The 57671-nt window shown below is 59.4% G+C and carries 45 protein-coding genes (1 of these 45 running past the window's edge); 17 read left to right on the top strand and 28 right to left on the bottom strand.

The annotated features are described in order from the left end of the window. The 12 genes from PHV01_RS05465 to mtnA form a co-directional block, all read right to left on the bottom strand. A protein-coding gene (locus tag PHV01_RS05465; protein ID WP_337290135.1) for an NAD+ synthase crosses the window boundary here: on the bottom strand, positions 1–7 show its 5' portion. The gene continues 815 nt to the left of window position 1, outside the view; the window shows 7 of its 822 coding nt (coding positions 1–7); the start codon lies at positions 5–7; the stop codon falls past the left edge of the window. Continuing rightward, complete coding sequence (locus tag PHV01_RS05460; protein WP_337290134.1) at positions 4–861, bottom strand: nitrilase-related carbon-nitrogen hydrolase; 858 nt, start codon at positions 859–861, stop codon at positions 4–6. The genes PHV01_RS05465 and PHV01_RS05460 overlap by 4 nt, the downstream gene beginning before the upstream one ends. After that, positions 858–1646 carry a methyltransferase gene (locus PHV01_RS05455; RefSeq protein WP_337290133.1) on the bottom strand — a complete coding sequence of 263 codons (789 nt, stop codon included), beginning with the start codon at positions 1644–1646 and terminating at the stop codon, positions 858–860. Before PHV01_RS05455 ends, PHV01_RS05460 begins: the two co-directional genes overlap by 4 nt. Positions 1647–1786: 140 nt before the next feature. Continuing rightward, a complete protein-coding gene (priA, locus tag PHV01_RS05450) occupies positions 1787–4213 on the bottom strand; it encodes a primosomal protein N' (RefSeq protein WP_337290132.1) in 2427 nt (808 codons plus the stop codon). A gap of 192 nt (positions 4214–4405) precedes the next feature. After that, positions 4406–5113, bottom strand: a complete 708-nt coding sequence (locus PHV01_RS05445; RefSeq protein ID WP_337290131.1) for a hypothetical protein — start codon at positions 5111–5113, stop codon at positions 4406–4408. A gap of 460 nt (positions 5114–5573) precedes the next feature. Next, the gene (locus PHV01_RS05440; protein WP_337290130.1) at positions 5574–6587 is read right to left on the bottom strand and encodes a hypothetical protein; all 1014 of its coding nucleotides are present in this window, start codon (positions 6585–6587) and stop codon (positions 5574–5576) included. Between the two features lie 16 nt (positions 6588–6603). Beyond that, positions 6604–6933: a carboxypeptidase-like regulatory domain-containing protein gene (locus PHV01_RS05435; protein ID WP_337290129.1), complete on the bottom strand. Its 330-nt coding sequence runs from the start codon at positions 6931–6933 to the stop codon at positions 6604–6606. 89 nt (positions 6934–7022) lie between these two features. After that, positions 7023–9113: a glycogen debranching protein GlgX gene (gene glgX, locus PHV01_RS05430; protein ID WP_337290128.1), complete on the bottom strand. Its 2091-nt coding sequence runs from the start codon at positions 9111–9113 to the stop codon at positions 7023–7025. A gap of 81 nt (positions 9114–9194) precedes the next feature. Next, complete coding sequence (locus PHV01_RS05425; protein WP_337290127.1) at positions 9195–10109, bottom strand: C1 family peptidase; 915 nt, start codon at positions 10107–10109, stop codon at positions 9195–9197. Between the two features lie 358 nt (positions 10110–10467). After that, a complete protein-coding gene (locus tag PHV01_RS05420; protein ID WP_337290126.1) occupies positions 10468–11202 on the bottom strand; it encodes a uracil-DNA glycosylase in 735 nt (244 codons plus the stop codon). Positions 11203–11222: 20 nt separating this feature from the next. After that, on the bottom strand, positions 11223–12437 hold the full coding sequence (gene coaBC, locus PHV01_RS05415) for a bifunctional phosphopantothenoylcysteine decarboxylase/phosphopantothenate--cysteine ligase CoaBC (RefSeq protein WP_337290125.1): 1215 nt from the start codon (positions 12435–12437) through the stop codon (positions 11223–11225). An 85-nt stretch (positions 12438–12522) separates the two neighbouring features. After that, positions 12523–13566: an S-methyl-5-thioribose-1-phosphate isomerase gene (mtnA, locus tag PHV01_RS05410; RefSeq protein ID WP_337290124.1), complete on the bottom strand. Its 1044-nt coding sequence runs from the start codon at positions 13564–13566 to the stop codon at positions 12523–12525. Positions 13567–13912: 346 nt separating this feature from the next. Here mtnA and PHV01_RS05405 point away from each other — a divergent pair, with 346 nt between their 5' ends. The 7 genes from PHV01_RS05405 (at position 13913) to PHV01_RS05375 (ending at position 24591) form a co-directional block, all read left to right on the top strand. After that, positions 13913–15550 carry a cytochrome D1 domain-containing protein gene (locus PHV01_RS05405; RefSeq protein WP_337290123.1) on the top strand — a complete coding sequence of 546 codons (1638 nt, stop codon included), beginning with the start codon at positions 13913–13915 and terminating at the stop codon, positions 15548–15550. Positions 15551–15676: 126 nt separating this feature from the next. Beyond that, positions 15677–16894, top strand: coding sequence for a radical SAM protein (locus PHV01_RS05400; RefSeq protein WP_337290122.1), 1218 nt, complete (start codon positions 15677–15679; stop codon positions 16892–16894). Then, positions 16863–18071 (top strand): cytochrome D1 domain-containing protein, encoded by a 1209-nt coding sequence (locus PHV01_RS05395; protein WP_337290121.1) that lies wholly within the window; start codon positions 16863–16865, stop codon positions 18069–18071. Before PHV01_RS05400 ends, PHV01_RS05395 begins: the two co-directional genes overlap by 32 nt. A 29-nt stretch (positions 18072–18100) precedes the next feature. Then, on the top strand, positions 18101–20470 hold the full coding sequence (locus tag PHV01_RS05390) for a molybdopterin-dependent oxidoreductase (protein ID WP_337290120.1): 2370 nt from the start codon (positions 18101–18103) through the stop codon (positions 20468–20470). Positions 20471–20895: 425 nt separating this feature from the next. Continuing rightward, positions 20896–22026: an AsnC family transcriptional regulator gene (locus PHV01_RS05385; RefSeq protein ID WP_337290155.1), complete on the top strand. Its 1131-nt coding sequence runs from the start codon at positions 20896–20898 to the stop codon at positions 22024–22026. A 72-nt stretch (positions 22027–22098) separates the two neighbouring features. After that, positions 22099–22998, top strand: coding sequence for a hypothetical protein (locus PHV01_RS05380; RefSeq protein ID WP_337290119.1), 900 nt, complete (start codon positions 22099–22101; stop codon positions 22996–22998). 27 nt (positions 22999–23025) lie between these two features. Next, positions 23026–24591, top strand: a complete 1566-nt coding sequence (locus PHV01_RS05375) for a tetratricopeptide repeat protein (protein ID WP_337290118.1) — start codon at positions 23026–23028, stop codon at positions 24589–24591. On the opposite strand, the gene PHV01_RS05370 is transcribed toward PHV01_RS05375, so the two are convergent. From PHV01_RS05370 to PHV01_RS05350, 5 genes are all read right to left on the bottom strand, one after another. Beyond that, positions 24588–26387 carry an adenylate/guanylate cyclase domain-containing protein gene (locus PHV01_RS05370; RefSeq protein ID WP_337290117.1) on the bottom strand — a complete coding sequence of 600 codons (1800 nt, stop codon included), beginning with the start codon at positions 26385–26387 and terminating at the stop codon, positions 24588–24590. The two genes, PHV01_RS05375 and PHV01_RS05370, sit on opposite strands and share 4 nt — an antisense overlap. A 2-nt stretch (positions 26388–26389) precedes the next feature. After that, positions 26390–26662 carry a type II toxin-antitoxin system RelE/ParE family toxin gene (locus PHV01_RS05365; RefSeq protein ID WP_337290116.1) on the bottom strand — a complete coding sequence of 91 codons (273 nt, stop codon included), beginning with the start codon at positions 26660–26662 and terminating at the stop codon, positions 26390–26392. Next, on the bottom strand, positions 26646–26870 hold the full coding sequence (locus tag PHV01_RS05360; RefSeq protein ID WP_337290115.1) for a ribbon-helix-helix domain-containing protein: 225 nt from the start codon (positions 26868–26870) through the stop codon (positions 26646–26648). The genes PHV01_RS05365 and PHV01_RS05360 overlap by 17 nt, the downstream gene beginning before the upstream one ends. A gap of 567 nt (positions 26871–27437) precedes the next feature. Then, entirely contained in the window at positions 27438–29297 is a 1860-nt protein-coding gene (locus PHV01_RS05355; RefSeq protein WP_337290114.1) for a choice-of-anchor Q domain-containing protein, read from the bottom strand. Between the two features lie 608 nt (positions 29298–29905). Next, positions 29906–30145 (bottom strand): hypothetical protein, encoded by a 240-nt coding sequence (locus tag PHV01_RS05350; protein ID WP_337290113.1) that lies wholly within the window; start codon positions 30143–30145, stop codon positions 29906–29908. A gap of 455 nt (positions 30146–30600) precedes the next feature. Between PHV01_RS05350 and PHV01_RS05345 the strand changes: the two genes are divergently transcribed. From PHV01_RS05345 to PHV01_RS05330, 4 genes are all read left to right on the top strand, one after another. Next, positions 30601–39459, top strand: coding sequence for a choice-of-anchor tandem repeat GloVer-containing protein (locus tag PHV01_RS05345; protein WP_337290112.1), 8859 nt, complete (start codon positions 30601–30603; stop codon positions 39457–39459). An 8-nt stretch (positions 39460–39467) separates the two neighbouring features. Continuing rightward, complete coding sequence (locus PHV01_RS05340; protein ID WP_337290111.1) at positions 39468–40127, top strand: NapC/NirT family cytochrome c; 660 nt, start codon at positions 39468–39470, stop codon at positions 40125–40127. Further along, positions 40124–40693, top strand: a complete 570-nt coding sequence (locus PHV01_RS05335) for a cyclic nucleotide-binding domain-containing protein (protein WP_337290110.1) — start codon at positions 40124–40126, stop codon at positions 40691–40693. The genes PHV01_RS05340 and PHV01_RS05335 overlap by 4 nt, the downstream gene beginning before the upstream one ends. 443 nt (positions 40694–41136) lie before the next feature. Then, positions 41137–43506, top strand: coding sequence for a molybdopterin-dependent oxidoreductase (locus PHV01_RS05330; protein WP_337290154.1), 2370 nt, complete (start codon positions 41137–41139; stop codon positions 43504–43506). A gap of 66 nt (positions 43507–43572) precedes the next feature. Here the strand turns inward: PHV01_RS05330 and PHV01_RS05325 are convergent, their stop codons facing one another. Beyond that, positions 43573–43776, bottom strand: coding sequence for a hypothetical protein (locus tag PHV01_RS05325; RefSeq protein WP_337290109.1), 204 nt, complete (start codon positions 43774–43776; stop codon positions 43573–43575). A 121-nt stretch (positions 43777–43897) separates the two neighbouring features. On the opposite strand from PHV01_RS05325, the gene PHV01_RS05320 reads away from it, so the two are divergent. From PHV01_RS05320 to PHV01_RS05310, 3 genes are all read left to right on the top strand, one after another. Next, positions 43898–44890, top strand: coding sequence for a protoglobin domain-containing protein (locus PHV01_RS05320; RefSeq protein WP_337290108.1), 993 nt, complete (start codon positions 43898–43900; stop codon positions 44888–44890). Between the two features lie 31 nt (positions 44891–44921). Continuing rightward, positions 44922–46211 (top strand): hydroxylamine reductase, encoded by a 1290-nt coding sequence (gene hcp / locus PHV01_RS05315; protein WP_337290153.1) that lies wholly within the window; start codon positions 44922–44924, stop codon positions 46209–46211. Between the two features lie 269 nt (positions 46212–46480). Then, positions 46481–47251 (top strand): 3',5'-cyclic-nucleotide phosphodiesterase, encoded by a 771-nt coding sequence (locus PHV01_RS05310; protein WP_337290107.1) that lies wholly within the window; start codon positions 46481–46483, stop codon positions 47249–47251. 23 nt (positions 47252–47274) lie between these two features. Here the strand turns inward: PHV01_RS05310 and yajC are convergent, their stop codons facing one another. The 10 genes from yajC to PHV01_RS05260 form a co-directional block, all read right to left on the bottom strand. Continuing rightward, a complete protein-coding gene (gene yajC, locus PHV01_RS05305) occupies positions 47275–47619 on the bottom strand; it encodes a preprotein translocase subunit YajC (protein WP_337290106.1) in 345 nt (114 codons plus the stop codon). A 28-nt stretch (positions 47620–47647) separates the two neighbouring features. Next, the gene (gene tgt / locus PHV01_RS05300) at positions 47648–48775 is read right to left on the bottom strand and encodes a tRNA guanosine(34) transglycosylase Tgt (RefSeq protein WP_337290105.1); all 1128 of its coding nucleotides are present in this window, start codon (positions 48773–48775) and stop codon (positions 47648–47650) included. A gap of 81 nt (positions 48776–48856) precedes the next feature. Further along, positions 48857–49927 carry a tRNA preQ1(34) S-adenosylmethionine ribosyltransferase-isomerase QueA gene (gene queA / locus PHV01_RS05295; RefSeq protein ID WP_337290104.1) on the bottom strand — a complete coding sequence of 357 codons (1071 nt, stop codon included), beginning with the start codon at positions 49925–49927 and terminating at the stop codon, positions 48857–48859. A 34-nt stretch (positions 49928–49961) separates the two neighbouring features. After that, complete coding sequence (locus PHV01_RS05290) at positions 49962–50177, bottom strand: DUF2905 domain-containing protein (RefSeq protein ID WP_337290152.1); 216 nt, start codon at positions 50175–50177, stop codon at positions 49962–49964. Positions 50178–50225: 48 nt separating this feature from the next. Next, a complete protein-coding gene (gene ruvB / locus PHV01_RS05285; RefSeq protein ID WP_337290103.1) occupies positions 50226–51281 on the bottom strand; it encodes a Holliday junction branch migration DNA helicase RuvB in 1056 nt (351 codons plus the stop codon). Then, positions 51278–51904 (bottom strand): Holliday junction branch migration protein RuvA, encoded by a 627-nt coding sequence (gene ruvA, locus PHV01_RS05280; protein WP_337290102.1) that lies wholly within the window; start codon positions 51902–51904, stop codon positions 51278–51280. The genes ruvB and ruvA overlap by 4 nt, the downstream gene beginning before the upstream one ends. Continuing rightward, positions 51901–52401, bottom strand: a complete 501-nt coding sequence (gene ruvC, locus PHV01_RS05275; RefSeq protein ID WP_337290101.1) for a crossover junction endodeoxyribonuclease RuvC — start codon at positions 52399–52401, stop codon at positions 51901–51903. The genes ruvA and ruvC overlap by 4 nt, the downstream gene beginning before the upstream one ends. A gap of 57 nt (positions 52402–52458) precedes the next feature. Then, positions 52459–53208: a YebC/PmpR family DNA-binding transcriptional regulator gene (locus tag PHV01_RS05270; protein WP_337290100.1), complete on the bottom strand. Its 750-nt coding sequence runs from the start codon at positions 53206–53208 to the stop codon at positions 52459–52461. Positions 53209–53363: 155 nt separating this feature from the next. Then, positions 53364–54245 carry a M23 family metallopeptidase gene (locus PHV01_RS05265; protein ID WP_337290099.1) on the bottom strand — a complete coding sequence of 294 codons (882 nt, stop codon included), beginning with the start codon at positions 54243–54245 and terminating at the stop codon, positions 53364–53366. A gap of 112 nt (positions 54246–54357) precedes the next feature. Next, positions 54358–54789 carry a hypothetical protein gene (locus PHV01_RS05260; protein ID WP_337290098.1) on the bottom strand — a complete coding sequence of 144 codons (432 nt, stop codon included), beginning with the start codon at positions 54787–54789 and terminating at the stop codon, positions 54358–54360. A gap of 643 nt (positions 54790–55432) precedes the next feature. Here PHV01_RS05260 and PHV01_RS05255 point away from each other — a divergent pair. The 3 genes from PHV01_RS05255 to PHV01_RS05245 all read left to right on the top strand — a co-directional run. Further along, positions 55433–56323 carry a hypothetical protein gene (locus tag PHV01_RS05255; RefSeq protein ID WP_337290097.1) on the top strand — a complete coding sequence of 297 codons (891 nt, stop codon included), beginning with the start codon at positions 55433–55435 and terminating at the stop codon, positions 56321–56323. A gap of 604 nt (positions 56324–56927) precedes the next feature. Beyond that, positions 56928–57320, top strand: coding sequence for a response regulator (locus PHV01_RS05250; RefSeq protein WP_337290096.1), 393 nt, complete (start codon positions 56928–56930; stop codon positions 57318–57320). 136 nt (positions 57321–57456) lie between these two features. Beyond that, positions 57457–57671: hypothetical protein (locus PHV01_RS05245; RefSeq protein ID WP_337290095.1), on the top strand; the 215-nt coding region annotated here is incomplete at its 3' end.

Genomic DNA, 57671 nt, shown 5'->3' with positions numbered 1-57671 from the left:
CGATCACCTGGCCCCCTCCCTTCTCACCCGCTCTAACTCTCGCAACGTAACATCCAATCGCTCATCGCGAACTAATGGATTCAACATCCTGGCTCGCCGGACCTCTGCCGGATCGATCTCGGCCACCAGGATCTGTTCGCTGAGATACTCTGCCTTGGCCACCGGCTCGCCGGAGGGGGCGATCACCTCTGAGCCGCCCCAGAAGCAGGCTCCATCCTCGTATCCGACCCGATTTGCGTAGAGGACATAGCAGGTAAAGAGCTGGGCATAGGCCCGGTTGATCGTCTCCCAGGCTCTGGCGTTCGCGAACGATTTGCCTTCTTCCAGACCCCCGCGACCCGGACTGGCGGAGGGCGAGATAAGAATCTTCATCCCATCGAGGGAGGCAACGAATACCGCCGATGGATGCCACATGTCTTCGCAGATCAGGATCGCAGACCGACCGACTTTTGCGCGAAATGTCCTGATCTGACCGCCTTCCGCAAGGTATCGTTGCTCATCGAAGATCCCATACGTGGGCAAATAGACCTTGCGGTGGACATGCCGGATCTCACCCATAGAAAGGTAGAGAGCGGTATTATAGAACAGGTGTTCAGGCGATTCCTCGACCAGTCCAATAACAAGATCGATACGACGGCTCAGATTTCGAAGTCTATCGAGGATGGAACTGGTCAGGGGAAAGGCTACGGATGAGACAATATCCTTGAGAAAGTACCCGGTTAGGCTCAGTTCGGGAAAGATCACAAGGCTGGCACCCCGGACGATCGCCTCCTCAGCCGTCTTTTCATGCAGGGCCAGGTTCCGCTCCAGATCGCCGAGAGCGGGGTTAATCTGCGCAAGGGCGATGGTGTATCGACTCATGCTCCTCCACTCCGTACGTCAGAGGTAGCCAGACTGTGATAGATAGCTTCCATACCGGGTGACAAAGGTCCGCTCCGTGTTTGATAGACAAAAAGAGGGGCAAGGATCTGCAGTCCTGGCCGCCCGTCTCGCCGCGCCTCAATCAAGCACAGTTCCGCCTCGGCGCCAGGGTAGGAATGGACCAGCCGCAACATTTTCGGCTCTAACCGATCAGCCCTGAGGCCGCTCAGTACATCGGTAAGCCGAGAGGCATGGTAGATCAGGTGCGCTCGTCCTTTGGGGGCGAGCACATATCGGATGGCCGCAATCGCCTCTTGAAGGGTGACGGTTAGCTCATGTTTGGCCTGTTGAATCTCGAGAGCCGGGCTCAGCCGACCTCGGCTGAGTTCCCGATACGGCGGGTTGCAAAGCACCATATCAAAGCTCGACGCCGGCAGTAGCCCTCTAATCTGACGAAGGTCGCCCTCCATGATCTCGATGCGGCTCTGTAACCCATTGAATCGTGTGCCCCGCCAGGCCCGGTCAGCCAAGGCAGGCTGAACCTCAAGTCCAATGATGCGGATATGTGGATGCCGATGAGCCAGCAGGAAGGCGATGGCGCCGTTTCCGCAGCCGAGATCAAGGACTCGATCGGTGGATTGCGGTGCGGCCCACTGCGCCAGCAATAGCGCATCCATCGAATAGCGGAAGCCCGTCAGACTCTGGATGACCTTTAGACCCGAGATGCCAAGGTTGTCCAGGGATTCGCCCATGCGAAGCGGCGACTCGGTCTCCCTTGGGCTCATTATTCTCGTCATTATGCCGCTACTGTAATACATCATCGTTCAAAAGACAATTGGTGAAGGCTCGTAACTACTCATTGAATCCTATTCCTAAAAGCCTTCAGTCTTCAGTCTATTTACCTGCTGAGCTGATTGCTGCTTGCTCAACACAGATCAACGGGATCGACATCGATCTCGACTCCCGCTTGTTCTAATGGCGGGAGCAGCGCAATCGTCTCCTTCACCCAGCGATGCAATGTACTCGAGTCATGACCTTTGGCGAGGATCTGCCAGCGATAGCGTCCTTTCAGTCGGTAAAGCGGCGCCGGCGCAGGTCCCTCGATGGTAACGGATGAACCAGCCCGCTCCAGGAGAAGGTCGGCGAGTCGCTCGGCTTTCGCCTGCGTGTGAGCCTCGTTTACAGCAGTGACCAGGAGTAGGATGAGGAAGCCAAAGGGCGGGAGACCGCGTTTCTCTCTGAGCGGCCGCTCGATTTGGCACAACGCTTCATAATCATGATTGCGAGCTGCGAGGATGCAATAGTGTTCCGGGTTATACGTCTGAACGATGACCTGACCGGGGCGGTCTCCACGGCCGGCTCGTCCGGCTACCTGTGTGAGCAGGGCATAGGTTCGCTCCCCGGCTCTGAAATCCGGGATCTGCATTGAACCGTCGGCAGAGAGGATGCCCACCAGGGTAATTCCTGGGAAGTCGTGCCCTTTCCCAACCATCTGTGTCCCGATAAGAATCTGCGTTTGTCTCTGCTGCACGCTTTTGAGGATCTGTCGGTATGCCTGCCGCCCTCTGGTGGTGTCGCGATCCATCCTTGCGATAGTTGTATTCGGAGCGAGGATCCGAGCGGCAGCTTCGACCTGCTGCGTCCCGTACCCGAGCCATCCGCAGGCGATTCCGCCGCACTGAGGGCAACGTCCTGGTGGCCGTTCCCGATAATCGCAGTAATGGCAGCGCATCTTATCATCCGCAGCATGATAGATGAGCGAGGTGCTGCAATGCGGACACCGCAAGGTAAAGCCGCACTCGCGGCAGAGCAACAACCTGGCGTAACCTCGTCGATTGATGAACAGCAGGATCTGTTCTCCTTTCGCAAGCGTCTCCTTGATCGCGTCCGTCAGCCGTCTGGAGAAGATGAGCGGCGCACCACGCACCCCAATCTGCGCACGTTCTTCGCGCATATCGATCAGCGTGATCGAGGGCAGCGCCCTGGCGTGGACCCTTTCCGGAAGCAGGAACAGTCGGTAGGCCCCTTCCTTGGCGCGATGGATACTTTCGAAGCTTGGGGTTGCGGAACCAAGGAGGACTGCAATGCCAAGCATCTGCCCTCTGGCCATGGCTACGTCCCTCGCATGGTAGCGTGGGTCATCATCCTGTTTGTAGGAGGTGTCGTGCTCTTCATCGACAACGATGAGACCGAGGCGGGAGAGGGGAGCGAAGACCGCGGACCGCGCACCGATGACGATATCGGCCATTCCGCGCTTGATGCGGCGCCACTGATCCAGCCGTTCGCCGGGTGAGAGGCCGCTATGCAGCAGCGCGATTCGATCCCCGAAGCGGGAGCGGAATCGATCGGCAGTAACCGGCGTCAAGGCGATTTCAGGGACGAGCACGAGCGCCTGCCTTCCCTGCCGTACCACCTCGCTGATCACCCGAAGATAGACCTCGGTTTTGCCGCTCCCCGTCGCGCCATACAGCAACGCCGGGAAAAATGTCCGTGAGTTCAGTCCCTGGATGAGCCCATCAACCGCTGTTTGCTGGGCTGAGTTTGGTTCGGGCCAGGAATCCGCAGCCACAGCGGTCTCTTCCCAGGGCGATCGCTCGATCTCCTCCATGACCTGACGGATGAAGCCTTTGGCGATAAGGCTGCGAACCCCGGAGGCGCCGGCGATAGATATGGCCTCGGCAGAGGTGATTGTTGAGCCGGATTGCAACAGGTGTTCGAGCAATGAGGCTTGCCGCCGCGCCCTTCTGTGGAACACGTCGATCTCCGCCCGGACCATGGCCCGGTCAGCCGCTAAGTCAACCAGTGATCGGTAGGCGGGTCGGACAGCCGGAATATTCTCACGGTAGGTAAGACTTGCGAGATTCAGACTGACGAGGGTTCGGATGAGCCTATCGACCTCTTTGGCCGGCCAACGCCGTTTGAGGGATGACAGGGGCATGCGACGCCGTGCCTGAAGCGCAGTCAATATCTCACGCTGGAGGGGACTCAGCTTGCCGGCCTCTTGGGCGAGGCGCTCCGGCGACTCGATGATCTCGACGGTCCGGGCCGTCCTGCGATCGATCCCAGGGGGGAGGGATACTCGAATAACCAGCCCCCACGATGTCAGATAATAGTCCGCTACGAGGCGCGTCAGTTTCAGCATGTGGTGATCGAGCAGCGGCTCGGAGTCCAGGATCGCATCGATCGGCTTGAGGTTTTGAAGGTCAACCGGTCCGGAAGAGAGGAGACCGACAATATACCCGGTCACCAAGCGAGGACCGAGCGGGACGAGGGCTCGCTTACCGACCTCGACCTGTTTCTGCAAGAGGGATGGGATAGTATACGTCAGGACTCTTCGCGGTGGAACCGGCAAGGCGATTTCCGCGAGAAGATGATTGACTTCGGTGGGCATGCCCAGACTATAGCCGAGGCGGCTGTTACCTGTAAAGGATCGTCATGCAGTTGCACGCCGTTTGAAAAAGGCGCCCTGACCGAGGACCGACGATCGTGACCGTCGTCGGTCCTCGGTCCCAATTGCTCTCAAGGGCTTCCGGGACGATCCGGCTTATCCTCCGGCGCCTACTTGGGGCGCATAGACGTTGACGTGATACCTAATATTTTTCTTCATTTTTGGCGATGCTACACTTAAGCCGCCCGTCTCCATGATCGTTGCGTCGACGGATCTCGGCGGTTGTGCGGAGACCAGGCCAAAGAAGAAGGTGCTGTCACCGTGACTATGAGGGCCCCCGACGCAGACTGGGGAGTCGAAGTTAAACGTCAGCCTGCCGTGAAACCGCTCTACGGATCCAAGACCTACCCTTCCCGGACCGCCGCTCGTAACGACATAAATCAGATCGCCGGCCTGCCCATCGCCATTGTAATCCAGGGTGTCGATGATAGGACCGAAGTCAAATACTATCGACCGCAAACAAGGCATGTACGTGACCTCCCCGACCTCCTCGACCTGGACCTTCGTCTCAACAGCCTTCTCGAGATCAAGCCGGTACTCATATCCATATAAACCGCTTGCCGGCGTACCAGGCTTACCCGCGAATGTACGGGACTGAAGAAAAGCCGTTCCCCCAGCCTGCATCGGGATAGGAACAGTATTACTGTCAGTGACGGGTACTGCACAGGATGGATCAAAGAGACAGTAGACGGCTGGAGAGCTTACCTTGGCGGTCTTGAGATTCATATCGCTCTTCATCCGACATCCCATAGTAAGGACCAAACTCAACGTTACAGTAATGAGGATCGGTATCTTTCCGGTCATCCCCCACTTCTCCTTTCTCTGGTGGTTAATCTGAGCGTCACGCATGTCTCTGTTGCTTGACGATCGGCTCACAGACGCTCGCCCATTGATCGCGTTCTTCGCGTTGATGGATGCGGTGACGCGATGCCTGCCGTATTCTGTCATCGCTCCTGCCTCCGCTTTGAGGAGGAGGCGTAGCATTCTGATCTACCGTCTCACATTCGAGGGCTATTATACATCTGAAATTCACTACGGAAATAATGAAGTTGGAGAGCAGTCAGGCGGGCGACTGTCAAAGTCCATAGATGCGCCGAGGAGACATGGAGCCTTGTCTTATGCGGTGACTCCGGTCGCTTTGTTCCTTCGCAACGGCACGTTACCGCCTGTGTGTATATAGTACGATTATTTCAATGAATTATGCCGAGCGTCTATCCATAGCGCCCGGGCGAGATCCCCTGGAAGGTACCCACGAATCCACAGCCTATGTTTTCTTTCCCACCAGTTTCAGGAACTCACTATTGTCGAGGGGCCGTTCCCGAGGCGTGAAATAATCTTTTGGAAACCAGATGAGCTTGAGCACCACGCTTTTTAATCCCATATCAGCCTGGACGCTGGAGAGTGCGAGCGCGATCCGATTGCCATCCGGGAAGAGGGTGTTGTCGGTAAGGGGGAAGTCGAAGTGCGTAAGGGTGAACGCCACGTTTGAGTTCAGCGACTCCCCTTTCGTGCTGACGTCGACGAGTTGCACCCTCAACCGGTGGTTGGCCCAGTCGGCTTCGTCTACGACAATGGTCAATCGATGTTGCCCATCGGGTGAGGTTAAACCGCCGATCGGTTCTTTCAATGTCGCCACAACCTGATACGGCCGTTGCTCATTGGCGGCGAGCGCATCAAATACCGCCTTCTGTGCAGGGGTCACCGGCGGCTCCGTAATGGTTAACATGTCAACCCTCGCTCCAGCCTTGTCAGAGCCGTTGGCGCTTGCGCTCCCCTCTTTTCGCAGCGAGGCGATCTGCCGATCAATGATCCGGTCGGCGACCGATCGCAACGATCGGCGTGCTTCCCGTGCCCCCTCACCGACGAGTCGCTTATCCACCCGGTCGAACAATGGCTTTAACTCAAAATGCTCATGGAAATTGAGGGCCAGCAGTTCTACCAGCAGTCGTTCCCCTTCGGCGGACACGCCGCCTCCTTGCTTCGGTCCGACGATCGGATCGATGAGACTGCTGAACATGGAGGCCCGGAGCTGGCTTTCCGCCTTCTCCCGCTCGCTGAGCAGGGTTGTACCTGAAATCTGACGCTGGCTTTCCAGGGTGGTACGAGTGATTTGATCCTGAAAGGTGTTAGCAATGTGAGCTCCTACCCATGCTGCCACAATGACGGCTACGGGCGTGGCAAGTTTGGCAATGATCTCGACCGCATCCTTGATGCGACCTGAACGTCGCACTGGATCGGCTGTTTCTGAACTCGACCCCTCTTCCGGGTTGCCCGGCATGGCTTCGCTCCGTCTCTTACTTCAGGTAGATGTTCTGCTGAAGAGGTTCTGGATGGCTCTGGATTACTGCGTTCCTGCCATCGCTAAATTCTACCGTATAAACGCCAGGGGGCAGGAAAATACTGTACCCCCCGCGCTCATCTGTCTTCACGTGGTCGTTGACCATTTTGCCTGTGGAATCTTTCACACGGAAAGTCCCCCCCGCTTGAAATTTCCCCTTCGTATCGTTGACGCGTCCGGACACTAAACCGGCATCGGCAGAGATCGGTCCAATGAAGGCCAAGGTCACCGTGAGCAAGATGCCGGCGCCGGTGAACCTGAGCATGTGCCACCCCGTTCTCAGCATGAACTACCTCCTTAATTGCTTCGGAATCTGTTCATCTTTCGCCGTTCCCGACATGGCTTAAGCGTGACGTTAAGAGTTGGATCTTTACGTTACCCAGAAACCAGCACGACGATGCTCCGCCCCTGTACCGAGCAGACATGACCAGCGAACTCCGTCTCATCCCCCGGATCCGCGATGTCGTGGGGCGAGGACGCAGCCGTATCGATCACCTTGAACCACCGACGATCGGGAATCGACGGGATCTCAAACTCGCGGCCCTCCCAGTGCATGTTCAGCATGACGTGAATATCCGGTTCGTCATCAAAGCCGCCCAGGGTCATCCCTAGCTCCCTGGCCCCCAGATCGGACCACTCGGGTTGGTTCAATTTGCAGCCATGCCAGGAGACATCTGCCACGTCTCGCTCATTAACTGCCCCACTGAAGAAGAAACGCTGGCGAAGGGTAGAATGGGTCTTTCGAAATTCGATCATCCGCTTCCAGAAGCGAAACATCTCATAGTACGTCTGCGACATGGTCCAGTCAACCCATCCGATCTCATTATCCTGGCAGTAGGCGTTGTTGTTCCCTTTCTGCGTCCGGCGGACCTCATCCCCGGATAAGATCATCGGCACCCCGCGTGAGAGCAGCAAGATCGTGATGAAGTTCTTGATCTGGCGCTCTCGGAGCGCTTCAATGGCGGCATCATCCGTTTCGCCCTCCACGCCGCAGTTCCAGCTCAGATTGTCATTGATGCCATCCCGGTTCCCTTCGCCGTTCCCTTCGTTGTGTTTCACGTTGTAGGAGACCAGATCGTTCAGGGTGAAGCCATCATGGCAGGTGATGAAGTTGATACTGTTGATGGGGAGTTCTCCGACCGCCTGATAGAGGTCGGCGCTTCCAGCCAGCCGGGATGCCACAGTGCCGATCAGTCCCGGGTCTCCTTTGACAAAGCGCCGGATATCATCGCGATAGCGCCCATTCCACTCTGCCCAGCGGTCGCCGGGAAAATGACCGATCTGGTACAGACCCGCAGCGTCCCATGCCTCGGCGATCACCTTCGTATCCGCCAGCTCCTCATCCAGTTCGATCTGCCAGACGACGGGTGGATGAGGGAGGGGGCTGCCGTCCTCGCCCCGCGACAGTATGGAGCCCTCGTCAAATCGGAACCCATCTACGTGCGTCTCTCGAACCCAGTATCGGAGGCACTCAACGATCAGTTTCTGCGGGATCGGATGGTTGCAGTTTAACGTATTCCCGCAGCCTGAGTAGTCAAGGTAAAACTGTCTGTCCCACGGCACCAGGAAGTAGTAGACCAGATTATCGATTCCCTTGAAGGAAAAGACGGGTCCCAGGTGGTTCCCCTCATCGGTATGGTTGAAGACGACATCCAGGATCACCTCGATGCCGGCCTTGTGCAGCGCCTTCACCATATCGCGAAACTCCCGGAGATGAGAGCCGCTTTTGGGAGAAACGCAATAGGCGGATTGCGGCGCGAAGAACCCCATGGTGCTATATCCCCAGAAGTTATTGAGAGGCGTGCCGTCCACCACGCGAAGAACATCGGTTTCATCAAAATCAAAGATCGGCAGCAATTCTACGGCCGTCACGCCCAGTTCCTTGAGGTAGGGAACCTTCTCGATGACGCCCGAAAAGGTTCCCGGGTGCGCGACTCCCGATGAGGGTGACTTGGTGAACCCCCTCACATGCAGTTCGTAGATGATGGTGTCTTCCATGGGTCGGTTGAGGGGCCGATCGCCTTCCCAGTCGTATCCTGATGTCTCGATCGCGACCGATCGCATAGAGGTCGAGAGGTTATCATCGGGTCCGCAGGCATCCGCCCGCCTCCAGAGGCTGTTCGTGTTGCCCCTGGCGTATGGATCGATCAGCACCTTTGTCCGATCGAAACGATGCCCTGCGCCACGATCCGGCGAGCCGTCCACGCGGTAGGCATAGAGAATACCCGGCCTTGCTCCCCGCACGTAGACATGCCAGAAATGGAAGGTCTTGTTGACGAAGGGGTCGAATTGGATGATCTGAAATGGTTCTGGGACATCATGCCGCTCGAATAAGAGGATCTCAACACCCGTGGCATTCTCCGAGAACAGCGAGAAGTTCACCCCGTTTTGATCAGGAGTGGCCCCGAGCGGATGGGGCGATCCCTTCTCTACCTGAAGTCGATTCTTGACAGTGACGACCGTCATCGGGCGTGCCTCCTTGACGTACAAATCGGCTCTACCGGATCTTGCGTGGGTAAACGATATCCTGGATGCCGGAAGAACTCTTTAAATCTTAAACGCCCCGGTATCCACCCACTCGTTTTTCAGGAGTGACCACCAATCTTCAGCCAGCCCTTGCAACACATAGTCGTAAGGCAGCCAGCCATATCCGTGGTCGCCCCATCCTGTTCCCCAGGAGTTCCGGATGAGCAGGGCTCCTACGGTCTCGACACCTCCGGAATGGGCGTTCTTAATCTTCATGGCGTTGTCATACCCCACGGCCACGATGGCATGTCCGCCCGCTACCTTTTCCCCCGAGGTAGGGCAAGGGATCTTGCCGCTTCCGGCCGCCTGAGAGATCGAAGTGTAAACCGTAAATCCGAATATCGACGGCAGCCCCGCTGCCAGATTCGTTTTGATCCGGGTGAGCAGGGTCGGCTTACTGGTGCCGGGCGGATCAAGCCGGTAGTATTGAATCGCCTGATAGTTCTGGGCAAAGGCATAGCAGAAGGCGCTTGGCTCCTTATCGAAGTCAGTGATAGCATACGGCCAATACTCTTCGGGTGGAACACCGAACAGCACCAGGGTCCCCATCGTGCTCCTGAGGAAGGCGCCTGTATCCCCGGTACAATGCATCAGGTTTCTGGTTGCCTTGTACAAAAAGAGGCGGGAGGCGTCCAGATGGTGTCCGAAGGCCCGGCGCTCAAAGTACTCCACCACGCCTACCCCGGCATTGGCGGTGCAGGAGCCCAAGGCACCCTGATCCTCGATAGGGGAGCACCACGCCCTCAGATCGACAGAGGCCGGCAGCGCCTTGGGGGAGGCGGCAGCCCCCACCTTTTTTAGCATTACCTTGACCGAGTCGCGCTGGCCGAGCGCCTTGAGTCGTGGAGATAGCTCATCCAGTTCGACCGTGTGATCCCGAAAGTCGGGGTAATCCGGCAACCATCCCATTCCACGCTGCTCATTCATCTCCGCCATGTGTTTGCCTCCTGCGTATTAGCGCGGTTAAGTGCTTCTTCCGGAATTGATCAGCTCCTGGTTGGTGGCGGCATGGATAGTCGTCTCCGACAATAAGCGCCTTAGGCTACTGCATTGGACGACTCGCAATTCGCAGGCCATCGGCACGCGATCGACGGAGAAATCCTGCAAGACTCGCATATTTAATCAGTTACACCATGTCTATCATGGTTGACGTAAGGCAACTACGCCTACTGAGATGTCACTATTTCTGCTCAGATGTGTAAAAAGTGATACGGATGAGATTTATGCCTTTCCGTTAGTGAACTTCCGCCACAATAAGTATCTTATGCTAAACTGTGTTATGTCAATCTGCCCGTCAAGAGGATTCTGGAATCGAGGCAAGGGGGGGTGCATTGGTGAGGATTTCATACTGCCGCTGAAGGAGCTGCATGTCCGCCCACACCGTCTTCTTCTCGTGCGGGTTGCGCAGCAGATACGCAGGATGGAAGGTAGGCAGAACCGGAATTCCGTGATAGTCATGAAATCGCCCGCGTAATTTCGAGATCGGCTCCTTGGTGCGCAGGAGCGTCTGAGCCGCAAAGGTGCCCAGCGCGCAGATCAATTTCGGCTGGATGGCCTGAAGCTGCGCGACCAAGAACGGCTCGCACGCGGTGATCTCGTCTGATTCCGGATTGCGATTGCCTGGAGGCCGGCACTTGATGATGTTACAGATATAGACCTGCTCACGGGTGAGCTTCATCGCCTCAATGATCCGGGTGAGCAGTTGTCCCGCGCGCCCAACGAACGGCTCGCCCCGTTGATCTTCATCCGCCCCTGGCGCCTCCCCAACGAAGACCAGCCATGCCTGCGGATTACCGACTCCAAAGACGATATGCTGCCGACCCTTGTGCAACTTACACCGGGTACACTCCCCCAGTGCCTGCCGGACCTGGGCAAGGGGTAAGGAGGATGTGGGCTGCACCTCCAGACGCTCAGGCCACGCAACATACAGGCGCTCCACCCCTAGAAGCTGCTGCCGACGCAGGTGGGCGCGCGTCTGGTCAATCAGCTTCCGGAGGCTATCGATGTCGGAACCGAGCATATCAGTCATATCGCATGTCCCATTATACCCTAACTCCTATACCCTATCTTTTTCCGGAGACCCACCACGCGGTCGAGGATGCGACGCGCCACCTGCCGTTTGGGAAGCAGAGGAAGTTCTTCGACTCCCCCTGCCGGATCAAGGATGATTACCAGATTGGTGTTGCACGCGAACCCGGCTCCTTCCTGGCTCACGTCGTTCGCCACGAGCAGGTCGAGCTGCTTCGTGGTGAGCTTGCGGGAAGCCCGTTGCACGAGTTCGCCGGTCTCGGCCGCGAAGCCGACGACAATCCGCGTGCCCTTTTTCGCGCCGACCTCTTTGAGGATATCCGGGTTCGGCACCAGCTCCAGCGTCAGAGGCGTATCCCGTTTCGGCAGCTTGGCGTCCGCCGGCTGCGCGATCCGATAGTCGCTGACTGCGGCGGCCTTAATGACTACCGTGGCCTCCGCCAGGCGGCTGAACACGGCCTCACGCATCTGTAAGGCGGTTTCAACCTGGAGGCACTCGACCCCGTGCGGCGGGTGCAAGGCGGTCGGGCCACTAACCAGGATGGTCCGCGCGCCGCGCGCTACCGCCTCCTCCGCCAGCGCATAGCCCATCTTGCCGGAGGACCGGGTGGTCAGGTAGCGGACCGGATCGAGCGGCTCGCGCGTCGGGCCGGCGGTGATCAGGACCACCTCGTCGCGCAGGTCCTGGCTCGGGCTGAGCAATTCAGTTACGGCCTGCAGGATCTCATCGAGGTCGGCTAGCCGACCGGGACCCCACTGCCCTGAGGCGAGCGCCCCGGTCGCCGGCCCCACCAGGTGCACCCCCCAGCGCTGGAGTCGCGCCAGATTCTCTTGAACGGCGGGGTGACGGGCCATAGCCGCGTCCATAGCGGGTGCGAGCACGACCGGCTGTGTCGTCGCCAGGAAGAGGGTGCTCAGCAGATCGTCGGCGAGCCCTTGGGCGAACTTGGCGATGGTGTGGGCCGTGGCGGGGGCTACCAGGAGCAGGTCGGCCTCCTGCGCTGCGGCGAGGTGCGGCATGATCGCCTCAGTCTCCCGGGCTCCGTCGTCAGTCAGCACGTCCTGTCGTGAGAGGGTGGCGAACGTCAGGGGGCTCACAAAGCGTTGCGCTGCGGCGGTCATGACGACGCGGACACCGGCCCCTGCCGTGGTGAGCGCTCGCAGCAGTTCCACGGCCTTATAGGCGGCGATGCTCCCGGTCACGCCGAGTACGAGCTGTTTGCCCTGTAGCGTCATCCCCTATCCCTATTCTTTGCCGTACTGCGCACGATACAGCATCCCCATCAGACCCCTACCATTGTGACGCGGGCCCAGGCGAGTCTCACTGGGCCTCGACCAGCGCGGCCAGGCTTGTGTCGTAGGGCGGCCGGACTACCCCCCGCTCGGTAATCAGGGCGGTAATGTAGCGGTGTGGTGTCACGTCAAAGACGGGATTTCTCGCTCTCACACCCACCGGCGCGGTCCGGACACCCGCCCAACTGGTTACCTCCTCGGGATCACGCTCCTCGATTGGGATTGCCTCTCCATCACGAAGCGACAGATCCAGGGTGGACAGGGGGGCTGCGACATAGAACGGGAGCCCGTGCGCTTGTGCCAGAACGGCCAGGGTGTAGGTTCCGATCTTATTCGCCACATCGCCGTTACGAGCGATCCGGTCGGCTCCGACGATGATGAGATTGATCTCGCCCCGCTGCATCAGGTGCCCGGCCATATTGTCGGTGATGAGCGTAACCGGGATGCCGTCCTGCTGCAATTCCCAGGCAGTCAGTCTGGCGCCTTGTAGAAACGGTCGTGTCTCGCCGGCCCACACCGATAGTCTGGTCCCGGCCGCGTGCGCCGCGCGGATGACCCCCAGGGCGGTCCCATAGCCGGCGGTGGCCAAGGCGCCGGCGTTACAGTGAGTCAGGACGGCGGCCCCATCGGGGATAAGCCCACGACCATGCGCGCCGATCGCCTGGTTGTCCCGGATGTCTTCCTCCCGGATCTGTTGCGCCTCCCGGATGAGGGTCCGGACGAGTTCGGGGATCGGCAGGAATTTCTGTTGTTCCGCGCATCGCTGCATCCGCTCGATTCCCCATGCCAGGTTCACAGCCGTGGGACGGGTCCGGCGTAGGAGCTCGCCCTGGCGCGACAACTCCGCGTAGAACTCCTCGAAACTGCTGGCCCCGATCGACTGTGCCGCTAACGCCAGGCCCATCGCGCCGGCCACACCGATTGCCGGGGCTCCGCGAATCTGCATCGATCGGATTGCCTGCGCTACAGCCGCCGCATCGCGGCATTCGACATACACTTCCTCCGTCGGCAATCGGCGCTGATCCAGAAGCCGGACCGCGCCTGCCGACGTCCATTCAATGGTCTCAAACATCTCATGTCTCCATGACTCGCCCGTTCCCGTCCTCGGGCTCCTCCCGGTGTTGTATGCTGAAAAACGGCGCATAACTCCATCCCTACCCTACCATTGCAGTCCAGACGCTTTCAACCGAAATATGTTGCCCGGTACGGCTCAAGAAAACTCTTGACAGGCAGACGCTGGCAGTGAGATAGTCACGCCCGATGCGGCTTGAGACTGTTCCAAATAGCCTCACGAGTCATAGAAACATACAGTTGAGCAGTATAAACAGCATCCAGTCAACGTGAGGTCATGAGTGGGGTCTGTCAGCGCGCTAACCATGAAAGTCCTGGGGACACTACCTAACGAAAGGAGAAGTGGCATGGCGAGGAAGGCAATGTTGGCGTTGTTAGCCCTGTTGCTATGGGTCGCTCCAGCGCTGGCCCAGCAGGCGCCTGCGGCGCCAGAGCTTCCGCCGGCTCCACCGTTGGCGCCGGGTGAGCTTGAATCGGCCAAGCGTATTTATTTCGATCGGTGCGCGGGCTGTCACGGAGTCTTGAGAAAAGGCGCAACGGGCCCGCAGCTTCTGCCGTCGAAAACTCGTGCGTTAACAACGCCGGTTCTGAAGGCGTTCATCGCAAACGGCACAGGCGGTGGTATGCCGGACTGGGGTCGGCAAGGCATTCTCTCGGACAGTGAAGTCGACCTGATGGCTCGCTACATCCAGCACGACCCGCCCGTGCCACCCGAGCTCTCCATGGCGGATATGAAGAAAAGTTGGAGCCTGATCGTGCCGCCGGACAAGCGACCCACAAAGCCTGAGCATAACCGTGACTGGCAGAACTTTTTTGCCGTGACCCTCCGCGATGCCGGCCAGGTGGCGATCATCGACGGCGACACCAAGGAGATCGTCAACACTGTCAAGACCGGCTTTGCGGTCCATATCTCGCGCAGTTCCTTTTCAGGACGCTACATGTACACCATCGGCCGCGATGGCCGGGCGACGATGATCGACCTGTGGATGAAGGTTCCGGATAAGGTCGCCGAGGTGAAGCCATGCAGTGATGCGCGCTCTATTGACACGAGTAAGTATAAAGGCAAGCTGGGCGACTTCACGGATAAGCTTGCTGTTATTGGTTGCTATTGGCCGCCGCAGATCATTGTGTTGGACGGCGCCACGCTGGAACCGATGAAGGTCATCAGCAGCCGGAGCATGACCTACGATACCATGGAGTATCACCCCGAGCCCCGGGTCGCCTCGATCGTGGCGTCGCACTTCAAGCCCGAGTGGGTCATTAACATTAAGGAGACCGGGCTGATCTGGCTTGTCGATTACTCGGATCTCAAGAACCTCAAGATGACCCAGATCCAAGGCGAGAAGTTTCTGCACGACGGCGGCTGGGACAGCACCAAACGCTACTTCATGGTGGCGGCTAACATGGCGAACAAGGTGGTCGTGATCGACGTCGAGAAAGGCAAGCTGGAGGCGATCTTCGAATCGGGAATCAAGCCTCATCCGGGACGCGGCGCCAACTGGATCGATCCGAAATTCGGTCCGGTGAATGGCACTCCGCATCTCGGCGAAGGCAAGGTTACCGTCTACGGAACCGATCCGGCCAAGCACAAGGAGTATGCCTGGAAAAAGGTGAGGGAGCTCAAGACCCTGGGAGGCGGCGGCCTGTTTATCAAGACGCATCCGAAGAGCAAAAATGTCTGGGTAGACCACGCCCTGAACGGTGATCCGGCCATTCAAAAGCAAGTCTGCGTCTTCGAGAAAGCGAACATGGACAAAGATCCGAAGTGCTGGAAGGTTTCGGACAAAGGGCGCGCGGTCCATTTCGAGTTCAACAAGGCCGGGGACGAGGTATGGATAAGCGTGTGGGGGAAGAAAGACGGTAAGAGCGAGATCGTCGTCTATAATGATAAGACACTTCAAGAAGTAGCTAGGATCGACGATCCGCGCATCATCACGCCGACGGGCAAGTTTAACGTCTATAACACAGTGCGCGACATCTATTAACTGGGGTTATGTTTGAAGAATCACACCTTCGGGGCGAGTCCTTCTGGGCTCGCCCCGAAGTCTATTGCGTGGTATGATGGTTCCTAGATTCGTCAATATTGCAGACTAAGGATTGGATTATCGGCAATGCTGAGGATTACGGAACTGTCGTGTGGGCCGGTTCAGGGCCCTGAAATGCTTCCGAGGCCGAAAGACGGGTTGTCTTTGCCGCCCTCTGCCCAAAAGCCGATAGTCATCTGGAACCTTACCCGACGTTGCAACCTCCATTGCCTGCACTGCTACAGCCAATCACAGGACCGCGCCTACGCCGATGAGTTAACGACCGACGAAGGGAAACGGCTGATTGCTGACCTGGCCCACTACAGGATTCCGGTACTCATCCTTTCCGGTGGGGATCCTTTATATCGGGAGGATCTCTACACACTCGCGGATTACGCCCAAGATCTTGGGGTGCGTTGCGCGCTGTCAACGAACGGGACGTTGATAGACGCCGCGGCGGCGAAGAGGCTGCGGCGTTCCGGTATCACCTACGTCGGCGTGAGCCTGGATGGAATCGGGCAGGTGCATGATCGCTTTCGCGGAATGCAGGGATCGTTCGCGCTGGCGCTACAAGGACTGCGCCACTCCCGCGATGAAGGGATGAAAGTCGGTATTCGGACCGCTCTTTGCCGCCGGATACTCCCTGACCTGCCGGCGATCTTTGACATGGCAGAGCAGGAGAACCTGGATCGCCTCTACTTCTCGCATCTGGTCTATGCGGGACGGGGAGCGGGACTTATCCATGACGATCTTTTGCCTGAGGAACAGCAAGGCGCGCTCGATTATCTCATGCAAAGGGCTGAGGATTTTCACCGCCGTGGCGTAAAGATCGAAGTGACCACCGGCAATAACGATGCCGATGGCGTCTATCTCTATTTGAAGATGCGACGCTCCGACCCTGCGCGGGCGCAATCGGTTTTTCGCCTTCTTCAACGTCAAGGGGGGAATAGTTCCGGCACCTCGTTGGGAAACATCGATAGCCTCGGGAACGTCCATGCCGATCCTTTTTGGAGCCATTACTCCTTCGGCAATGTCCGTGAGAGGAGTTTTGGGGCAATCTGGGAAGATACGGCCGATCCAGTCATGCGTGCATTGAAGGATCGTCGTCAATCCCTCAAAGGTCGCTGCGCTCGCTGCCCGTATCTTGAGCTGTGCGGCGGCAATTCGAGAGTACGAGCGGAGGCGACGACCGGGGACTTGTGGGCCTCAGACCCTGGATGCTACCTGAGCGATGAGGAGTTAGGGATCTTATCGGATGGAAAGGAAAATAATCGTGTCGGCACGCTTTTTCCAGTACGTTGCTAAGACTTTTCTCATTCTCTTTCTCTTTGCGCTCGGCCTTCCCATCCAGTCGAGCGCCGGTGACCCGCGTTGGGGTACGGCATCGTTGGTGGTTGTCGTTGAACGAGAGGCCGGCAGTGTTCTGATCATCGACTCCTTCCGCCAGGAGCTTTTGGGGCGGATTTCCGGACTCGGCAACCTGACCCATGCTACCGTAAAGTTTTCGCCAGACGCGCGTTATGCCTACGTCATTGGTCGCCAGGCCCAGGTATCGAAGATCGACCTCTTGACGCTTAAACTTGTCAAGCAGGTCAATGCGGGAGGGGTATCCGTCGGCGGTGTCATCAGTCAGGATGGCAAGTACGTGGCTCTCAGTAATTACGTCCCCGGCGAGGTGCGTATTCTGGATGCTGAGACGCTGGAGTTGGTCAAGACGATTCCGGCGGTGTATACAGACGCGGGTGGAAAAGAGCTTCCGTCCAGAGTAGTGGGGCTGGTTGACGCTCCGGGCAATCTCCTTGTGTTTTCCTTGATGGATGGCAACAGCGTATGGGTCGTGGATGCAGGGAAAAAGGATTTTCCGGTCATCCGAAAGTTTGCGAATGTCGGGAAGACACCCTACGATGCCCTGATTAGTCCTGATGGGCGCTACTACATTGTGGGCTTGTTGGACTCTGACTGGATGGGGCTCCTTGACACATGGAAACTCGAGCGGGTCGTTCCGATCCCGGCCGAGCAGGGCAAAGGTCCAGAGGTCCCACTGTGGAAAATTCCGCATCTCAAAGGCTGGGCGCTTGCTGGACGGCTGGCCTTTCTTCCCGCAATCAAACGCGAGGCCGTCCTGGTGTATTCGGCGCTCGACTGGACACCGCTGACGCCCATCCCGATCAGCGGTACCGCGCTCTATCCCGTCGTCCGACCTGACGGACGTCAGGTCTGGGTAGACATTGTCGGCAAAAACGGAGACCTGATCGATGTCATTGACGTCGAGAGCATGAAGGTTGTCAAGACGCTCAATCCCGGGCCCGGCGCCACGCACCCGCAGTTCACACCGAAGGGAGAGGCTGCTTACGTCTCTTTGATGGATGGCGGCAAAGTGGTTGTATATGATACGACGACGTTTAAGGTACTGAAGGAGTTTCCGGCGGCTCATCCTTCCGGGATCTTTTTTACCAGCCGGGCGCATAAGTTCGGAATGTGAGAGGATACGGTGACGGTGAGGTGCCGATTATGAAACTTTCTCGTAGAGAACTGTTAAAGACCTTGGTGGGAGCAAGCGCGGCAATCATTTCCTCGCCTGATGCATTACTCCCTACCCCTGAGGGTCTCGCGGAGGCTGCTGAGACGGCAGTAGAGGCCTGGAAGAAGAGCCCCTGTCGCTTCTGCGGCGTCGGATGCGGCGTGCTGGTAGGGCTTCGGGAAGGCAAGGTGGTAGCTGTCAAGGGAGATCCGGAGGCTCCCGTCAATCGAGGCCTTCTCTGTATCAAAGGCTATAGTTTACCCAAAATTCTCTATGGCCCTGACCGCTATAGTGCACCGCTGCTTCGCCAAGGTAACAAGTTTGTCAAGATCTCTTGGAATCAGGCGTTGGATATCATGGCCTCTAAGTTCAAAGAGACTATCCAACAACATGGTCCGGAGTCGGTAGCGGTGTACTTCTCGGGTCAAACAACCATCTTTGAAGGTTACGCCATCAATAAATTGATGAAGGCTGGGATAGGCTCCAACAACGTCGAGAGCAATGCACGTCTCTGTATGGCCTCGGCCGTGGCCGGTTTCTACTCGACCTTCGGCATGGATGAGCCGATGGGGTGTTACGACGATTTTGAGTTGACCGATACCTTTTTTGTCTGGGGCTCAAACTTCGCCGAGATGCATCCGATCCTCTATTCGCGGATGGTTGAGCGAAAGCACCAGGATTCCAACGTCAAGATCATCAGCCTGCAAACCTATCTGAACCGCAGCACCGATGAACCTGCGGATATCGTCGCTATTTTCAAGCCTCACTCGGATCTTGCTATCGCGAATGCCATGGCCCATATCATCGTGAAAGAGGGACTTGCAAATGAGGCATTTATTCAGCAGCATGTCACCTTCAAGAAGGGGCTGACAGGAATCGGCTATGGCGTAGGGGATAACTTTGAGTATGGCGGGGCTTCGGAAACCAGTTGGAAGACGTACAAACCTTTTGCTGACAAGGCGCAACCGATCAGTTTCGAGGAGTATAAGAAATTCCTGGAAACCTATACACCGGAATATGCGGAAAAACTCTCCGGCGTCCCGGCTGACACGATCCGTCAGATTGCCCGGTTATTGGGCGATCCCAAGCGTAAGGCCGTGTCCTGTTGGACGATGGGCTTCAACCAGCACGTGCGCGGGACCTGGATCAATAATCTTGTCTATAACCTCCACCTTCTGACCGGAAAAATTGCCGAGCCTGGCAACGGTCCCTTATCGCTGACCGGGCAGCCTTCAGCGTGCGGGACTTCGCGGGAGGTAGGAGTACTGTCCCACGCTCTTCCTGGCGGCATGTTGATTGCGAACCCAGAGCATCGCAAAAAAACAGCGCACATCTGGAACGTCCCAGTTGAGAAGATTTCATCTAGGCCCGGTTACCACACCATGGAGATGTTTCGCGCGCTGGATCGCGGGGATATCAAGGTCATATGGATCAACACCACCAACCCTTTTCAGACCTTGCCCCATGTGGGCCGCTATCGCAAGGGTGCGCGAAAGGGAGGCGAGCGGTTTATCGTTGTCTCCGAGGTGTATCCCAGCGAAACCGCTCGGCACGCCGATCTCATCCTTCCGTCGGCCATGTGGGTTGAGAAGGAGGGGATGGTTGGTAACACCGAGCGGCGCACGCAGCACTGGTTCAAGATGGTAGACGCGCCTGGTGAAGCGAAGGACGATCTCTGGCAGATTATTGAATTGGCCAAGCGTCTTGATTTGGGACACCTGTTTGCCTATGGGGAGGAGCCCCTGCAAAAGGCGCTCTTCGAGGAGTATCGAAAGTTTGGCCAGGGGTCGGGAAAAGATCTCGCGCCCTATGACGTGTATGCGAAGGTCCGGGGCGGACTGCGCTGGCCGGTTGTCGAAGGAAAAGAAACCAGGTGGCGCTACAGGGAGGGGTTCGACTCGTATGTCAAGAAGGGCGAGGGTGTTCGTTTTTACGGTCAGCCTGATGGCCGCGCCGTAATCTGGGAGCGCCCCTATGAGCCACCCGCCGAGCAGCCCGATAAGCAATATCCTTTGTGGCTCACGACAGGTCGCGTTCTTGAACACTGGCATACAGGGACCATTACGAGGAGAGTCCTTGAGCTTCATCGTGCCGTCCCCTTTGCCCCCGTGTGGATCAACCCCGAGGACGCGGGCGCCTTGGGAATCAAGGCCGGCGACTCAGTCCGTGTCCAATCGCGCCGCGGTGAGATCGTCACAAAGGCCCAACTGGATGGAAGAAACACGGTCCCGAAAGGAGTGATCTTTGTTCCTTTCTTTGACGAAAATGTTTTAATCAATCTGGTGACGCTTGATGCCTACGATCCTATTTCCAAGCAGCCGGACTTTAAGAAGTGTGCGGTTCGGATCGAGAAGGCGTGAGGGATCATGATGAAGCCGCTTACGAGATTCTGCCTCCGGATTTTCTTTCTGGGCTTGTTGGCCGCTCTGAGCGTCAGTACGCTTGTTGGACAGGTTGCTGCCCAACAAGGCAGTAAGAGACTGCCTCGTGCCTATGAAGGCGCTCCGCCCTTAATCCCCCACGATGCGGAAGCGAGGAAAGGCGTGTGCCTGGCTTGTCACGAATTCGGGATCGCCGGGGCTCCGATCGTCCCGCATCCGACGCGCAATCATTTTTGCTTGCAGTGTCACGTTGGCCAAGACCTATCGGTAAAAGCATTCTCGCCCGTTTCGTCTCAGGAAGAGAAGAGACCAGAGTGAAGGGATCCGAAGAAAGTCGAGAATAATCCCTGCGCTAATCGCCGCTCGGCCGCAGAAGTTCAGAGTTATAGAATGGAGGGATCTTGGTGATTGGGATAGACGCGATTGACGGTAAACTGCTGGATGCGGTGCAGGCCGGTATCCCACTTGTGGAGCGCCCGTACCGCGCTCTAGGTGAAGGCCTGGGACTGACCGAGGGTGATGTGCTTGAGCGCATTGCCAGGCTCAAAGCCGACAGCATTATTCGGAACATCGGCGCTATCTTCGATACATCGCGCCTTGGCTATCGGTCATCGCTGGTCGGCTTCAGGCTGCGTGAGGAGCGTGTTGACGAAGCGGCTGTCCTGGTTAACGCTCATCCGGGTGTAAGCCACAATTATCTGCGTTCGTTCGCATTTTCTAACGACTACAGGCCTGCTGCGTATTGCCCGTACAATATGTGGTTTACCCTTGCTGTCGCTCCCGAGAGCCAACTCGGGCTTGAGACCAGTATGGCCGTTTTGGCGCGAGATGCAGGTGCCAATGCGGCACGGCTCTTTCCGGCGCTCAGAGTCTTCAAGATTGGGGTGCGCCTGGATATGGACGCTGAAGCAGCGGGCGTACGTAAGGAAACGGGTAATTTCTTCACGGGTAACGGGGCTGTTGGGAATGGCTTAAGTCCTACGGAGCGTCAGATCGTGCGGGTTTTGCAACATGATCTGGCGCTCGTTGAGGAGCCGTTTCGCGAGGTCGCCCGGCAGTGCGAACTGGACGTTGAGGCGGTGTTAGCCGGTGCCCAGGAGTTACTGCAGCGGAACATCATGCGTCGCTTTGCCGCGATTTTGAACCATCGCAAGGCCGGTTACGCCGGGAATGTGATGGTGGCGTGGCCTGTACCCGAAGAAAAGGTAGAGGCTGTAGGACTTCAAATGGCGCAATTTCGCGCGGTGAGCCACTGCTATCAGCGCCCCGCCTACCCGGAGTGGCCCTTTACGCTCTTTACGATGGTCCATCAGAAGAGCCGAGAAGCGTGTGAAGAAACGGTGGCGGCGATCAGCCTGGAGGCTGGAATTAGCGATTACGCAATGCTGTGGACGACGCGGGAATTCAAAAAAGTTCGGCTGAAATATTTTACTGAGGACTATGCGGCCTGGGAGGAAAAAGCCGCAACTCGGATTCCTTCGAAAGCTCCTCTGGAGCCAAGCGATCAGGCTGTGGCCCATGGACTTGCGCGATGAGCCATACCGTTTGTCATCGGATATCCTTGGCCTGACTTACGTTTTCCCTCGGACTGCGAAAGGAAGAAGGCCATGCGGAAGCAATGGCGGCATCGTCTCATCGGAGTCCTTTTCTTCACTCTGACGCTCTTCCTCTTCTCGCCCCTTCTAGCGTCGGCCCAGGAGTCGCCGGTTGGAGTGGTGACCGCCATCCGCGGCACAGCTCAATTGACGGCTTCTCGCCTCCCAACGCCGACCGCGCTCCATTTCAAGGACGATCTGTTCCTCCACGACATCGTGGATACCCAAAAGGACTCGGTTGTCCGGACCCTTCTTGGGGGAAAGTTTACCGTTACCGTCCGCGAACTCACTCGCTTTGAGCTCCGGGAAGAAACCCTCCCCACCGGCGCGACCCGCTCCATCTTCAACCTTTCCACAGGCAAGATCCGCGTGAGCATCTCACGCCGTCTCTTGAGTCCGGGGAGCGAGGTCTTGATCCAGACCCCGAACGCCGTGGCTGCGGTCCGTGGATCAACGATCATTGCCCAATACATCCCAGAACTCGCCCACACGATCTTCTCTATGATCTCCGGAGAAGCGCTTATCACCCCTCTGGGCCAGACACCATTCGCCCTGACGTTCAATAAAATGGTGACCACGACCGGTACCCAGGCAACCGGTATCCAGGGTGGACCTGTCAAGGAGATGACCCCGGCCGAGGTCGGCAAGGCGCAGGCAGGGCTCAACGCCGGGCCCTCCCATAAGGTGGAGAATACCCAGACCCAGGTCGAAACCGTCACCGAAATGGCGCGGACGACCACGCGTCCCCCAGCTCTCCCCACGCCGTCCATGTCTGGAACGTCGTCGTCTGGAACGTCGTCGTCGGTGGGGGGTGTGACGCAGACGACTTTCCCCTCCGCCAGACAGATACCGCAGGTGGTAGCCAATCCTCCTCCTCCACCGCCATCACCGCCACCGCCGCCGCCGAGATAAAGCGGGATTCGCATGCGAAGGAGATGTTTGAGACGTTGGGGTACAGTGTTCGTGCTGTTCGCTATCCTCCTGAGTCGGATGGTTTCCGACGCATGGGCGGAAGAGCCGGCCGAGGCGATCGTCTATACCGATCGAGCCATCATTGCCTATGAGGAGCGACGGTACGCCGACGCGTTGGAGGAGTTGTGGGAAGCCCTTCGCCTCGATCCGGACAATGTCGAGGCGCTGTACTACCAGGGTCTCGTGTCCATCGCCTTGGATCGATCGGATGATGCCCAGGATGCGTTGGAGAAGGCTCGCGCGCTTGATCCCACCGATGTTGATGTGGCCTTCCAGCTCGGCGTCTTCCTTTTTAATCAGCAACAATATGAGAAGGCAGACCCCTTGTTCAGGGAGGTGTTGCGCGCGCAACCCCAATATCCGAACCTGGGGTATTATCTCGGGGTGATCGAGTACCGACAGCAGCATTACCAAGAAGCGCTCGGATTCCTTCGTGCGAACGTTCCCAGTGATGCGACCTTTAACCAGCTCGCCCGGTTCTACATTGGCCTGGCCATGAGCGCATCAGGATCGCTCGCAGAGGCCAGAGCTGAGGTCGAAGAGATCATCCGTATTCAGCCGCTCTCCCCGCTGGTGACGTCCGCCCAACGGTTCCGAGAATTGCTTGAGCCGACTTACAAGGGGGCGCGGCGGTTCGAAGGCGAACTGCGGCTCGGGTATTTCTATGATGATAACGTCGCGGTTGTTCCCAGTGCCAGCGCCGACATCGTAGCCCAGGACCTGCGTGCGCGGAAGCATCGAAGCGATGGAGAGCTCGGAAGCCTCCGTCTTGCCTACACGTGGCTGCAGACCGCTGATTGGGAGGCCACGGCCTCGTACACGTTCTCGCAGACCTGGAACAACCACCTGTCGAACTTTAACATCCAGAGCCATACCGGATCGATCGGGGGGACCTACAGGAATACCGTGAACCGGATGCCTTTTTTTGCGGGGATCGAGGTTGCTGATGCCTTTGTCTCCCTGGACAATCCGACACATAAGTTTGTCAACGTGGTGAGCGCCCAACCGTTCTTCTCGTTGGCCGAAAATTTCTCGCATCTGACCTCGCTCTTCGTCCGCTTTCAGCATAAAGACTTTGACGATCAAGGCATTCCCCCGGAAGAGGTGCGGGATGCGAGGAATTATATGGCCGGCTTCACCCACACCATTCGATTTGCGGAGGATCGGCATTTTATCAGGCTGGGATATCAGTTCGACGTGGATGATGCGGAGGGGAGAAACTGGAGCTATCAGGGTCACCGCGCGCTGGTGGGCGCCCAGTATACTATTTCAGAGTGGGGGGTCCGCTTGCGGTACGACTTCGATCTCCATTGGCGGTTCTATTGGCATCCGAACAGCCTACTCCCGGTGGATCGGCCGAATACCGTCCGCCGCCGCGACTTTGAACCGCGCCACCTGGTCAGCGTTGCGAAAGACCTTCCCTACAACATGGTGGTGTTGGTTGATTTTCTGCTCGACGATAACAATTCGAGACTCGACGCGTTCAATTACGATCGACAGGTCGTCTCTGTCAGCCTCGCCTGGCGGTTTTAATCCGCGTTCGCCTCAGTCACCACGGTATAGACCTCCACCGGCGTCTCCCGACCTCTCACCTTGACCTGGCCTAGTCGCCGGACATCAAAGAGTCCCTCGATCTCCGTCTTGGTATCCTGACTGATCACAATCGAGGCGTTCAGGTCCTTTGTCATCCCCTCCAGCCGAGAGGTCAGATTCACCGTGTCCCCGATGGCGGTATACTCCAGCCGCTGGGCCGAGCCCATGGTTCCGACGACAACCTCCCCAGTATGGATCCCCACCCCGATTCGGAGCGGCGCCCCGCACCTGTCGGCCCATCGGGTCGCCAGGGCCGCCGTTTGGGCTTGCATCTCCAACGCGGTTCTGACCGCACGGGCGGCATGATCTTCGTACGAAAGCGGCACCCCGTATAACGCCATGATCGCGTCGCCGATGAATTTGTCCACTACGCCGCCGTGCTTGAAGACGATCTCGGTCATGGCGGTGAGATATTCCCGCAGAAGCTCCACCACCTCCTCCGGCGGGAGCTGTTCCGAGATGGACGTAAACCCGCGGATGTCGGAGAAGAGGATCGTCGCCCGCCTTCTGGCGCTACCTAAACTCATCTTTTCCGGGTGGCGCACGATCTCATCCAGGACGGCCGGCGAGAAGTAGCGGGAGAGCCGCCGCTTCTCCCCTTCCTCCTGGATGTAGTTGCGGAGGACGACGGCGCCATAGGTGGTGAAGAGGGCCGTGGACGGCGCAACGATGTCGAGCCACACCCGGAACCAGACGAACGCCGCCACGGCGGCGAGGCCGTACACCAGGCTCAAGCCGGCCACGAGGCCGAACCCCTTCAGGGGTCGGAAAAGAAAGCCGATGCACGCGGCGACCAGGGCCCAGACCATCACCACGAAGAGATGGAAGAGCAACGGTGGGTGGATTAGCGCGATCTTCTGAAGGAGGGTTTCGAGAAGGTTCGCCTGGATCTCCACCCCCAACATCCTCTGCTGGGCGGCAAAGGGGGTCGGGAAGAGGTCCTGCAAGCTGGGGGCTGCCGATCCGACCAATATAATCTTTCCCGCGAACGTCTCCGGCCCCACCTCCCCCAGCAGGACCTGATAGTACGGGATGGTGGGAAAGGTGCCGACAGGCCCGCGGAAATTGATCAGGACGGGTTCGTCCGTCTGGGCCTTCCCCTGAACGCCAGAGGCCAGCTCGAAGAGGCGTGTGACGAAGCTTGGCTCCGGCCTTCCCTGGTGGCTGCGGGTGATCTGGGCCCGCCGGATGAAGGCATCAGTATCAGGCGACATATTCACAAAGCCGTATCCCGCCGCCTGGTCTCTCAAGAGGGGAAGGGGGAGGTCCAAACTCTCCTTGGCGCCCACGACGGATCCGCCTTCCGTCCCCTCCGCGGCGATCTGCCCCCAACTAAGGTGGGCCGCCAGAACCACGTTTCCGGCCCGTCGGATGGCGTCTGCGAACGCCCGATCGTCCTGGGGGCCGAACCGGCTCGGCTCGGTAAAGAGGATGTCGAAACCGATGAGGCGCGGACGCCCCCTGCTGAGCCGATCAATCAATTCCGCGTGCCACGACCGGGGCCAGGGCCACTGAGCCCCTCGCTCATACAGCTCCTGGAAGGAGTTGTCGTCGATCGCCACAATGACGATGGGGGAGGCGGGCTGTTGGGGACCCCTGAGGAGGAAGCGGGCATCAAGCGCTTTGAGTTCCGGGCCGTCGAAGGTGCCGAGGAGAGCGACGACGACCACCACGGACCCAACGGCCAGCCCCCAGCGGAAAATCCGGCGAAGCCGTTTACGATCCGGCGCGTGCATCGTTAGTTGACCTCAGGTCGCCCTTTTTTGTACACGTCTTCGCGGTGACCAATCCGGAGCACGAGGAATCCTTCCTCCGTTCTAGCGTAGATGACGCGATAGTCCCCTACGCGAAGTTTGTACAATCCTGCGAATGCTCCGGAGAGAGCTTCCCCCTGGTGCCCCTCTGAGGCCAGCATCCGCTCGACTTTCAGCAGAACCCGCACCGCTGCAGCGTGACCGAGCTTCCGCAGATCCCGCGCGACGGAGGCCTTGTACTCAATGCTTGCGGCCAAGGCGCTTCCGTAGCTCAGTCGAGGAGATGACAGGATCGTCCTTGTCCCGCAATCGGTCCAACGCTACCTGGTAGTCAGCGTACTCCGCCATATAGGCTTCCAGCGCCTTCCGAATCAGATAGGTCCTTGACCGCTCAGTGGCGCTTGCCAGCTCGTCGAGCGCCTTCGCCGTGGCTTCAGGCAGTCGTAGTGAGATAGACACCGGCATGGTTTACCTCCTCATGTGTAATACAAGCAAGACAAGTATACGGCTGGCCGGCATAGCGGTCAAGTCTCAAATGGGCTCTTCCGAGTTTTCTGTGGGTTCCCTGGCCTTTTAGCATCCCCCCTTTTGGCAGCCATTCTCCTTTTTCCCCCTTTGCGAAAGGGGGGTCAGGGGGGTTTATCTGAAGCTGACGGCTGAGCGCTGATTGCTGAATACTATTTTGGCGATCCAGATTGATCTGTGGAAAATGGGTTGTAGGCAGCCTTCGTGAAATAGCCGCGACATTGTAGCAATGTCCGCTCCGATCTCTTCAGTTCTCACGAGCAACACGCCCATGAGATCCCGGCTCCACCCGTCATTCGGTATGGCGACTTGGAGGTAGAGTACGGGGAGAGCCGCCTTACCGTTAGATGGGCTGTGCTATCGGGATGCCAGGAGAAAGCGCTATCGGTTGAGAGGAGGGGATAGCGTCTTGAGGAGAGGGCGACGACGTGCAGATTACGGGGGGTATCATCTGCACCTGACATGGCAAGTGAACGATCAAGCATTTACGTGACCCTCATACCGTATCTATGGGGTACGCTCGAAAGGTTGGATCCCGAGATTGAGTTGATTCGCGGATTCGAAGGGATTGCTCCCGGCAATCGTTAAGCCCGCATAGGTAAAGTAGGTGCCGACTGGCTCACCGCCGGTGAATGCATACGAGAATGGTACAACGGTCTGCGTGAGCGGCACGTTCGCCAAGAAGGGAACGGGGGCGGGACCGAGGGCGATGGAGATGACCCCAGGAGACACCTGGACGAGCGACAGGAACGTACCCCCATCGGGCAGGATGGCGCCAAGGTAGATGTCCACCTGGGCCGGTGTGATGCCTGGAATGAGTGTGGCCTGATAGGCGATCGCCTGGCCCGTGCGGAACGCTGACCCATTGAGCACGACTGCCGCGACAGCAGGCCCAAACTCATACGCCCCGATGTCGCAGGCCGCGCCCTGCGGGCGGACCACACCGCGCTGGTCGGTGACCGGGCACCCCGTGTTAGTACCGGCGTCGATCGCGGGGCTCCCCTGCTTGAGGCGGCCGTCGAAGGACGCGAGGGTGGCGTTGGCGAGCAGCGGATCCCGGCCGCAGATGTCGCCGATGCCCGGGCACTCGCCGTCGCGAACCCCGAAGTCGAGGTTCGAGGCGACATCGAGCGGGTCTGGCCGGACCAGGGTGGGGGGCACCTCGCCCGGCGCCAGCTCCCAGTAGTGGTAGACGACGGGCGTCGTCGGATCGCCCCACTGGGGTTGGCCCAGGAGGATCGTGTTGCGCACGGTCACGCGCTCGGTGCCGAGGCAATCCGGTTGCGGAGTAGGCGCGCCCGGCCATGGGCCGTGGCAGCTCTCCTCGATGAGGACATTGCCCTCGCCAGTCACCGTGCTGTTCATGAGCGTCACCTGGCTGCCCGGGTTCAGCTCGAAGGCCACGGCGTTTCCGGCGGCGCGGCAGTGATCGCCCTCGACCATGAGCGGTGACCCGGCACGCTGGAAGTACCCACAGCTCCCGACGACCACAGCGTTCTCGACTCGGGCCGAGCCCGCCATCTTGAGCTGGTTGCCGGCGTTGGCCTCGGTGCGGACGCGGCGGAGCTCGACGCTCGACTGCCCCTGGAGGTAGAGGAGGTCGAGGCCGTCGGAGGTGTTGTGGTGGAAGTCAGCGTCCTCAAACACCCAGCGACCCTGGCTGAAGCCGATGCCGAAGCCGTCGCCGTAGCCGCCCGCCATCTGCGCCCAGCAGGTGTTGACCGCGATGCTCCGAGACGGGTAGGTCTCGGAGCAGCCGTTCCAGCCGACCTCGAGCTTCCTAAAGACGATGTCACCGCTGTTGGAGGTGTTGCTGCCGTCGCCGGTGAGGTCGCCGTTCCAGCCGGCAGCACCGTTGCCGATGATGCGCACCCGCTCGACCGTCCAATTGCTGAGCCGGCCGGCGAGGACACCATCGACCGCAAGCCCGTGGATGTTGAGGTCGGCCAGGTGGACGTTGGCCGAGTCGGCGGCATAGAGACCTATCTCGGCCCAGTCGCCGTAGGGGGATACGGTCCTGTTGCAAGCCACGTTGCAGCCCACGCACGGAAGGCGCTCCTGGTTGTGGTCCTCAATGCAGGAGGAGTGGTCGGTGATGTCGAGGCAGGCCAGCTCCACGTTGGACGAGCCTTCGAGGTTGATCACGTAGGCGAGGCGCTCGCGGCCCCACAGCTCGGGCGGGCTCGGACAGCCGCCGTCCCAGCCGGCGCCGAGGAGGCGCGTGGGCCGACTCAGGTCCGGACCTGACGGCACCCGGGGCAGCAGACAGTGGGGAGAGTCGCCGGGGTCGCAGCCCTCGGCGCCGGGCGCGCCGATGCCGACGGCGTAGCTGCCGGCGCCGATGATGAGCGTGTCGCCGCCGCGCATGCGGGCGGCGCCGCCTGGCGGAAGGGCCTGGAACGGATGGTTCCAGGCGCACGGCTGCCCGAGGCCAGAGCCCGGGTAGGGCGCGTTGGCGAGACCGGTGCACTGGGCGGCGGCACCGCCGTCGCCGCGGACGTAGTACGTCGTCTGGGCAGCAGCCAAGCTAGCGCCGCTCAAGACGAGGAGCGTGGTGACGAGCACATTCAGGGCGAGGCGGCGGACGCGCCCGCCGGCGCTCAGGGCGATTCCCCCCCCAGGACAGCGATCGACGTGCGGATACTGCGCATTGCTTACTCCTCCTCTGGGGGACCCGACCGGGCCGTGCCCCCGCGTTCGATGCCCAATGCGACCTCGGGCGGCCCGCGTTGTCTCAGGGCCGCCCGCGCCTGTCGACCACACCCGCAAGCGTGTTTGGAATACCGTCATAACGTAGGTGGCAGTGTAGATTACAAATATCTCTACTCTGCGAGCATCAGCTTTGTCAAGTCCTGTCCCTTCCTCAACCTCCGCTCCTCCTCTTGGGGAGGACTCACCCTAAGGATGAGTTCCAGGGCATCGTCGATCCTCGGGCAACTGTGTCGGTCGCGGTCCTCCCAGTATCGCCAGACGCATCACCGGGGTGGGGCGGGAACCCGCCCGAAGACCCGAGGCATCTGGAACCGATCATTCTCCAGGCGATGCTGCGTCAGGTCCCCGTTGGCGCTCAATACGGCAATCTGCGACACGCGTGTGTGCACGTCCACGCCGACGTGTCCCAGGGCGTTAGCCTCCTCCCTCAGCGGGTCAATGCGCGCTCCTCTGAGTGCCCAGCCTACCCCATGCTGGGGAGGAAGCCACCGCCCTTCTGACATCACGAATCTGCATCAACATCGGTACGCCTGATGGATTTTAGTCGGAATGGATGCGGGATTCATTCGGCGGATTCCACAGATTAATCCGAAATGAGCGCCGAGTGTCCACCAGGTGTTTTCAACAGATCAATCCGGATAGCCACTATTTTCTAGGAAATCAATATTTATCATCTTCATCGAGTGTCTGGGCCTTGCTGGAACCGGTGCAATCGGTACCAAGCCCGCTGTTGTCTTATACATACAATACATACAATGTGGCATGGATAAGCTCGTACTTTCTTCGGGTGATAGACTGTAGTTTCTTACACTTTTCTACCATAGAATAGCGTTGACAGCCAAGTCTGATAATCCTCTTACGCGAAAGTATTTTCACCTTGACTCTTCAGGTGGAATTGTGTAGCGTACCGATAATTTGTGCCGTTCCAGTACCACTGCGTTCGAATAGGAGAGTACTGATGCTGCGACACCTGTCTCAGCGACAACGTAGCGTATTACTGCTCCTGCTCCTCGCCGGATGGCTCTTCATGCGTCCATCCGCGAGTTGGGCAGCCCCCAAACAGCAACAGACCCTGGCCGACCTGCCCCTCCCGGCCCAGGCCGCCATTGCCGCTACCCTTGGAAAGGATCAGTCGACCTACCGCGCCCGTTCGCAGGGGACCGGCTTCAGCTTCAATAACTCCAAGCACGGTCTCACCGCCACGCTCACGGATACGGGCCTCACGCTGACGCAGGGGCAAACCACAGGCACGCTTCAGCTCACCGGCTGGGGGTACGGGACGCCCTCCGAGTCCGTTCGCCATGCCGCGCCACGCGCCGAGCACAACCGGATCGAGTACCGCCGCGGTCCCCTCACCGAATGGTACATCAACGGCCCTCTTGGGCTGGAGCAGGGGATCACCATGAGCGCGCCGCCACGGCGCGGGACCGGGCCGCTCACTCTCGCCTTGACCGTCGGCGGGGATTTGACAGCCCGCGTGGAGACGAGCAAGACGGCGGCCACGTTGCTCACCCATACGGGCGCGCCCCAGCTCCGCTATACGGGCCTCACGGTAACCGATGCGACCGGCGCGACGCTCCCTGCGTGGCTCACGACTGACGGCCCGCGCCTGCTCATCCAAGTGGACGATACCCATGCCCGCTACCCGCTAACCATCGACCCATTCATCCAGCAAGCCAAACTCACCGCCTCCGATCCACTGGGTGTCTGGAGTACGACGACTGAGACCTCCAAGCTCACCGCCTCCGACGGGGCAGTGGGTGACGAGTTCGGCTACTCCGTCGCCATCAGCGGCGACACCCTGGTCGTGGGGGCGTGGTACGCCACCATTGGCTCCAACACCTACCAAGGTGCCGCCTACGTCTTCACGCGCACAGGCGGCGTCTGGAGCCAGCAGGCTAAACTCACTGCCTCCGACGGAGCGGCGAGTGACCAGTTCGGCTACTCCGTCGCCATTAGCGGCGATACCATCGTCGTGGGGGTGCCGTCGGCCGACATCGGCGCCACCGCCGATCAGGGCGCCGCCTACGTCTTTGTCAAGGTGCCCGAAGCTGTTCACTGGGTGAGCATGACCGAGACCGCCAAACTCACCGCCTCCGACGGGGCCGGGGGTGACGAATTCGGCACCTCTGTCGCCATCAGCGGCGACACCATCGTCGTAGGGCCGTATCGCGCAAACATCGGCGCCACCGCCTACCAGGGCGCCGCCTACGTCTTCGTCAAACCCGGCTCCGGCTGGGCGACGACTTCGACCTTCGACTCGAAACTCACTGCCTCCGACGGAGCCGCGTATGACTTCTTCGGCCGTTCCGTCGCCATCATCGGCAACACGGTGGTGGTGGGGGCGGTGGGGGCCGACATCGGCGCCACCGCCAGCCAGGGCGCCGCCTACGTCTTCGTCAAACCCGGCACCGGCTGGGCCACCATGACCGAGACCGCTAAGCTCACCGCCTCCGACGGGGCGGCCTCTGACGCCTTCGGCTACTCCGTCGCCGTCAGCGGCGACACGGTGGTGGTGGGGGCGTATGGAGACAACATCGGTTCCAACAGCAACCAGGGCGCCGCCTACGTCTTCGTCAAACCCGGCTCCGGCTGGGCGACGACCTCGACCTTCACCGCTAAACTCACCGCCTCCGACGGGGCAGCGGGTGACGAGTTCGGCTGGTCCGTCGCCATCAGCGGCGACACCGTCGTTGTGGGGGCCGACACCGACACCATTGGCTCCAATACCTATCAGGGCTCAGCCTACGTCTTCGTCAAGCCCGGCACCGGCTGGGCCACCATGACCCAAACCGCGAAGCTCACCGCCTCCGACGGGGCGGCCTCTGACGTCTTCGGCACCTCCGTCGCCATCAGCGGCGACACCGTCGTTGTGGGGGCGGGCGCCGCCAACACCAGCCAGGGCGCTGCCTACGTCTTTGCTCAGCCGGTGGATAACGAGTTCGGCATCGCCGTCGCCATCAGCGGCGACACGATCGTCGTAGGGGCGCATCACGCCGACATCGGCACGAACGTCGATCAAGGCGCCGCCTACGTCTTCGTCAAGTCCGGCGCCAGTTGGACGACGATGACCCAGACCGCCAAACTCACCGCTTCCGATGGGGATGCGTATGACAAGTTCGGCACCTCCGTCGCCATCAGCGGCGACACCATCGTCGTGGGGGCATATTGGGCCGACATCGGCGCCAACTGGGACCAGGGCGCCGCCTACGTCTTCGTCAAACCCGGCTCCGGCTGGGCGACGACTTCCACCTTCGACGCGAAGCTCACCGCCTCCGACGGAGCGGTGGATGACCGCTTCGGCACCTCTGTCGCCATCAACGGTGACACGGTGGTGGTAGGAGCTCCAGGGGATCCCTCCTGTTCCGCCCTCTGCATTCGAGGCTCGGCCTACGTCTTCGTCAAGCCCGGCTCCGGCTGGGCGACGGCCTCGAATCCCATGACCCAGACCGCCAAACTCACCGCCTCCGACGAGGCCGTAGGTGACAACTTCGGCCTCTCGGTCGCCATCAGCGGCGATACGGTGGTCGTGGGGACGCGTTGGTGGAGTCAGGGCGCCGCCTACGTCTTCGTCAAACCCGGTGGCGGCTGGACCACGATGACCCAGACCGCGACGCTTACCGCCTCCGACGGGGCAATGGGCGACGACTTCGGCAACTCCGTGGCTATCAGCGGCGACACCGTCGTCGTAGGAGCGTATCACGCCACCATCGGTGGCAACAGCTGGCAGGGCGCCGCCTATGTCTTCGTCAAGCCCGGTGGCGGCTGGACCACGATGACTCAGACCGCCAAGCTCACCGCCTCCGATGGGGTAGCGTGGGATCTCTTCGGCGACTCCGTGGCTATCAGCGGCGACACCGTCGTTATTGGGGCGTGGGGAGCCGCCATCGGTGACAACGGTGTCCAGGGCGCCGCCTATGTCTTCGTCAAGCCCGGCTCCGGCTGGGCGACGACCTCGACCTTCAATACAAAACTCACCGCCTCCGACGGGGCGGCGTGGGACGACTTCGGCGCCTCCGTGGCCATCAGTGGTAACACCGTCATCGTAGGAGTGCCATATGCCAACGCCAACATTGGCATCAACGTCGATCAGGGCGCCGCCTACGTCTTCGACGCCGTGACGTACACCCTCACCGTGACCAAAGCAGGCACCGGCTCCGGCACCGTGACCAGCGGCTCGCTGGAGATCAACTGCGGCGCCACCTGCACAGCAAGCTTTAGCAGCGGCACCACGGTGACTCTCACCGCCACCCCGGCCACCGGCTCCACCACCTTCACCGGCTGGTCGGGGGCGTGTACGGGCACCGGCTCCTGCAACGTGACGATGGATGCCGCCAAGGCCGTCACCGCCACCTTCACGCAAACACCGAGTTCCACCCTCCCGCATACCTTCGTGGGCGGGAGTACCGACGGGCGCAGGCCCGTGGGTGGCCTCCTTCGGGGCGCGAACGGCGTCTTGTACGGGACGACTGACAATGGCGGGTCCAACGATCTGGGTACGATCTTCAAACTCAATGCCGACGGCAGCGGCTATACCGTCCTGCACAGCTTCGGCGGGGTTGGCGACGGGAGCCAGTCCTGGGCCGGTCTCATCCAGGGCGCGGATGGCGCCTTGTACGGGACCACTGTTGGGGGCGGGTCCGGCGGTCTGGGTACGGTCTTTAAGCTCAATGCCGACGGGAGCGGCTATACCATCCTGCACAGCTTCGTGGGCGGGGGTGCCGACGGGCGCGGCCCCCAGGCCGGTCTCATCCAGGGCGCGGATGGCGCCTTGTACGGGACGACGTATGAGGGCGGGTCCAGCAATCTGGGCACGGTCTTCAAGCTCAATGCCGACGGGAGCAGCTATACCGTGCTGCATCACTTCGCGGGCGGAGTTACCGACGGGAGCCAGTCCTGGGCCGGTCTCATCCAGGGCACGGATGGTGCCTTGTACGGGACGACTGAATTGGGCGGGTCCAGCGGTCTGGGTACGGTCTTTAAGCTGACTACCAACGGCAGCGGCTTTACCCTCCTGCACACCTTTGTGAGCGGGAGTGCCGACGGGGCCTACCCCCTGGCCGGTCTCATCCAGGGCGCGGATGGCGCCTTGTACGGGACGACGTGGGGTGGCGGGGCCGGCGTGGGTACGGTCTTTAAGCTGACTACCAACGGCAGCGGCTTTACCCTCCTGCATAGCTTCGGCGGAGTTACCGACGGGAGCCAGTCCTGGGCCGGTCTTATCCAGGGCGCGGATGGTACCCTGTACGGGACGACGCATGACGGCGGGGTCAGCGATCTTGGCACGATCTTTAAGCTGAACACCAACGGCAGCGGCTTTACCCTCCTGCATTACTTTGTGGGTGGGGTTGACGACGGGGCCCACCCCGTGGGCGGTCTCCTTCAGGGCGCGGATGGCGCCTTGTACGTGACGACTGATAGTGGCGGGGCCGGCGATCTGGGCACGGTCTTCAAGTTGAATATCGACGTGGGCGGGTTTGCCCTCGCCGTGACCAAAGTGGGTACCGGCTCGGGCACGGTGACCAGCAGCCCCGCCGGGATCACCTGCGGGGCGACCTGCACGACGCCCTTTGCCAGCGGGACCACGGTGACCCTCACCGCCACCCCGGCCACCGGCTCCACCTTCGCCGGCTGGTCGGGCCACTGCACTAGCGGTGGGCTGGTCACGATGACCGCCAACAAGACCTGCACCGCCACCTTTACGTCGACGCCGATCTCCTACACCCTCACCTACACGGCGGGAGCGAACGGCACGATCAGTGGGACGTCGCCGCAGACGGTGGCCTCCGGTGGTAGCGGCACAGCGGTGACGGCGGTCCCCAACACGGGCTACCACTTCGTCTCCTGGAGCGACGGCTCGACGGCCAACCCGCGCACGGATAGCAGCGTCACAGCCAATGTCACAGTCACGGCGAACTTCGCCAGCACCACCTACACCCTCACTGTGACCAAAGCGGGAACCGGTAGCGGCACGGTGATCAGCAGCCCCACTGGGATCGACTGCGGCCCCTCCTGTACAGTGATGTTTCCAGGCGGCACCTCCGTCACCCTCACCGCCACCCCCGCGACCGGCTCCACCTTCACCGGCTGGTCGGGCGACCCAGACTGTAGCGATGGCGGCGTGACCCTGGACGTTGCCAAGAGTTGCACCGCGACCTTCACCCTGATCGCCTACACCCTCACCGTCACCAAGACCGGCACCGGCTCCGGCACCGTGACCAGCAGCCCCGCCGGGATCAGTTGCGGGACCGACTGCACGGAACCCTATGCCAGCGGCACCTCCGTCACCCTCACCGCCACCCCCGACCCCGGCTCGACCTTTGCCGGCTGGTCGAGCACCTCGAACAGAGCCGTATTCGCGCGTCGCCGCAGCAGCCAGAAGAGTAGGGCTGCCGGCAGTGACTGTACGAACGGCAGCGTCACCCTCGACGCCGCCAAAACCTGCACCGCCACCTTCACACTAAGCACTTACGCCCTTACCGTCACCAAAGCGGGCACCGGCTCCGGCACTGTGACCAGCAGCCCCGCCGGGATCAGTTGCGGGACTACCTGTGCGACGACCTTTGCCAACGGCGCCACGGTCACCCTCACTGCCACCCCCGCGACCGGCTCCACCTTCGCCGGCTGGTCGGGGGCCTGCACGGGCACCGGCGCCTGCAGCGTGACCCTGGACGCGGCCAAGTCCGTCACCGCGACTTTTAATGTACTCTCCTTCACCCTCACCGTCACCAAGACCGGCACCGGCTCCGGCACCGTCACCAGCAGCCCCGCCGGGATCAGTTGCGGCACCGACTGCTCAGAAGCCTACACTAGCGGCACCCTTGTCACCCTCACCGCGACCCCTGCCACCGGCTCCACCTTCACCGGCTGGAGTGGCGACTGTCCCAGCAGTGGACAGGTCACGATGGATGCGAATGAGGTCTGTACCGCCACCTTTACGTTGACGCCGATCGCCTACACCCTCACCGTCACGAAAGCGGGCACCGGCTCCGGCACTGTGACCAGCAGCCCCGCCGGGATCAGTTGCGGCACCGACTGCACGGAACCCTACGCCAGCGGTACCTCCGTCACCCTCACCGCTACCCCCGCCGCCGGCTCCAGCTTCACCGGCTGGTCGGGTGACCCCGACTGTAGCGATGGCAGCGTGACGATGACCGCCGCCAAGAGCTGCACCGCCACCTTCACCTTGCTCCCGTCCACCCTCACCGTGACCAAAGCGGGCACCGGCTCGGGCACCGTGACCAGCAGCCCCTCCGGGATTGATTGCGGTCCTACCTGTGCGGCGAGCTTTGCCGGCGGGACCCCCGTGACCCTCACCGCCATCCCGGACCCCGGCTCGACCTTCACCGCCTGGTCGGGCAACTGCACCAGCAGTGGGCAGGTGACCCTGGACGCCGCCAAGAGCTGCACCGCCATCTTCAATAGCCTCGCGGCCTGTAGCCCCGCTCTTTTGGAGACCGCGATGATGCGGGCCGAGGGCGCGAGAGAGCCCGTACAGCAATTCCCCACCCCCACCAGCAGTCAGCCCAGCCATCTGGGGTCGTGGACCGTGCAGCAGCGCGCCTATCCCCTGGGCACCATCCCCGAGGGCGCCCGACTCCGCGCCGTCCAGCAGATCGAACAGTCGAAAACTGAGCGAACCTCCCGATCCGAACCGGGCACGAGCGACACCTGGATGGCGATCGGCCCGGGGCCGATACTGGGCGGGCAGGTTGGGGCCACCGCCACCACGCGGCCGATGAGCGGGCGCATCGGGGCCCTCGCGGTCGATCCCGGCAATCCCGCCCACTGGGTGGCCGGCGCAGCCCAGGGCGGCCTGTGGGACACGCACGATGCCGGGGCGACCTGGACCCCGAAGACCGATGACCAGCCCTCGCTGGCCATGGGGGCGATCGCCTTCGCCCCGAGCAACCCGGCCATCATCTATGCGGGGACCGGAGAGGCCAACAACAGCGGGGACTCCTACGGGGGGGCGGGGCTGCTGAAGTCCACCGACGGCGGCGCCACATGGACGTCCCTGGCCGTCTCTACGTTCACCAGCACCGCCGTCAGCGCCCTCACGGTCGATCCCGGCAATCCGGCCCGCGTGCTCGCGGCGACCTCGGCGGGAGTCGCCGGACGCGTGGCGGCCTGGCCACCCTGGCCTTCCCCAACCGGCCTCTTCACCTCCGCTGATGGAGGGACCACCTGGACCCTCACCTTGCCCGGCCCGGCCACCGCCCTCGTCGCGGATCCGACCACCTTCACGAGACACTACGCGGGCCTGGGCGACCTCTTTGGCGCCCCGAGCAACGGGGTGTATCGCTCCTTCGACGCCGGCCAGACCTGGACGCGCCTCGACGGGCCGTGGAGCGCCATGACCGGCGGGGTCGGCCGGGTAGAGGTGGCCCTGGCCCCGTCGCAGCCCAGCACGCTCTACGTGAGCATCCAGGATGCCCTCGACGGCGTGGGGACGGATGGCGGCCTGCTGGGCCTCTGGCGGACCGACAACGCCTGGGCCCCGAGCCCCGCGTGGACCCGCATCCCCATCGGGGCGACCGACGACGGCTCCGGGGTGCACGGGTATTGCGGCTGGGATCGCGCCTATGCGGCGGCGTCTGACCAGTGCTGGTTTAGCCACACCCTCCTCGTGGACCCGACCAACGCCGGCACCGTGTACGCGGGCGGGATCCCCCTGTGGGAGTGTACGAACTGCGGCGCGACCCCCACGTGGACGGAGATCAGCCAGATGGCGGCACAGCCCTCAGACGGCATTCACGCGGGCCAGCACCGCCTGGCGTGGGCGGGGAGTCGGCTGATCGTGGGGAACGATGGCGGCGTCTGGAGTACCACGGATCGCGGCGCCACCTGGACCGACCACAACACAACGCTGGCCATCACCCAGTTCTACGAGGGGACCCTGCACCCCACCAATCGCAACGTGATCCTGGGCGGGACCCAGGGGACCGGCACGGCGCGTTGGACCGAGACGGAGCCGTGGGGGTTCGTCTTCGGCGGGAATGGGGCCGCAAGCGTGCTGTCGTCGAGCTGCCCGGAGACGAACTGGGCCGTCTCGTCGCAATCCCTCAGCCTCTGGCGCACCAGGAATGGGGGCGCCTCGTTCGAGGCGGCGGATGCCGGCATCGACAAGACTGGCGCGCCCTTTATCGCGCGCCTGGACACGTGTCCGGCCAATGCCGATGTGCTGCTGGCGGGTACCGACCGGCTGTGGAGAACCACGAACTTCTTTAGCGCGGCCACCCCCGACTGGGTGGACAACCACAGTGGAACCTTTGCCGGCGGGATCACCGCCCTGGCCGTTGCCCCGTCCGATCCCACCTGCAACACCTACGCCGTGGGGGGCGGCAGTGGCGCGCTGCGGCTGACCGCGGATGGGGGGCGCACGTGGGTGGACATCGGCAACGGGGTGCCCCATCGCGCGGTGACGGACCTGGCCTTTGATCCGACGACCGCCAATGGGCTCTACGTGACCCTATCCGGCTTTGATGAGGGGACCCCTGGGCAGCCGGGTCACGTTTTCAAGACCACCACGGCGTTGTCCGGCGCGCCCACCTGGTCCAATGTGAGTCCGCCCGTCGATCTCCCCCACAATACGCTGGTCGTGGACCCCAGAGATCCCGCCATCGTGTACGTCGGGACGGACCTGGGGGTCTGGACGAGCGGCACCGCCGGCAGCACGTGGACGCATATGGGCCCGGAGACCGGGATGCCCAACGTGGCGGTCTTTGACCTGAAGAGTCAGCAGGCCACGCATCGATTCGTCGCCTTCACGCATGGCCGAGGGGCCTTTGTCCTGGTGCCGGGATCGAGGCCGTAGGAGCGAAGTTGCTGGCTGAGGCACAGATGGTCAATGCCGAGGGGTTGAAGTGGGGAAGTTGGCTGGATTGGGGGATTCTTCTCACTATCGGCATCTCAATCGCTATTCTCGGCTGCATTGTCGTCACGCTCATCGTCTTCAAAGGCCGGCAGATCGAGGGGAATGTCTTGTGGCTGCATCTGCTGTCCCTGGGCATTCTGCCGCTGTTGCTCCTTGGCGTTGGTAATTTCACCGCGCTTGAATATGCAAAGGAAGTCCAGTTCTGCGGGACCTGCCACCAACCGTACATCGATGACATGCGCAGCAGTCAGAGCCGGTCCCTCGCCGCCTATCATTTCCAACAGCGGTCGTCGTCAGGGAGTGAGTGCTACTCTTGCCACGTCAACTATGGCGTCCATGGGACCCTCCGAGCCAAGCTGAATGGGCTGACAGATGCCTACAAGCACTGGACTCACTCGTATGAGTTACCCATCAAGATGCGCGCCCCCCTTGCCAACGCTTTCTGCTTAAAATGTCATGATGGCGCCAAGCGATACGTGGCGCTGGCGATTCATGTGGCTATGGCTCCCGAGATACGAAGCGAGGAGATGAGGTGCCTCGAGTGTCACGGTCCCGCCCATACGGTAACTCTGCCCAAACAAGGCCGGAAGACGGGAGGGATCAGTTGACTCGCGACGTTCGTGGAGGCATCTTACCGGGAATCAGGAGCGGCGATTGGCGATCAAAACTCATTGGTCTGGCCCAGCTCTGTGTCGGGTTCGTCACGTTGCTCGGCTTGCTCGCCATGACCACGAAAGGGTCGTTCCTCCTGGTGAGTTTTACCCTCCTGCAGGGGTTACTGCTGGTTGGGCTCGTCCTCTTCGCTATTGTGGCCGTCTTCTCCCAGCGGACGATGGTGCTTGAACAGTATGGACCGGGCGAGATCATCTTTCGGGAGGGGGACGAGGGACGCCACGTGTATGTGATCAAGTCAGGGACCGTCGAGGTGATGCAGAAGGGACCGGATCGCACGGAGCAAGTGATTGCCCGCCTGCAGCCCGGGGACCACTTCGGCGAGATCGCCCTGATCCAAAAGGCGCCGCGAACGGCCACCATCCGAACCGCTACGGCGGTGCAAGTGTACAGGATGAACCCGAACAGCTTCGTAGCCCTGTATACCAACCTCCCCGGATTTCGAGGTCACTTCCAACAAGTGATGGAATCCCGTCTCAAGGATCTTGCGTTGCGCCGCTGACAGGAACATCATGTACTCACCGATTCGATAATCATGCTACTCGGTCTTCCAGGTTCCGGTTCAACCATCTTTGACCTTGCTGTTAGGCTATTCTTTGTATGACTACCCAATCATTGCAGTTACGAAAGTATCGTTTTGTCCCTCCTTTGTGTGGGTGTATGATGAGCGAACCCCACGTTAGCAAAGGGTCACGGACACAACGACGCTTTCTCACTGCAATGCTTGGCTGAATTGATATTACTGTCGCTAACGTGCTTGTTCCGGCTCCAAAGAAATACATATTTCACAGTTGACAACTAACACAGTTGGATATTGGATTTGCACTCTCATGTCTCCATCATATTCCACAGGCGCAGACGAATTCCCGTAACCTTTGTCCGGTAACGGCGAAGACTCGGGTTAAGGATGAGAACCATGAGCACGTTCAGTCGGAGGCGCGGATGATGGAACTGTCTCGCAGAGAGCTGTTAAAAACCTTGGCGGGAGCAGGCGCGGCCATCATTGCCTTACCTGATGCGCTCCTCCCACCCGCCGTAGGTCACGCGCAGGCTGCAGAGCCGGAGGCGGACACATGGGAAAAGAGCCCTTGCCGTTTCTGCGGCGTCGGATGCGGCGTCCTGGTGGGTCTTCGGAAAGGAAAGGTGGTCGCCGTCAAGGGCGATCCGGAGGTACCCGTGAATCGCGGCCTCCTTTGCGTCAAAGGCTATAACCTTCCCAAAATTCTTTATGGCCGTGACCGTTATAAGACCCCTCTGCTTCGCCAAGGCAATAAGTTTGTTCAGATCTCCTGGGACAAGGCGTTGGATATCATGGCCTCTAAGTTTAAGGAGGCGATCCAACAATATGGTCCGGAGTCGGTGGCGGTCTACTTCTCGGGTCAAACCACGGTCTTTGAAGGGTACGCCGTCAATAAACTGATGAAGGCGGGGATTGGCTCCAACAATGTCGAGGGCAATCCGCGCCTCTGTATGGCCTCAGCCGTGACCGGTTTCTACTCGACCTTCGGCATGGATGAGCCGATGGGATGTTACGACGACATTGATCTGACCGATACCTTTTTTGTCTGGGGCGCGAACTTCGCTGAGACGCAACCGGTCCTTTACTCGCGGATGGTCGAGCGAAAACGTCGGGATTCCGAGGTCAAGATCGTGAGCCTGCAAACCTTTCTGAACCGCAGCACCGATGAGCCGGCGGATATCGTTGCGATTTTCAAGCCTCATACGGACCTCGCCATTGCGAATGCGATGGCGCATGTCATCGTCAAGGAAGGGCTCATCAACGAAACGTTTATTCAGAAGCATGTCGCCTTCAAAAAGGGGCTGACGGGGATCGGATATGGCGTGGAGGATAACTTCGAGTACGGAGGAGCTTCGGAAACCAGTTGGAAGACCTACAAGCCGTTTACCGATAAGCCCCAGCCGATCAGTTTCGAGGAGTACAAGAAATTCCTGAAAACCTACACCCCGGAGTATGCCGCCACACTCTCTGGTGTTCCGGCCGACACGATTCGTCAGATTGCCCGACTCTTAGGTGATCCCAAGCGCAAGGCTGTGTCGTGTTGGACAATGGGCTTTAACCAGCACGTACGTGGCACCTGGATCAACAACCTCGTCTATAACCTCCATCTTCTTACCGGAAAAATCGCCGAGCCCGGCAACAGTCCCTTTTCGCTGACCGGACAGCCGTCGGCGTGCGGGACGACCCGGGAGGTCGGCGTGCTCTCCCACACGCTGCCCGGTGGGATGTTTATTGCGAATCCGGAGCATCGCAAGAAAGCCGCACAGATCTGGAATGTCCCGATTGAGAAGATTTCACCCAGACCTGGCTACCATACGATGGAGATGTTTCGTACCCTGGAGCGCGGTGATATTAAGGTCATCTGGATCAACACCACCAACCCCTTTCAGACCCTCCCGCATGTGAGTCGCTATCGCAGGGGCGCCCGAAAGGGAGGCGAGCGATTTATCGTGGTCTCCGAGGTGTATCCCAGTGAAACCGCTCGGCACGCCGATCTCATTCTGCCGTCGGCCATGTGGGTGGAGAAAGAGGGGATGTTCGGTAACGCTGAGCGGCGTACGCAGCACTGGTTCAAGATGGTCGATCCGCCTGGCGAAGCCAAGGACGACCTCTGGCAGATCGTCGAGTTGGCCAAGCGTCTTGATTTGGGGCACCTGTTCGCCTATGGGGGGGAGCCTCTACAGAGAGCGCTCTTTGAGGAGTATCGAAAATTCGGCGTGGGGTCGGGAAAAGATCTTGCGCCGTACGATGTATACACGAAGGTCCATGGCGGGCTGCGCTGGCCGGTTGTCGAGGGAAAAGAAACACGGTGGCGTTATAGAGAGGGGTTCGACCCGTACGTCAAAAAGGACGAGGATGTCCGTTTCTACGGCCAGCCCGATGGTCGCGCCGTGATCTGGGCGCGCCCCTACGAGCCGCCCGCCGAGCAGCCGGATGAGAAGTATCCGTTTTGGCTGACGACAGGTCGCATACTTGAGCACTGGCATACAGGGACGATGACGCGGAGAGTCCTTGAGCTTCATCGCGCCGCCCCCTTTGCTCCTGTGTGGATCAACGTCGAGAACGCGGCTGCCTTGGGCATTAAGACTGGGGATCCGGTTCGTGTCAAATCCCGCCGCGGGGAGGTCGTCGCAAAGGCCGAGTTAGGCGGAAGGAATACGGTCCCGAAAGGCGTGATCTTTGTTCCTTTCTTTGACGAGAATGTTCTCATCAACCTGGTGACGCTTGATGCCTACGACCCTATTTCCAAGCAGCCGGACTTTAAGAAATGCGCGGTTCGAATCGAGAAGGTGTAGGGGATCATCGTGAAGCCACTCAAGACAATATTCTTTTGGGTTTTCCTCTGTTGTGTGCCGGCTACGTTAAGCGGTAGCGCGCGTGCTGAGCAGGTGGTCCCCCGGCAAGACAGCAAGAAACTGCCTCGCGCCTATAAGGGCGCCCCACCCTTGATCCCCCACGATGTCGAGAGGAGAAAAGCGGTCTGCCTGGATTGCCACAGAACCGGGCTTGCGAAGGCGACGATCGTTCGACATCCTGAGCGCAATTACCAGTGCTTGCAGTGCCATGTCGGCCAAGACCTTTCGGTGCAGGCATTCCCGGCCGCTTCATCTCAGAACGAGAAGACACTGAAGTGAAAGGGGTCGAGGTCTGTTTTCAACATCCTCGTTGCTTGGGAGCGGGATAACAATGGAAAAGTTAGACGAACAACGGTTGGAGCTGGATCTCGCCTACCGCTATGAGTTCTTGAAGAATTTTATCGGCTTCGGCGATGAGGACGTGGCTGCGATACGAAAGGTGCTTGCCGAACTCGTCGTGTTGATGCCGGAAATCGTGAAGGAACAGTATCACAAGCTCCTTGCCTACGATGCGACGGCTCGCCATTTTGTCGAGCGTCAACATGGGTGTGCATCGCCACCGCCTGAGTCGCTCGCGGACCTCTCGGCGAAGCATGGACAGGTCAAGTTCCGAATGGACCACATGCAGTCCTATCTCATGCAGTTGATTGGTCATCCGTTCGACAGTAAGATTGCGGTCCTGCTCGATGCTGTAGGTAAAATGCATACGCCCAAAACGGGAAACCCGAAAATCAATGTGCCGCTCGTCCAGATGAACGCCTTCATGGGTATGCTCGCCGATCTGTTGACTGAGCGATTGCTTGCGTTGAACACGGATGACGATACCAAGATCAACTGTCTGCGTGCGTTTCAGAAAATACTTTGGATACAGAATGATTTTATTGTTCGCCATTATGCGGCCGCAGACATCCAGTCGCTTATGCGCATGGTGCCGCTTTTCGGAGTGCTGACATCGGCTCGGATTGATGAGCTTGCAGGTCTCCTCAGGCCTCGTCTTGTGCAACCGGACAAATACATCGTTCGTCGTGGTGAATCCGGTGACAGCATGTTCTTTATTACGTCCGGATTCGTAGAGGTCATGGTAGAACCCGAACCTGTAGGGCTCGGTCCGGGCGACTTTTTCGGAGAGATCGCGCTGGTCTTCGGAGGCCGGCGCACGGCCGATGTCGTCACGCTGGGCTACTGCCAGTTACTCGAATTGCGCCGAGCCGATTTTGAACAATGTCTCAAGACGGAGCCGGAATTGATGGAAAGGTTGCGCCGTGTGGCCGAAGCCCGGCTACAGACCGAACCGCCCCCTCCACTGCACATCGACTTTTCATAGCCTCGTCTTCGAGAGAGAAAGGGGTGACATGATGTTTTGTAATCAATGTGAGCAGACATCCGGTGGCAGCGGGTGTACGGATATCAGCACGTGCGGGAAGGACCCGGATATCCAGTCGTTACAGGAAACCTTGCTCTACGGTCTCAAAGGGATGGCGGCCTATGCGCACCATGCCCGTCGGCTGGGCAAGGTCGATGAAGAGGTCGATGCGTTTTTCGCGGACGCCCTGTTTGCGACCATGACCAATGTGAACTTCGACTTTGACAGCCTGTTGGAGATGGTGCTGGAGTGCGGCCGTATGAACCTGCGCGTGATGGAGATGCTGGACGCCGGCAATACGGAACGCTTCGGTGCACCGACGCCCAGTACGGTCTACGAAGGGACGAAGGCCGGTCCGGGCATCCTGGTGACCGGGCACGATTTGTTAGATTTGTCGGATCTACTCGAACAAACCGCAAATGCCGGGGTGAACGTCTATACGCATGGTGAAATGTTGCCGGCTCACAGTTATCCCACGTTACGAGCTCATACGCATCTGGCGGGGCACTACGGCACCGCATGGCAAAATCAAAATCTCGAGTTTACGGTCTTTTCCGGGCCGATCATCGCGACGACCAACTGTGTCATGCTGCCATGGCCGACGTACAAGGACCGTCTGTACACCACACGCGTGACGGCGGTTCCTGGGGGAACACGTCTCAGAACCAACGATTTTTCGCGTGTCATCGAGCAGGCCAAAGCCTGCCCCCCGCTTCCGGACAAGCAGGTAGGCGAATCGACCATCGGCTTCCATCATCGTGTAGTCTTGGACCTTGCCGATACGATCGTTCAGGCGATCAAGTCCGGCGCGATCAAACATTTCTATCTGATCGGCGGTTGCGATGGCGCGAAAGCCGAGCGAAGCTACTATACAGAGGTTGCTCGGTCCACACCGCACGAGTCCATCATGTTGACGGTCGGTTGCGGGAAATACCGCATTCGCGGCGAGGATTATGGTGAAGTAGCGGGTCTACCCCGTCTCCTTGATATGGGGCAGTGCAACGATGCGTTCAGCGCCATTCAGGTCGCCCTGGGACTGGCCAAGGCGCTCCACTGCGGAGTAAACGACTTGCCGCTGACGTTGGTGATTTCCTGGTACGAGCAGAAGGCGGTCGCCGTCTTACTGACGCTGTTGCACTTGGGGGTCAAAGGCATCCGGATCGGTCCATCGGCCCCGGCGTTTATCACCCCAAAGGTCTTTGAGGTGCTACAAGAGAAGTTTGATTTGAAGCTCATTGAAAGCGAGCCACCACGCGAGTTATTCGAGTGTGCGACGGTATGATCCGCCACCCGTTCGGCTCCTCGTCGATATGAGCGCCGCGCTTATTGGTGTGTCCTGTTTGTATTGAGTCCTTCGACTCGGCCTAGGACAGGCTCAGTCGATATTTTCTAGGTAACAGAGGACAAACTCGATACAATTGCTAAGAATTGCTCATACAAGATGGTGAACCCGCCGATATAGGAAAGAGGGAACCGTATTTCTAGGTCGGTAGCGCCGATCTGTCACAGGGCTGCTTCCATGCCATAATCTCGGAGACACCGGAGGAGACCATGCGTGTTCAGGCGTTAGGGTGTTATGGGGGGGAAGCCTATGACTGTCAACTGACCAGTCTGTTGGTTGACGGAAAGCTGCTGCTCGATGCCGGGTCGGTGACTACTACCCTTTCCCTTGACACCCAGGCGACTGTTGATCATGTCCTGATTAGCCACATCCACCTCAATCATGTGGCTGGATTGGCCCTTTTGGCAGAAAATCTCCTTGGAGTCAGATCGCGCCCGATCGAGGTCTGGAGCATCCCTCCGGTTATTAACCAGTTGAAGACGCACCTCTTCAACGGCATACTGTGGCCTGACTTCAGCGTCCTCCCGTCTCCCCTGCGCCCAATCGTGTCCTTCCATGAGTTGTTGGAAGGTCGTCCGCACCAGATAGGTGAATATGAAGTAACAGCAGTGGGCGTACACCATACCGTTGAGGCGGCGGGTTACGTGATCTCTGATGGCGCCTCCTCTATCCTCTATCAGGGGGATAGCGGTCCGACGACCGAACTCTGGCGCCTGGCCAATCGGACGGCCAAACTAGACGCTCTCATTGTGGAAGCCTCATTTCCTAACCGGCTCGGTGATCATGCTGTCCGGACCGGCCACCTGACACCGGAGTTGTTGAGGGCCGAGTTAACCAAGCTCAGGGTTCAGACATCAGTCTACGCTCAGCACATGAAGCCCCAATATATCTCGGAAATCGTAGAAGAACTTACCGCGCTTTCCGATCTGCCGGTCTCGCCTCTCGACCAGGGGAAAACGTACCATTTCGGCACCCCGTAGTGCGCTATTCTTGGGGCGCAGCTTTAATCGGTCTTGCCCTTTACCCCCTCTGTTGTTCCGGCGGCCTTCTCGGTGATGGCGCTCCTGGCGATGAGAACGGTGACATTCTCGGCGATCTTGACCTTGACTCGATTGTCCTCACCGAACTTGACAATCGTGCCGTACAAGCCTCCAGTAGTTACGATCTGATCGCCGGTCTTCAGATTGTCGAGCATCTCCTTTTGCTCTCGCGACTTCTTTTGCTGGGGGCGAATCATTAAGAGATAAAAGACCAACAGTATCGCCATCGGGGTGACGAGGGTTCCGATCATGCCTTTGAGTTCACCTCCAGCCGGAGCCCCTCCCTGTTGCGCAAACGCCATTCCCATTTCTTGACCTCCTCTGAGTTCTCTTCTGTTATGCCACGGTTTCGTCGCGATTCAGCATGCCGGTTCTCTCAAGAAACCTTGTTCGAAATGCGGCAAAGCTTCCATCCTCGATAGCTTGGCGGATCTGTCGCATGAGCGCAAGATAGAAATGAAGGTTGTGAAGCGTATTCAAGCGTAGTCCAAGAATCTCTCCCGCCACAAAGAGGTGCCGGAGATAAGCGCGGGAGAAGTGCCGACAGGTGTAACAATCGCAGGCAGGATCGAGCGGCCTGTCGTCCGACGCATGTACCGCCCCCTTGATATTGATCCGGCCCTGGCTGGTGAACAGGCTGCCGGTCCTGCCATGCCGGGTGGGCATCACGCAGTCAAACATATCTACCCCCCGCATCACACTTTCCACAAGATCCTCCGGCGTTCCGACCCCCATCAGGTAGCGAGGCCGATCGGTAGGCAAGAGCGGCGTGACGTGAGCGACAGTCTCGTACATTACTGCCTTGGGCTCGTTGACGCTGAGACCGCCGAGCGCGTAGCCGTCAAAGCCGATCTTCTGCATGGCTGTTGCAGCCTGTTCCCGCAGCGCCTTGTCGGTCCCGCCCTGCAAGATGCCGAACAACGCCGGTTGCCCATCGGGATGAGCCGTCCGAGATCGTTCTGCCCACTTGAGCGTCAGTTCCAGCGATCGCTGAAGGTAGTCGGTGGTCGAAGGGTAAGGGGCGCACTCGTCAAGCGGCATGATAATATCCGCTCCAAGCGATTTTTGGACTTCGATGGCCAGCTCCGGTGAAAGAAAGTGGAGTGATCCGTCAAGATGGGATCGAAAGCTTACCCCCTCTTCTGAGATCCGTCGAAGCTGAGCCAGACTGTAGACCTGGAATCCCCCACTGTCGGTAAGGATCGAGCCGGGCCACGCCATGAAGCGATGTAAACCGCCAAGCTCCTCAATGAGCCGGTGGCCGGGACGCAGGTAGAGGTGGTAGGTGTTGCATAGGGCCAACTGCACCCCTTCGGCCTCCAGTTCGTGGGGTGTAAGCGCCTTGACCGCGCCTCCCGTCCCACAGGGCATGAACGCAGGGGTCTCCACCGTACCGTGGGGTGTCGTCAGCCGCCCCCGCCGTGCGCCTGTTGCAGCATCGATCTTCAGCAACTCGAAGGTCACTATCTCTCCTGTGGGGCTATCAGCCTTCAGCCGGATCAGGACCTATAACGTGCTGACCGTAAAGGTTGTCCTGCCACCTTATCACACAATCAACATCGCGTCGCCGTAGGAATAGAAACGGTAGCGTAGTGCGATGGCTTCATGATACGCAGCCAAGACAGCCTGCCGGCCTGCGAAGGCTGAGACCAGCATGAAGAGGGTAGAGCGGGGCAGATGAAAGTTGGTAATCAAAGCATCGATACACGTATAGCGATAGCCTGGGTAGATGAAGAGATCTGTGACGCCGGCCCCGGATCTTACATCACCATTAACTGCGGCATGTTCCAGTGCCCGGACGGTCGTGGTCCCGACCGCGATGACCCTCCGCCCCTCTCTCCTCGCGGCCTTGACCGCCAGGGCCGTCTGTTCCGGAATCATGTAGCGCTCCGGCTCCATCCGATGTGCAGACACCTCCTCCACTCGAACAGGACGAAACGTGCCAGGCCCGACATAGAGGGTGATCGGGGCCACGGCGACACCCTGCCGTGTGAGCGTCTCGATCAGTTCCGGCGTGAAGTGGAGGCCGGCCGTAGGCGCCGCGATGGCCCCTTCATGTTTTGCGTATACCGTCTGGTACCGATCGCGATCCAAAGTGCTAGGGTCTAGGGTAGAGGGTGTAGGGGTTAGGGAAGGTTGTCTTTTGATATAGGGTGGAACCGGCATCTGACCGAATTGCCACAAAAGGTCGCTGAGTGTTCCGTCATACACGAGCTTGAGCAGGTGGCGTCCCTCACCGCGTTTCTCTATTACCTCTGCTGTGATCGTTTCATCGGCCAGAGCAAGGCGGTCGCCCACCCGAATCTGCCTGGATGGCTTGACCAAGGCCTCCCAGCAGTCTGTTTCAACTTCCAGAAGCAACAACACCTCGATACGATGCCGCCGCTCGGATCGACCAAAGAGCCTGGCGGGAATGACTTTCGCCTCGTTGATGACCAACAGGTCGCCTGGAACGAGGTATTCCGGAATATCCCGGAAGATTCGATCCTGCAGAACACCTGTGCTCCGATCCAGGACCAGGAGCCGCGAGCGATCGCGCTCGGGGGCGGGCGCCTGGGCAATCAGATCGGGGGGCAGGATGTAATCAAAGTCGGCCGTCCGAAGAGGAATAGACACGGAAGAAGTCAACTCCTGGCAGCGTCGGCGACGCTCACCGGCGGCGAAATAATGAAAAGAGTATGGTCAGGAGGATGCTCAAGAGTATCGAGGTGGTCAGGGGGAAATAGAATGAGAAGTTCTTTCGCTGGAGATAGATATCCCCCGGTAGCCTCCCAATGAAAGGGACCTTTCCGATGAACAGGATGAGTCCCCCTGCGGCGGCCAGAACGAGGCCGAACAGGATCAACATCCTGGCGAATGAATCCAGCCCCTGCACTATCCTACCGCCTCCAGCGACATCAAGCGCCCATACGCGCTACCCGTGCCACAAGTCGCCCTGCAACTCGGGCGGCCGGGGGAGCTTGAAGTGATCAAAAGCCAGGCGAGTGACGGTACGGCCCCTTGGAGTCCTGGCCAGAAACCCTTGCTGGATCAAAAACGGCTCGTAGACGTCCTCGATCGTCTCTTTTTCCTCTCCCACAGCGACCGCGATCGTCTCGATTCCCACCGGCCCGCCGGCAAACTTTTCGATGATGGTATACAGGATCCGCCGATCCATCTCGTCGAACCCGTTGGTATCCACCTCGAGCCGCTCCAGCGCGCTCTGCGCGACTTCACGGGTGATGACGCCATCCCCCAGCACCTGGGCGAAATCCCTGACGCGCCGCAGCAGACGATTGGCAACGCGAGGCGTTCCGCGGGAGCGCCGCGCAATTTCCCACGCGCCGTCCTCGATGATCGACACCCCCAGGATCTTTGCCGACCGCAGGACGATCCTGAAGAGGTCAGTCTCATCGTAAAAGTCCAGGCGCTGGACCACACCAAACCGGTTGAGCAAAGGTGAGGCCAGAAGTCCGGCGCGAGTCGTGGCCCCGATCAACGTAAAACGCGGCAGCTTCAGCCGGTAGGTCTGTGCGCTCGGCCCCTGACCGATGATCAGATCCAGCCGGTAATCTTCCATGGCCGGGTAGAGGGTCTCTTCGACCAGAGGATTCAGCCGGTGGATCTCGTCGATGAACAGCACATCCTGTTCTCTGAGGCTGGAGAGGATGGCCGCCAAGTCTTTCTGCCGTTCGATCACCGGTCCGGAGGTGACCCGGATACTCACCCCCATCTCTGAGGCGATGATAGAGGCGAGAGAGGTCTTGCCAAGTCCCGGCGGGCCGTAGAAGAGCAGGTGGTCCAGGGGCTCTCTTCGTGCTTTAGCGCCCCGTACGAAGACCTGGAGGTTCGCCTTGACCTTCTCCTGGCCAATGTAGTCATCCCAGGCTTTTGGACGCAGGCTGAGTTCGAGATCCTGATCCTCGTCCTGGAGTTGCCGGTTCGCCACCCGTTCTCGCCCGCTCTCCTTGTTCTGCTTCGGCGCTGTCATAGCCGCTTCCCCGTCCCCTCGGAGAGATGCTTCAGCGCCTGCTTGACGAACTGTTCAAAGTCCGCCCCATCGCCAACGGCGTGATGCGCTGCCTCTGCCGCCGCCGAGGCTTCTTTGCGGCTGCAACCTAAGTTCAGCAGCGCGGAGACCACATCTTCGATGGTTCGATCCCGTTCCGGGCTCGGCTGGTGGCCAACCACGACTCGACCCGCACGAGGAACCCCCAGGACCTTGTCCTTCAATTCCAGGATGATCCGCTCGGCCGTTTTCCGACCCACCCCTGGAATCGCTTTGAGCCTTGCGATGTCGCCCTCCAGGATGGCCGGGATAAACTCCTCCACCGCGATTCCCGACAGGATATTGGCTGCGAGGCGAGGCCCGATCCCGGACACTCCCGTCAGCAACTCGAACGTCATCTTCTCTTCGAGCGCATGAAACCCGTACAATTGGATGGCATCCTCGCGGACATGCGTGTACACGCGAAGGAAGACATCCTGATGGATTTCCGGGAGTTGATAGTACGTCGAAAGCGGGACAAAGACCTGATAGCCGACCCCGTTCACATCGATCACAATCTGCCCGGGATCCTTGGACACCAACAGACCGCGGAGTTGAGCGATCACCGTCCTCTGCCTTTCGTCAGATGCAGGAGCTTGGCCGAATGGTGATGGCAAATAGCCACGGCCAGCGCATCGGCAGCGTCGGACGAACAGAGCGGCTCTTCGAGCCCAAGGAGCGATTCGACCATCTGCTGGACCTGGCGTTTGCCCGCAGCGCCATACCCGGTCACCGCACTTTTCACCTGCAGCGGGGTGTACTCCGCAATGGCAAGCCCGCTCTGCGCAGCAGCCAGAATCGCGACTCCTCTCGCCTGGCCCAGCTTGAACGCGCTTTGCACATTTTTTGCGAAGATGAGGCTTTCAATCGCTGCCCACTCCGGCTGATAACAACGGATCAGTTCAGCCAGGCGGCTGAAGATTTGTTGCAGGCGGGAAGGGAAGGGATCACTGGGTGTGGTGATGATGCTGCCGTATTCGACGGCTCGCAATACACCGTCACTGCGAGCCACCATCCCATAGCCGGTCGCGCTGGCCCCTGGATCGACCCCTAAGACCAGCACGGCAGTTCCGTCGTAATCATCGGGCGATCGAATGGTTCGACAGACCTTACCACAGGCCTAGCCGGTCACTGCCGCCATGATCTCTTCGGGGATGTCGAAGTTCGCGTACACATGCTGGACGTCATCATGCTCTTCAAACGCTTCCATCAACTGGAGCATCTGTTGTGCCTGCTTTCCCTCCAGCCTGATGGTGTTCTGCGGAAGCATGGTCACCTCTCCATCGGCGATCTCGATCTTCTCCTTCGCTAGGGACTCCTTGACCCGCTCGAGGTCTTTGGGCGCGGTGATAATCTCGAAGGTGTTATCCGACCGGCGAACATCCTCGGCGCCTGCCTCCAGCGCAACGCCCAGCAGTCGATCCTCGTCAACCGTAGCTGTTTCCACTTGAATCAGCCCCTTCTTTTCAAACAGCCACGCGACGCATCCCGATTCACCAAGGTTTCCTCCATATTTGGAAAATACCTTACGGAACTCCGGGGCGGTTCGGTTTTTGTTATCGGTCAGCACCTCAAGCAGGACGGCGACGCCACCCGGCCCGTACCCTTCGTAGACATACTCCTCGTAAGAAACACCAGGAAGCTCACCCGTTCCCTTCAGGATACCTCGCTGGATGTTGTCCTGAGGCATATTGACAGCCTTAGCCTTCTCGATCGCCAATCGAAGGCGGGGATTCCCGGTCGGGTCGCCGCCGCCCACCCTGGCGGCTACCGTGATCTCCCTGATCAGCTTGGTAAACGCACGGCCACGCTGGGCATCTACCTTTGCCTTCTTGTGCTTAATGCCCGCCCACTTAGAATGTCCAGACATAGATTCACCTCCTTACCACATGCGAAAATAACACAATAACTCGAAGATTGTAAAGAGGAATTACCCCATGGAATTCTCCAGGTGTGCCGCTTGGCGGCTGTGATGGGGGGCTGAATCTCCTTGCGGGGGTGAGTGATCTTTATCTTCTATTTCGGTTACAGTCCACGCAGCGCTTCAATAAATTGTGTCGGATCGACCAAGGCGGTACCGATCCTGAGCGCAAGGTGCAAGTGGGGCGCGTTACTGTTCCCGGTGCTCCCGACTCGTCCGATGACCTCGCCTTTCTTGACCTCGTCGCCCACCTTCACGAGAAACGCTGACTGATGCAGGTACGAAGAAAAGATCCCCAGGCCGTGATCGATCACCGTGATATTGCCTTCCAATAGATAATCATGACCGAGGTGCGCGACCCTTCCGGCGGCAATCGCCCATATCGGAAAGCCCTCGGGGGCCTGAAAATCGGTTCCCCGGTGAAACCGAAACCAGTCTTGAGCTGGATTCACCCGGATCTGGCCGAAGGGAGTCGTCATCAATCCAGTGTGATCAGTCTTTTCAATCGGATAGATCGTTCCGTCCTGCCAGAGCGGCAAAGACGAGGAGGTGTGAAGGGCATCAGCCATTTCCTTTTTTTCTCTGGCAATTCTATCGAGATCGGTTTGGCCAAAGACCTGTGTATTCCAGCGCGGGCTGACACTCTTCTGGAATTCCCCTTGTTTCACGATGAGTGCTTTTGAGGATAACGCTCGCTTGGTTGCCGTCTCATACACCGTCATCCGATATTCACCGGGTTGCTGGTATAAATCCACCGCGACGATTCCGTACAGCGCGCCCCCCTTGCTGAATATCGGGATAGCGGAGGACACACCACCCATTTCTATGACACCCTGAAGGTCTGAAGTCTTCGCGCCGTCGGCAACCTTCACTATCCTCACGTCTCCCTGACGGAGCGTCAGTGCATCCAGAGGCTCTGCTCGAGCCCCCGAATCGAGGGTCATGCAGACAAACAGGGCTATGGCGATAGCAACTAACTTCTTCACGAGGCTCCGTTCCATCCCCCTTCCCGTCTCCCTCCTTTGCAAAAGGTGGGTCAGGGGGGATTTCAGTGCCCTGGGCTGTCGAACTTTGTAAGGGGACTTGTGGAACACCGCGCTACACACAAGGGCCCAATTCCAGGTGCTGCGGGGGAGTGGGCGGCAACTTCCAGATAATCTCAGGGTGATGGGTGGACCCGTGCATCTTGTTAGCCAACTCGATGCCCTGTATGTAGCACTTTTCAAACTCGACGAAGTTCTTGGCCTCGATGTGCAGCGCAAGCGGGTCGAAGATCGCCTTGGCATAGCTCTCGAGCATCGCCTTGTACTTCGGCCGCGTGGTATTGGCCTTCTTAAACAGACTCCGCAGGCCATTGAGCTGGTACGCGGCCAGTGCCCAATTGCCGCCCTTGGCGGCGTAGTAGCAAATCCAGTAGCGTTCGCTCATGAGCGGCATCAATTGACCTAACCCAGGTTGCAGTTCCGCAATCTGGCCAAGGGTCAACTCTCCATGCTTCGTGCGCCAGACGATTGGTTTCTCATCTGCCATGACGACCTCCTGTGATATACCCAATGAGCGCTGCCACCCCCATGTGCTGCCACAAGACCTCCCAATATTCCACTCCCTAAGCATCTTACGTTTTGCCGTATTCTTCAAGGCCAAATGTGTGAGAAGGTATGAACTTCCTGGCCGTTAAAACTCTTGCCTTTTTTCGTGAGGAGTGGGAGGATGCCAGTTATCGCGATCTCTGGCCAGCGCGGGCGTAGCGTGAGCACCTGCGCATACTCCGCAACAGGCAGCAGATGGGAGACCTATCGTGGCGCTGATCGACGCTCCGCGAGATGTGGTGTTTGTCCATGGCGTTCAGTGGCAAGCGGGACTATGGGCTCAAGGGGTATTCCCGTCCAACACAGGATCTGATAGGGTTGGCCCATCCACGGCCAGGGGGATGGCGCCTCCTCCAAATCGTCCGGGGGCCTTTGGGTCTCAGGGATCTAAGCGCGACCAGAATCGACACCCAGACCCTCAACCAGGCGTAGCGCCGTTCGCAGTCAGGCCGACCGGCTCGTCGGCCGATGGGAGAGCCGGTGAGACATGTTAAACTCTTTTCAATAGTGTTTACGGTATTAGACAGACCTGTCTACTTGTTGTAGTTAGACGCTTCTCAGATACTGAAGTACGGAGACGCGACGTGAAAGAAGGCGAAGACGGCCTATGGACTCCTGGCCAGCCTCCATACTTACCAAAGGCCACAATCGAGGAGGTCACCAAGTCGTACGCCAACTTCCTCGATGTGTGCCATCCCAATCACCACAGGCTGTTCATCGCGAGGCTCGCAGTAAACCCGGATGCCGCAAAGGCTGAGGCGGTCGTATTTTCTTGGCTCCGCCAGCGGCGGCTAGAGCCGCAAGTTGCGGAGTCACCGTCAGTGGGGGGACCAGACTTCCTCTGTGTCCCTAACGGTGGGCAACCTCTTCTCGTCGAGGTTACGGCACTCAACCGGGAGGCGGTGGGGCGGCGATCCGGCTGGCCAGACGAGTTAAGCAAGAGTGCGCACTCCTTTGGCATGATTACACCGAACCTCTGGTCCAAAGCGCGAGTCAAGGCGCCCCAATTTAGAGCGGCGGATGTGCCCAGGGTTCTTATAGTGTGCCTCACCCACGTCGGCGCGGGTGCACTTCTTGGTACCCTAGCCGCGGAGTGGCTGATGATGTCAGAGCCAAAGATTGTCTGGCCGCTCGCCGAACACGGTGAGCCAGTTCCGTCTGAGTCTGTTACGGACTTAAAGAATGCAGCCTTCCTCCGTTTCGAAGGCGACCGGATCGTGACCGTCCGATGCAGTATCTCAGCCATCCTGTTAGTCGCGCTCTGGGACGACCAACTGACAACTGTGGGCCTGCTACATCCCGATCCTGCCGTCCCTCTGGACTACGCCAGCTTTGGTGGCGTTCCCTTCTTGCGACTTGAGTGGCCAATATCCGAAGGTCGCCTGCGGGCCGAGTGGGTTGTCACGCATCCGAAACCGAGCCGCTCGTATTACACCATGGTGAGCCTCACGAACACAGAGCTGAGAGGCAAGTAAGTGCTTTAACCGGCCTGAGACGTAGGTAACAAAAAAGTCCAGGGGTGGGTTGCACCTTGTGGCGCGTTAGTCCACCATATTCATCTTCGATGATGTGCATATGTCGTTTATGGAGCCAACCGAGTTTGAGCGGGCCGAAGTAGACGTTCCAGATGCCATCGTCGATTTCTTCCAAGCTTAGGTACGCCCCAGCGCAGACGATGGAAACACTCACCCAGTCCGAATTCCAGCAGATGCTGCCATTGGCACTGATGTAGCGTATCTCGAAGCGGCCGGGGTATTCGAAGGGTAGAAGTTTCGTAATTTATGCAAAGCTCAATAATAGCTCCATATTTAAAGGTCGAAACAGGAGAGCGAGTCCGTAGCCTGGCATAACACCGAAGTCCTGCTGTATGCGGCGGCACCAGGAGAAACTCCGATCCCCTCGGAAGAATTCCCACCCTACCGAAGAGTTCCTACGACGATTGAATCCTCCATTAACTCACACTGTTCCTTTAGTTACAAATAGTTAGATAGGTATTCTTCCCTATTCTGCTGGCTCCTTTGGCTGGTACGAGCTTTGCTATATTCAGTGATTGTCAGGCCAAATGAGGGATCGGTAAACATGCATATCATGCTGTGTTCTAATAATGTGGAACTGGTGGACGCGGCGTCCAGAGCGTTCAGTAAAGATGGGTGTCGCCTTACGGTCTGTGAGTGCGGGCTGGAGGCTCTAGGGGTCGTCGAGGTTATGGATGCCGATCTCCTGATCCTGGATCTGGACACGCCCGGGCTTGACGGCCTCCTGATCGTCGCAGCCGTCAAGGAGTTGGCCCCGACGTTACCGATTGTGGCGGTTTCGACGAAGCCCCAGGTGGATGCGCGGGTTGTCTCCCACAAAGGGGTCTCATATGCGACGTTGCCGTCAGGATCTGCCGGGGCGATGCAGGTGCTCTTGACCGGGTTGTTGGAGACCGAAAGAACCAGGTTTCCGTCCGGCGCGGGGTCAGCACAATGAGAGGATTGATTGATGGGCTTTCTCCTTCAAAGGAATCTCACAAGGGAGGAGTGGTCGCATGAGGAATTCATATCATCATTCGTATGCATTTCGTCACTACAGGCGGAACAAAGGCGTTTCTGATCCACGAGTTGGGATGGAGGAACAGTTGCCCCAGGGGGGTCAGATGGTCAGCGTTATTGAATACTCCGCGGAGAAGAAGGCGCGGAACAGCTATCCTCTAAAGATCATATCTCCCCCCACCCCGAGCCAGTGTTGCATGGCCCGTATGAACCGGATCGGACAGGTGCAGGTGGAGGACGACAGAAAGTTTTACTACAAGCGATGTTCGCGCTGCGGCTTTACGGTCCG

Source organism: Candidatus Methylomirabilis sp. (assembly GCF_028716865.1).
Lineage (GTDB): Bacteria > Methylomirabilota > Methylomirabilia > Methylomirabilales > Methylomirabilaceae > Methylomirabilis.
The sequence above is the reverse complement of the archived record's forward strand: the minus strand, read 5'-3'. Positions and strand labels throughout refer to the sequence as shown.

What these genes read in the sequence shown, in the direction of transcription:
- PHV01_RS05460 (WP_337290134.1), bottom strand. Translation starts at nt 861, where the DNA reads ATGAGTCGATACACCATCGCCCTTGCGCAGATTAACCCCGCTCTCGGC.
- PHV01_RS05455 (WP_337290133.1), bottom strand. Translation starts at nt 1,646, where the DNA reads ATGAGCCCAAGGGAGACCGAGTCGCCGCTTCGCATGGGCGAATCCCTG.
- PHV01_RS05445 (WP_337290131.1), bottom strand. Translation starts at nt 5,113, where the DNA reads ATGACCGGAAAGATACCGATCCTCATTACTGTAACGTTGAGTTTGGTC.
- PHV01_RS05440 (WP_337290130.1), bottom strand. Translation starts at nt 6,587, where the DNA reads ATGCCGGGCAACCCGGAAGAGGGGTCGAGTTCAGAAACAGCCGATCCA.
- PHV01_RS05435 (WP_337290129.1), bottom strand. Translation starts at nt 6,933, where the DNA reads ATGCTGAGAACGGGGTGGCACATGCTCAGGTTCACCGGCGCCGGCATC.
- glgX (WP_337290128.1), bottom strand. Translation starts at nt 9,113, where the DNA reads ATGACGGTCGTCACTGTCAAGAATCGACTTCAGGTAGAGAAGGGATCG.
- PHV01_RS05425 (WP_337290127.1), bottom strand. Translation starts at nt 10,109, where the DNA reads ATGGCGGAGATGAATGAGCAGCGTGGAATGGGATGGTTGCCGGATTAC.
- PHV01_RS05420 (WP_337290126.1), bottom strand. Translation starts at nt 11,202, where the DNA reads ATGACTGATATGCTCGGTTCCGACATCGATAGCCTCCGGAAGCTGATT.
- coaBC (WP_337290125.1), bottom strand. Translation starts at nt 12,437, where the DNA reads ATGACGCTACAGGGCAAACAGCTCGTACTCGGCGTGACCGGGAGCATC.
- mtnA (WP_337290124.1), bottom strand. Translation starts at nt 13,566, where the DNA reads ATGTTTGAGACCATTGAATGGACGTCGGCAGGCGCGGTCCGGCTTCTG.
- PHV01_RS05405 (WP_337290123.1), top strand. Translation starts at nt 13,913, where the DNA reads ATGGCGAGGAAGGCAATGTTGGCGTTGTTAGCCCTGTTGCTATGGGTC.
- PHV01_RS05400 (WP_337290122.1), top strand. Translation starts at nt 15,677, where the DNA reads ATGCTGAGGATTACGGAACTGTCGTGTGGGCCGGTTCAGGGCCCTGAA.
- PHV01_RS05390 (WP_337290120.1), top strand. Translation starts at nt 18,101, where the DNA reads ATGAAACTTTCTCGTAGAGAACTGTTAAAGACCTTGGTGGGAGCAAGC.
- PHV01_RS05380 (WP_337290119.1), top strand. Translation starts at nt 22,099, where the DNA reads ATGCGGAAGCAATGGCGGCATCGTCTCATCGGAGTCCTTTTCTTCACT.
- PHV01_RS05370 (WP_337290117.1), bottom strand. Translation starts at nt 26,387, where the DNA reads ATGCACGCGCCGGATCGTAAACGGCTTCGCCGGATTTTCCGCTGGGGG.
- PHV01_RS05360 (WP_337290115.1), bottom strand. Translation starts at nt 26,870, where the DNA reads ATGCCGGTGTCTATCTCACTACGACTGCCTGAAGCCACGGCGAAGGCG.
- PHV01_RS05355 (WP_337290114.1), bottom strand. Translation starts at nt 29,297, where the DNA reads ATGCGCGGCGGCGACACGCTCATCATCGGCGCCGGCAGCTACGCCGTC.
- PHV01_RS05350 (WP_337290113.1), bottom strand. Translation starts at nt 30,145, where the DNA reads ATGTCAGAAGGGCGGTGGCTTCCTCCCCAGCATGGGGTAGGCTGGGCA.
- PHV01_RS05345 (WP_337290112.1), top strand. Translation starts at nt 30,601, where the DNA reads ATGCTGCGACACCTGTCTCAGCGACAACGTAGCGTATTACTGCTCCTG.
- PHV01_RS05330 (WP_337290154.1), top strand. Translation starts at nt 41,137, where the DNA reads ATGGAACTGTCTCGCAGAGAGCTGTTAAAAACCTTGGCGGGAGCAGGC.
- PHV01_RS05325 (WP_337290109.1), bottom strand. Translation starts at nt 43,776, where the DNA reads ATGGCACTGCAAGCACTGGTAATTGCGCTCAGGATGTCGAACGATCGT.
- PHV01_RS05320 (WP_337290108.1), top strand. Translation starts at nt 43,898, where the DNA reads ATGGAAAAGTTAGACGAACAACGGTTGGAGCTGGATCTCGCCTACCGC.
- hcp (WP_337290153.1), top strand. Translation starts at nt 44,922, where the DNA reads ATGTTTTGTAATCAATGTGAGCAGACATCCGGTGGCAGCGGGTGTACG.
- PHV01_RS05310 (WP_337290107.1), top strand. Translation starts at nt 46,481, where the DNA reads ATGCGTGTTCAGGCGTTAGGGTGTTATGGGGGGGAAGCCTATGACTGT.
- yajC (WP_337290106.1), bottom strand. Translation starts at nt 47,619, where the DNA reads ATGGGAATGGCGTTTGCGCAACAGGGAGGGGCTCCGGCTGGAGGTGAA.
- ruvB (WP_337290103.1), bottom strand. Translation starts at nt 51,281, where the DNA reads ATGACAGCGCCGAAGCAGAACAAGGAGAGCGGGCGAGAACGGGTGGCG.
- PHV01_RS05270 (WP_337290100.1), bottom strand. Translation starts at nt 53,208, where the DNA reads ATGTCTGGACATTCTAAGTGGGCGGGCATTAAGCACAAGAAGGCAAAG.
- PHV01_RS05260 (WP_337290098.1), bottom strand. Translation starts at nt 54,789, where the DNA reads ATGGCAGATGAGAAACCAATCGTCTGGCGCACGAAGCATGGAGAGTTG.
- PHV01_RS05250 (WP_337290096.1), top strand. Translation starts at nt 56,928, where the DNA reads ATGCATATCATGCTGTGTTCTAATAATGTGGAACTGGTGGACGCGGCG.